This is a genomic window from Streptomyces sp. HB132, from assembly GCF_016909575.1.
Taxonomy (GTDB): Bacteria; Actinomycetota; Actinomycetes; order Streptomycetales; family Streptomycetaceae; genus Streptomyces.
On record NZ_JAFBGA010000011.1, the window covers coordinates 112159 to 169557 of the forward strand.

A 57399-nucleotide genomic window follows, 5' to 3' on the forward strand; every position below is an offset into this window, starting at 1 on the left:
CCCGGAGTGGGCGCTCACCGAGGCGAAGTGGCCGTAGTACTTGGCCGCGTACTTCAGCGCGCCGAAGCCGCCCATCGAGAAGCCGGAGACGGCCCGGCCGTCGTACTCGGCGTACGTACGGAAGTTGGCGTCGATCCACGGGATCAGCTGGGCGATGTGGAACGTCTCCCAGTTGCGGGCGCCCGTGTTGGAGCTGACGGGGTTGGAGTACCAGCCCGCGTGGCCCCCGTCGGGCATCACGACGATGACCGGCTTCCCGGCGGTCCAGGCGCGGATGCCCATCCGGTCGAAGGTCATGAAGTCCTGGTCCGTGCCGCCGCCGTGGAAGAGGTAGAGGACCGGATAGGAGCGACCGCTGCTGTGATAGCCGTCGGGGAGCAGGACGTTGACCGCCGGATCCCAGCCGATCGCGTCGGTCGCGAAGCGGTAGTACCACATCCGGGGATCGCGCTCGTCATGGCCGACGATGCGCAGCCCGAAGCCGTCGCCCGCCGCGGCGGCCGACGACGCCGAGGCCAGGACGCCTCCTGCGCCGAGGGCCGTCGCGGCGGTGACCGAGCCGAGGGCCCTGATGACGTTCCTGCGGGTGGGGCGGTGCGTGCTCAACATGATCTCCTGGAGTAGGGAACGACACGGAGGGCACTGACGGGGGCGGTCAGGCGGAGTACCCCTTCGGAGGGATCAGCGTGGCGAGCTGGTCGAAGGAGATCCAGTAGATCTGGTTGCCGCTGAAGGAAGCCGGGTCGGCGATGAGGACGGTCCGGTCCACCTCGTCGTAGCCGAAGACGGTGAAGTAGTGGTAGATCGTCTGGTCCGAGGGATACCCGGGCGGCTGGTTCCCCGGCGGGGCCACGATGTTGGCCACCAGCGGGTAGTTGCGGTCGATGTCGAACACGATGTCGTGCCACAGGAGGTCCCGCTGGCCCTGGGTCGGCGGATCGTTCGGCATCTCCTTGGTCTCGTACCAGCCGCCGCCCAGGTTCGAGTTGAGTACGCCGGTCACCTGGCCGATGTGATCCGTGCCCGCCTGGGTGGTGCCGAGCTGCCAGGCGAGATCACCCTGGCTGGGAGGGGCCATCCGGGCCGAGAGGGCGATGCGTGTGGCGGCCGGGCCGCACCAGTACCCGGTCTCCTGGACCTGGTAGTCGATCTGGAGCCAGTGCGCGCTCCTGGTGCGCCCGGAGGCGACCTCCAGCCGGCTGCCCGGCTCGTCGAACCCGCTGAGGACGGCCGTGCCCGCCTCGGAGCCGTGGGCGCCCACGGATACGGAGGGGACGGACGGCGCGGGCGACGCGTAGGCCGCACCCGGCTGGAACAGCGCTCCGAGGGCGACGGCTGCGATCGCGGCGGACACACATCTCTTACGCATGGGAGCTCCTGGGGGGACTGGCCCGTGAAGAAGGGCGCGGCGGTGGGGGTGCCCGGTCGTGTGCGAGAGCGGGACCAGCGTGATTCCCGGGGCCGTGGAGCCGCAAGCGGTGAAAGTCCAGGCTTACGTGGGAAGTCGGGCCGCCCGGGCCCGCTCCGTCAGAGTGACCCGTGCCGCCCCTCGACAGCCAGCAGGGCGCGTCCCTCCTCGGTGGCGAGGTGGAAGGACCGCCCGGCCGTGCGGACCGTGGTGATCAGGCCGGCCGCGCGCAGCACCCTCACGTGCTGGCTGACGGCCGGGTGGGTCACCCGCAGAAGACGGGCGGCCTCGACGGTGGAGCAGCCGGTGAGGGCGGCGCGGAGTATGCCGGCACGCGTGTGCCCGAGCAGCGGCCCCAGCGGGCCGGTTCCCCGACCGGCGCGTGAGTCGGCGACGGGCCCGGCCCAGTCGGCCGCGTGGTGGATGGGATAGACGAGCACCGGTGGCAGCGCGCCGTCGGCCAGTGTGGCCGGCGTGGGCCAGCAGAAGAACGACGGCTGCAGCACGAGGCCCCGGCCCCGCAGATGGAGTTGCTGGTCGACGGGGTAGGTGACCTCCAGGACGGGGGGCCGCCAGCGGATCTGCGGACCGAGGCCGGCCAGGAGCCCCTCGGTGCCCCGGTCGAGGAGGCTGTGCAGGCGGACGGCGCGGTCGGCGTCGATGTGCGCGTGGACACGCGGCCAGTAGGGCGCCAGCGCCTCCAGCTGATAGGTGTGGAGGGCATCGCCGAGCCTGCGCAGTGCCTCGGCGTCCCCTGCCGCCAGCGAACGCACCCAGCCCTTCGGCCTTATGGAGGAAGCCAGTTGGGACAGGTCGGTGCGCAGCCGTGGGCGCGGGGTGCTCATCAGGACGTCGAGAGCCGCCTGCAGGCTGGTGCGGTCACCGGATGTGGGGGTGAGGAAGTCGGGGGAGTAACCGGTGGGCGGCAGCAGTCCGGCCAGCAGCGCGCGACCGCCCGAGAGTCTGGGCCGGGCCCAGTGCCGCCATGCTCCGAACACCCGCTCGCCGTCGCAGCGTTGAAGGGTCTGCACGCTGTTGGTGATCTCCCAGAGGAAGTCGGGCCCCGGGGCCACCCGGACCCGCGCCAGGTCCTCGGACGTGAAGTACACCCGCAACATGGGCCCTCCAACGAGAGGCGAAGGTGCGCTGATGCCGACCGCGGGGCGACTGACGGGTCGACCGAGCACCGGACGAGCTCAGTCGAACCTCCGAGGCTGCACCCCGGCGGCTGCCTTCGGGCAGCGTATACCGCTCGATCTCCGAGTTTCCGGCGAGTGGGAGAGGCCCTGCGGCCGGCCCGGGCCCCCTGCTCCGCCGGCCCGGTGAGCCGCCCGCGCGACACCCGGCGAACGTGCGCCGGCCGCGTCCGCTGCCGCGGCCCGCCGGACGGTGTTCCCGGGAGTGGTGAAGGCGCCTGTGGCCGGCTCCGGTGCCGAGCCCCCGCTCGCGACCTCGCTCGGGTGCTCCCGGCCCCGTTCGGATCCCGACGGGAACAAAAAAAGACCCCCTGCACAGTGTCACCACTGATGAGAGGGTCTTTTCGGCACTTCCTGCGAAGTGCCCCCGGCAGGATTCGAACCTGCGCACCCGGCTCCGGAGGCCGATGCTCTATCCCCTGAGCTACGGGGGCGAATCACCGCACTTGGCGGCGACGAGTGAAACCCTACCAGCTCCGGCGGGGTGTCCGGGTACAGGTTTTCCCGCGTCGGCCCGCCGGTCCGTCGCCGGTCGGGCCTGTTCGGGGGACGGGCGCGGGAGGTCGTGTGCCGACTCCCGAGGACGGGGCGCCGAATGCCGTTTCGCGGTGGCGACCGGCCACCCCTCACGGGGCGGAAGTGGGCAAAACCCGGACGCGGCCCTTCCGCTCGACCTACCCTCGAAGGGTGTCAGGGGCGTACGGCCGCGTGCTTGTTGTCGACGACAACAAGGTCATCCGGCAGCTGATCAGGGTCAACCTCGAGCTGGAGGGCTTCGAGGTCGTGACCGCGGCCGACGGCGTCGAGTGTCTGGATCTGGTGCACGAGGTCTGTCCGGATGTGATCACCCTCGACGTGGTGATGCCCAGGCTCGACGGAATACAGACCGCGGCCCGGCTGCGGGCCGACCCGAGGACAGGGCACCTCCCGGTCGCCGTCATCAGTTCGTGCACACCCCACGAGGTGGCCGCCGGGGTCGACGCGTTCCTCGCGAAACCCTTCGAGCCGAGCGAGATGGTGCGCATGGTGCGCCGGCTCGCGTGCCGGCGGGATCACACGCGGTTCGACGGCAGGCGCGGCGCGGGGACGGCCGGGAGCGCCGCCGGCTGACCGCGCGACCGGGCCGCGGCTGCCCGTATGGCGAAACCGGTTGGCGAAGTGCCCCCCTTCCTCCCATACGCTGGTCCCGTGACCCCCGCAGATCTCTCCCGGACCGTGCTGCACGCTGTGCGCCGCGCGGTCGACGAGGACGCCCTGCGCGCGCCGGTGCCCGGCAGCGTGCGGGTCGAGCGGACACGCCCCGGTGGCAGCGGTGACTACGCCTGCGCCGTCGCCCTCCAGCTGGCCGGGCCCGCCGCGCTCCCGGCGAGGGATGTCGCGGCGCTGCTGCGGGACCGTGTCGCGGGCACGCCGGGGGTCGTGCGGGTCGAGGTCACCGGGCCGGGCTTCCTGAACTTCACGCTCGACACCTCCGCCGACGACGCCTCCCGCTCCGCACGGGTGTGCCAGGTGCTGGAGCAGGGGCTCCGGTACGGGTGGGGTGCCGAGTGCGCCGGGCAGGTCCATCAGCTCCACCACCGGCGCGAAGTCCGGGCAGCGGTCGTGGCGGGCACGGTGATGAAGCTGCTCCGTGCGCAGGGCGCCCTGGGGCGTACCACCTGTGAGGAGGCGTCCGACCCCGACTGGGCACGTCTCGGCGTCACCGTGGACGCGCACGGGCGGCCACCCGTTCCGCTCGTGCAGACCCGGCCCGTGCCCGCCGGGGCCACGGCGGGGGAGCTGCTGGAGCGGCTGGGCGCCGACGCCACCCGCTGGGGCCTGCTGAGGCCCGCCGGACACGACCGCGCGCACCTCGGTGACGCCCTCCTCGTGCAGGGCGAGGCCAATCCGCTGTTCCTGGTCCGCTACGCCCACGCCCGCGCCCGTGCGCTCGGCCGCGAGGCGCGGCGGCTCGGCTTCACGGCCGCATACGACCGGTCCGCAGACGTTCCCGCGCCCGCGCTGCACGCCGTCCTCGCCGATCACCCCGGCGTCCTCGCCTCCGCGGCCCGCCACCAGGCCCCCGACCGGCTCGCCCGGCACCTCGAGACGGTGGCGCACGCCTTCTTCGACTTCCACGACGCCTGCCCGCCGCTCCCCGCCGGTGACGAGAAACCCTCGGCCGCCCACCGCTCCCGGCTGGCCCTCGCCGAAGCCGCCGGGACGGTGCTCGCAGGCGGCCTGTCCCTGCTCGGCATCAGCGCGCCCGAACACCTCTGAGAACCGAGAGAGCAGAGCAGAACGATGAGCCGATCCGCCCACCCCGCAGGACCCCGTCACGCCGACGTCCTCCCCGAGGGCCACTACACCGCCCCGGCCACCGACCTCAACGAGCTGGACGCGAAGGTCTGGTCCCGTACGGTCACCCGTGACGCCGACGGTGCGCTCACCGTCGGCGGTATCGAAGTCGCCCGGCTGGCCGAGGAGTTCGGGACCCCGGCGTACTTCCTGGACGAGTCCGACTTCCGGGCGCGCTGCCGCGCCTGGGCGGACGCCTTCGGGGCGGACGCCGATGTGTTCTACGCCGGGAAGGCATTCCTGTCGCGCGCCGTGGTGCGGTGGCTCAAGGAGGAGGGGCTGAATCTGGACGTGTGCTCCGGCGGTGAGCTCGCCACCGCGCTGGACGCGGGAATGCCCGCCGAGCGCATCGCCTTCCACGGCAACAACAAGACCGTCGCCGAGATCGAGCGGGCAATCGAGGCGGGCGTCGGGCGGATCGTGCTCGACTCCTTCCAGGAGATCGCCCGGGTCTCGCACATCGCCCAGCGGCTCGGTACGCGCCAGCGGGTGCAGATCCGCGTGACGGTCGGGGTCGAGGCCCACACCCACGAGTTCATCGCCACCGCGCACGAGGACCAGAAGTTCGGGATCGCACTGGCGGACGGGCAGGCGGCCGAAGCGGTCCGCAGGGCGCTCACCATGGACGGCCTGGAGCTCATCGGCATCCACTCGCACATCGGCTCGCAGATCTTCGACATGGCCGGCTTCGAGGTCTCCGCGCGGCGCGTCGTCCAGCTCCTCGCCGAGGTCCGTGACGAGCACGGCGTCGAGCTCCCCGAGATCGACCTCGGCGGCGGCCTCGGGATCGCGTACACCTCCGAGGACGACCCGCGCGAGCCGCACGAGATCGCCAAGGCGCTCGGCGACATCGTGACCCGGGAGTGCGAGTCGGCGGGCCTGCGCACCCCGCGCATCTCCGTCGAGCCGGGCCGCGCGATCGTCGGCCCCACCGCGTTCACGCTGTACGAGGTCGGCACCATCAAGCCCCTCGACGGCCTGCGGACGTACGTGAGCGTCGACGGCGGCATGTCCGACAACATCCGCACCGCCCTGTACGACGCCGAGTACAGCGTGGCGCTCGTCTCGCGCAGCTCCGACGCCGCGCCCATGCTCGTACGCGTCGTCGGCAAGCACTGCGAGAGCGGTGACATCGTGGTCAAGGACGCGTTCCTGCCGTCCGACCTGGCCCCCGGCGACCTGATCGCCGTGCCCGCCACCGGCGCGTACTGCCGGTCCATGGCGAGCAACTACAACCACGCACTGCGCCCGCCCGTCGTCGCCGTGCGCGACGGTCGGGCACGCGTCATCGTCCGCCGCGAGACGGAGGAAGATCTCCTGCGTCTCGATGTCGGCTGATGAAATTCACATCTCAAAATCCGGACGGGTGACAGAAACCCCCGTCCGGTGAGTGAGACTGGTCCACACATCAGAAGTATGAGAAACGAGGTCGGATGATGCGTACGCGTCCGCTGAAGGTGGCGCTGCTGGGCTGTGGAGTGGTCGGCTCAGAGGTGGCGCGCATCATGACGACGCACGCCGACGACCTCGCCGCGCGCATCGGTGCGCCGGTCGAGCTCGCCGGTGTCGCCGTCCGCCGGCCCTCCAAGGTGCGCGAGGGCATCGACCCCGCGCTGATCACCACCGACGCGACCGCCTTGGTCGAACGGGGCGACATCGACGTCGTCGTAGAGGTCATCGGAGGCATCGAGCCCGCCCGCACGCTCATCACCACCGCCTTCGAGCACGGCGCGGGCGTCGTCTCGGCCAACAAGGCGCTGCTGGCCGAGGACGGCTCCGCACTCCACGCCGCAGCCGAGAAGCACGGGCGGGACCTCTACTACGAGGCGGCCGTGGCCGGCGCGATCCCGCTCGTACGTCCCCTGCGCGAGTCCCTCGCGGGGGACAAGGTCAACAGGGTGCTCGGCATCGTCAACGGCACGACCAACTTCATCCTCGACAGGATGGACACGAGCGGCGCCGGATACTCCGAGGCGCTCGACGAGGCCACCGCCCTCGGGTACGCCGAGGCCGACCCGACCGCCGACGTCGAGGGCTTCGACGCCGCCGCCAAGGCCGCCATCCTCGCCGGGATCGCCTTCCACACCCGCGTCAAGATCGGCGAGGTGCACCGCGAGGGCATCACGGAGGTCACCGCCGCGGACATCGCCTCCGCCCGGCGCATGGGCTGCACCGTCAAGCTCCTCGCCATCTGCGAGCGCGCCGCCGACGGCCGGTCCGTCACCGCCCGGGTGCATCCCGCGATGATCCCGCTCAGCCACCCGCTGGCCTCCGTCCGCGAGGCGTACAACGCGGTCTTCGTCGAGGCCGAGGCGGCCGGGCAGCTGATGTTCTACGGTCCCGGCGCCGGTGGCGCCCCGACCGCGTCCGCGGTCCTGGGCGACCTGGTCGCCGTGTGCCGCAACATCATCGGACAGGCCACCGGCCCCGGTGAGTCCGCGTACACGCGTCTGCCGGTCAGCCCCATGGGCGACGTCGTCACGCGCTACCACATCAGTCTCGACGTGGCCGACAAGCCTGGCGTACTCGCCCAGGTCGCGACGGTCTTCGCCGAACAGGGCGTATCCATCGATACGGTCCGACAGAAGAGCCGCCAATCGGGCAGCGGCGACGGAGTTGCCATCGAGCAGGGTGGCGGCGGGCGACGGGCGGGCGGGGACGGCGAGGCATCTCTCGTCGTCGTCACCCACCGCGCGCCCGACGCCGCCCTCTCCGGGACCGTCGAAGCGCTGCGCAAGCTGGACACCGTGCGCGGTGTCGCCAGCATCATGCGTGTTGAAGGGGAGTAAGGACCCATGACCAGCAAGGGCACACACCAGTGGCGCGGCATCATCGAGGAGTACCGGGACCGGCTCCCGGTCACGAGCTCGACGCCGGTCGTCACACTCCGTGAGGGCGGCACGCCGCTCGTCCCGGCTCAGGTCCTCTCCGAGCGCACGGGCTGCGAGGTGCACCTCAAGGTCGAGGGCGCCAACCCCACCGGGTCGTTCAAGGACCGCGGCATGACCATGGCGATCACCCGGGCCAAGGAGGAGGGCGCGCAGGCCGTCATCTGTGCCTCCACGGGCAACACCTCGGCCTCCGCGGCCGCGTACGCCGTTCGCGCGGGCATGGTCTGCGCCGTCCTCGTGCCGCAGGGCAAGATCGCGCTCGGCAAGATGGGGCAGGCGCTCGTCCACGGCGCGAAGATCCTCCAGGTCGACGGCAACTTCGACGACTGCCTGACCCTGGCCCGCAGCCTCTCGGACAACTACCCGGTGGCGCTGGTCAATTCGGTCAACCCGGTCCGCATCGAGGGCCAGAAGACCGCCGCGTTCGAGATCGTCGACGCGCTCGGTGACGCCCCCGACATCCATGTGCTGCCGGTGGGCAACGCGGGCAACATCACGGCCTACTGGAGGGGTTACAAGGAGTACGCGAAGGACGCGGTCTCCACGCACACCCCGCGCATGTGGGGCTTCCAGGCGTCCGGTTCCGCGCCGATCGTCCGCGGCGAGATTGTCAAGGACCCGGCGACCATCGCCACCGCGATCCGCATCGGCAACCCGGCGTCCTGGCAGTTCGCGCTGGACGCCCGGGACGAGTCGGAGGGCTTCATCGACGCCGTGACGGACCGTCAGATCCTGTCGGCCTACCGTCTGCTGGCCTCCCAGGAGGGTGTCTTCGTCGAGCCCGCCTCGGCCGCGTCCGTGGCCGGTCTGCTCAAGGCCGCCGAAGAGGGCAAGGTCGACCCCGGCCAGAAGATCGTCTGCACCGTCACGGGCAACGGGCTGAAGGACCCCGACTGGGCCGTCGCGGGTGCCCCGCAGCCGGTGACGGTCCCGGTCGACGCGGCTGCCGCGGCCGAGCGGCTGGGCCTCGCGTAACCGGTCCTCGCCGCAGCTCAACCGCCCTTCCGGGGCGGAGAGCGCATGGGAGGTGCGCGACACGCATCGTGCGCCTCCTGTGCGCCCTATGTCGCGACAGAACCTTCCTTCGATAAGCTGTGGTCAACCCGCCCCGCCGCATCCGCCGCGGTGCTGTGGCCGTCGTGTCCGCCGGGCCCCGTCCTCCGCACAACGACTCCCCACGCTCGTTCGAAACACCCTGCACCACATCCCCGCCGCCGTACAGGAAGAGTCGTCCAACCGATGGCCGGTCCCGCGTTCCGAGCCGCCGCCGTCCGGGTGCGCGTCCCCGCAACCAGCGCCAATCTGGGCCCGGGTTTCGACGCCCTCGGCCTCTCGCTGGGGCTCTACGACGACGTCGTCGTCCGGGTCGCCGATTCCGGGCTGCACATCGACATCGCGGGTGAGGGCGCCGAGACGCTGCCCCGCGACGAGAACCACCTGCTCGTACGTTCCCTTCGCACGGCCTTCGACCTGCTCGGGGGGCAGCCCCGCGGCCTCGAGATCGTCTGCGCCAACCGCATCCCGCACGGCCGTGGTCTCGGCTCCTCGTCCGCCGCCATCTGCGCCGGCATCGTCGCCGCCCGAGCCGTGACGACGGGCGGCGAGGCCCGTCTCGACGACGCCGCCCTGCTGGAGCTGGCCACCGAGATCGAGGGGCACCCGGACAACGTCGCCGCCTGCCTGCTCGGCGGATTCACCCTCGCCTGGATGGACGCCGGTGCCGCCAAGGCGATCCGGATGGACCCCGCGGACTCCGTCGTCCCCGTGGTCTTCGTCCCGGCGACCCCGGTGCTGACCGAGACCGCCCGCGGCCTCCTGCCGCGCACCGTCCCCCATGTGGACGCGGCGGCCAACGCCGGCCGTGCGGCCTTGCTCGTCGAGGCCCTCAGCCGGCGACCCGAACTGCTGCTCGCCGCCACGGAGGACCGGATCCACCAGGAGTACCGGGCCCCCGCGATGCCGCAGAGCGTGGATCTGGTGAACCGGCTGCGCGCCGACGGCGTCCCCGCCGTCATCTCCGGTGCCGGGCCCACCGTGCTCGCGCTGACCGACGAGGGCTCGGCCGACAAGGTCGCCCGGCTGGCGGGGGACGGCTGGACCGCGAACAGGCTCGCCCTCGACGCCACGGGTGCGAGCGTGCTGCCGCTCGCTGCGTAATCGCACGTGATTGCCGGTGCAAGAGAGGGGGAATGTTTGTTGGAGCCGGTAGTGTTAACCTCAAGTCAGCAATCGACGTCTTCGTGGCGCGTTGCTTCGTGTCCCGCTCCGGGACCACCACTCTTCCGTGAGCCTCCCCGACTGCCTGAGCAGCCTGCCTGAGCTTTCGAGCACGCTCCGGAACCGGCACGACACCCTCTTGCTCGTCCAGGAGTGGGCCGAGCAGGGGGATCTCGCGCCGGACCCCGCACATTCGTCTCTCCGCCGTACCCGGCGGACCACCGCCCCGGCAAGGTCCGCGATCGACACGATCAACAGACCGCAGTCGGACAGCACAACCGGTCGCCGAGCCAGAAGGCCGACGTCCGCTCCAGGGAAGGACCCTTCGTGAGCGACACCACCGATCTGATGGGCGTGACTGCCGACAAGAGCGTCGACAGCTCCGTGCCCGCCGAAGGTGCTGCCACTGGCACCACCGCACGGCGCCGCCGCTCCGGCACCGGCCTCGATGGCATGGTCCTGGCCGAGCTGCAGCAGGTCGCGTCCGGCCTCGGCATCAGGGGAACCGCGCGTATGCGCAAGAGCCAGCTGATCGAGGTCATCAAGGAGGCGCAGGCAGGAGGATCCTCCGCGCCCGCCCCCAAGGCCGCCGCATCCACCGGTACGGACGCCGGGAGCAAGCCGAAGCGCCGTGCCACGTCCAAGACGCGCACGGGCGACGAGACCGCTGCCGCGCCGGCCGCCGACAAGGCCGCCGCCCAGCAGCAGATCGACATCCCCGGGCAGCCGGCCAGCGACGAGCAGCCCGCGGGCGAGCGCCGCCGCCGCCGGGCGACCGCGCAGGCGGGCAGCCCCGACACCAAGGCCGAGTCCAAGGCTGAGGCCCACGCCGAGCCGAAGGCCGAGTCGAAGGGCGAAGGCCGTCAGGACCGTGCCGACGAGCGCGGCGAGGCGAAGGCCGACGCGAAGGCGGAGTCCGCCACGGACAACGCCGAGGGCCGTCGCGGCGACCGCCAGGACGGCCGTCGTGGCGACCGCCAGGACCGTGACCGCGGTGACCGCCGGGACCGCCAGCGTGACCGCCGCGGCAAGGGCGACGACCAGGGCCAGCAGGGCGGCGGACGCCGTCAGGGCCAGGGTCAGGGCCAGCAGGGCGGCGGCGGCCAGAACCAGGGCCAGGGCCAGCAGGGCGGCGGCGGTCAGCAGGACGACGGTTACGACGACGAGGGCGGCCGTCGCGGCCGTCGCGGCCGTTACCGCGACCGCCGTGGCCGTCGTGGCCGCGACGACTTCGCGACCGACGTCCAGGTTGCCGACGATGACGTCCTGATCCCCGTCGCGGGCATCCTCGACATCCTCGACAACTACGCGTTCATCCGGACCTCCGGCTACCTGCCGGGCCCGAATGACGTGTACGTCTCGCTCGCCCAGGTCCGTAAGAACGGCCTGCGCAAGGGTGACCACGTCACCGGTGCGGTGCGCCAGCCCAAGGACGGCGAGCGCCGCGAGAAGTTCAACGCGCTGGTCCGCCTCGACTCCGTCAACGGCATGGCGCCGGAGAGCGGCCGCGGCCGCCCGGAGTTCCAGAAGCTGACACCGCTGTACCCGCAGGACAGGCTCCGTCTGGAGACCGACTCCAACGTCCTGACCACCCGGATCATCGACCTGGTCGCACCGATCGGCAAGGGCCAGCGAGGCCTGATCGTGGCCCCGCCGAAGACCGGTAAGACCATGATCCTGCAGGCCATCGCCAACGCGATCACGGTCAACAGCCCCGAGTGCCACCTGATGGTCGTCCTGGTCGACGAGCGTCCGGAAGAGGTCACCGACATGCAGCGGTCGGTGAAGGGCGAGGTCATCTCCTCGACCTTCGACCGGCCCGCCGAGGACCACACCACGGTCGCCGAGCTCGCCATCGAGCGTGCGAAGCGTCTCGTGGAGCTGGGACACGACGTGGTGGTCCTGCTGGACTCGATCACCCGTCTGGGCCGCGCCTACAACCTGGCGGCGCCGGCCTCCGGCCGCATCCTGTCCGGTGGTGTCGACTCGACCGCGCTCTACCCGCCGAAGCGCTTCTTCGGTGCCGCGCGGAACATCGAGGACGGCGGCTCGCTGACCATCCTGGCCACCGCGCTCGTCGAGACCGGCTCGCGCATGGACGAGGTGATCTTCGAGGAGTTCAAGGGCACCGGCAACATGGAGCTCAAGCTCGACCGGAAGCTCTCGGACAAGCGCATCTTCCCGGCGGTGGACGTCGACGCGTCCAGCACGCGTAAGGAAGAGATCCTGCTGGGCACCGATGAGTTGGCCGTGGTCTGGAAGCTGCGCCGGGTGCTTCACGCCCTCGACCAGCAGCAGGCCATCGAGCTGCTGCTGGACCGCATGAAGAAGACGCAGTCCAACGCGGAGTTCCTGCTCCAGATCCAGAAGACGACGCCGGGCAGCGGTAACAACGACTGACGTCACCGCGTTCGCGCACACATGACCGATGCCCCGTCACGGAAGTGACGGGGCATCGGTCATGACAGGGCGTCAGCCGCGCGCGTCCCTCGCGGAGTTGCGGTCGCGGGCCCGCATGGCCGGGCGGGCTCCGGGCCCGCCGGACGCAGGCGCGGTCCGGTGCGTCCGTCCACCCGTCGTCGGCTGCCCCGGCGGCCGCGCGGCTCCGGTGACGCGGGGAGGCGGCCGTGGCGGACGTGCCCGCCACGACGAGGAGTGACGAACCTCCCCCGGTGCGATCTTTGCCACACGCGCCGTCGTCCCGAGCCTCGGAGCGGCCACCACGCGTTCGCCCGAAACACCAGGTGGGCGCCGGGTTACCAGCCGGCTCACCCGCTCTCTGCGGCGTTCCTCCCGCCCGGCGGCGGCCTCAGCCCGCTGTGCAACGCTTCTCGCTGCTCCGGTCGTCCCACCGAGTGACGCCGGACCGCGCCCGTGCACCACGGCAGGGGGTGAGAGCGAGAAGCGGAAGAGGCAGCGCATGAGCGAGCAGAGCAGAGGCACCGGCCGAATACGCGGCACCGGCGTCCGCCGGCGGACGCCGTCGCGGGCCCGCAGGGTGAAGAGGATCGCGCTTTGGGGCGCCGCCGCCCTCGTGGTCGTGGGAGGGTCCGGACTCGGGTACGCCTACTTCACGCTCAACGGCAATCTGAAGGGCGTCGACATCGACGCCGCTCTCGGAGCCGAGCGTCCCGACGACGTGGACAACGGATCGCAGGACATCCTCGTGCTGGGGTCGGACTCCCGCTCCGGCGCCAACGCGGAGTACGGCGCCGACCAGGGGTCCGCGCGGGCGGACACCGCGATGATCGTCCACGTCAACGAGGGCCACAGCTCCGCGAGCGTGGTCTCGGTCCCGCGCGACACCCTCGTCGACCGCCCCGCCTGCACGAGCGACACGACCGGTGAACAGGTCGGCGCGGAGCAGCAGGCGATGTTCAACTCCGCCTACGAGGTCGGCGGGCCGGCCTGCGCGGTGAAGACCGTGGAGTCGATGTCCGGCATCCGCATGGATCACTACGTCGAGGTCGACTTCACCGGGTTCAAGAAGCTCGTCGACGAGCTGGGCGGCGTGAAGCTCACCACCTCGCAGGCGATCGACGACCCCGACAGCCACCTCGCGCTGAAGCCCGGGACCCACACCCTGAGCGGGGAGCAGTCACTCGGCCTCGTCCGTACGCGCCACAGCGTCGGCGACGGCAGTGACCTGGGGCGCATCCAGCTCCAGCAGGCGTTCGTCAAGGCGCTGATGGACCAGGCGAAGAGCGTCGGTGTGTTCTCGGACCCGAAGACCCTCTTCGGGCTCGCGGACACCGCGACCAAGACCGTCACGACCGACTCCGAACTGGCCTCCGTCAACAAGCTCACCGGCTTCGCGAACGGGCTCAAGGGCCTCGGCTCGAAGAACGTCGACATGGTCACCCTGCCCGTGGAGTACGACCCCGAGGACCCGAACCGGGTGCTGCCCCAGGAGAAGGCCGACGGGCAGGTCTGGGCGGCGCTCAAGCAGGACAGGCCGATACCGAGGTCCGCCACGGCGAAGTCCGCGGGCGACAAGGGCGGGGCCGGAGACGTCGTCCGCTGAGGGCACCTTCCGCGAACCTTCCGTCACGGAACGGTCGCGGAACGTTCCCCGTACGCACGGGAATACACACGGCCGGGTCCTCGTTTTGGGAGATACGGCCGGTCCTGGCAGACTGGTACGTCGGCCCCGGTTCACGGACGCGCAATCCGCGCGAACGACCCGGTGCCCTCCCGAACCTAGGAGACACCTTGAAGCGCGAGATTCACCCCCAGTACGTCGAGACGCAGGTCAGCTGCACCTGTGGTGCGTCGTTCACCACCCGGAGCACCCTCGACAGCGGCGCCATCCGCGCCGACGTCTGCTCCGAGTGCCACCCGTTCTACACGGGCAAGCAGAAGATCCTCGACACCGGCGGCCGCGTGGCCCGCTTCGAGGCCCGCTTCGGCAAGGCCGCCGGCTCCGCCAGCAAGTAGCGAGCCACTGCGCCGGTTCCCGACGCCCTCCACGGGGCGCCGGGACCGGCGTTTTTCCGGCTGTGCGGCCGGGTGCGCCCCCGTGGCGCGGTACAGGCAGCACACCGTCCAGCAGGCCCGCAGACGTATGACGCAGAAACCAGGAGCCCGAAGATGTTCGAGGCGGTCGAGGAACTGATCGGTGAACACGCCGATCTCGAGAAGAAGCTCGCCGACCCGTCGGTCCACGCCGACCAGGCCAACGCGCGCAAGCTCAACAAGCGCTACGCGGAGCTGACCCCGATCGTCTCCACCTACCGGTCCTGGAAGCGGACCGGTGACGACATCGGGACCGCCCGCGAGTTCGCCGCCGACGACCCGGACTTCGCGGCCGAGGTGAAGGTCCTGGAGAAGCAGCGCGAGGAGATCACCGAGAAGCTCCGGCTCCTCCTGGTCCCGCGCGACCCCAGTGACGACAAGGACGTGCTCCTCGAGATCAAGGCGGGCGCGGGCGGCGACGAGTCCGCCCTCTTCGCCGGCGATCTGCTGCGCATGTACCTGCGCTACGCCGAGCGCGTGGGCTGGAAGACCGAGATCATCGACTCCACCGAGTCCGAGCTCGGCGGCTACAAGGACGTCCAGGTCGCCGTGAAGACCAAGGGCGGCAACGGCGCCACCGAGCCCGGCCAGGGCGTCTGGGCCCGCATGAAGTACGAGGGCGGTGTGCACCGCGTGCAGCGCGTGCCCTCCACCGAGTCGCAGGGCCGCATCCACACCTCCGCCGCCGGTGTGCTCGTCACACCCGAGGCGGAGGAGGTCGACGTCGAGATCCACGCCAACGACCTGCGCATCGACGTCTACCGCTCCTCGGGCCCCGGCGGCCAGTCCGTCAACACCACGGACTCCGCCGTCCGCATCACGCACCTTCCGACGGGTGTCGTCGCCTCCTGCCAGAACGAGAAGAGCCAGCTCCAGAACAAGGAGCAGGCCATGCGTATCCTGCGGTCCCGGCTGCTCGCAGCCGCCCAGGAAGCGGCCGAGCAGGAGGCCTCCGACGTACGCCGCAGCCAGGTGCGCACCGTGGACCGCTCCGAGAAGATCCGGACGTACAACTTCCCGGAGAACCGCATCTCGGACCACCGCGTCGGCTTCAAGGCGTACAACTTGGACCAGGTGCTCGACGGTGACCTCGACGCCGTCATCCAGGCCTGCGTGGACGCCGACTCCGCCGCCAAGCTCGCCGCCGCATAAGACGCGTAGGACCCGACCCGCCCCGCCCGTGAACCCGTACGGAGAACCGCGATGAACCTGCTGCTCGCCGAGGTGGCCCAGGCCACCCAGCGGCTGGCCGACGCCGGTGTCCCCTCACCGCGATTCGACGCCGAGGAACTCGCCGCGTTCGTGCACGGGGTCAAGCGGGGCGAGCTGCACCACGTGCCGGACGCCGACTTCGACGCCCGCTACTGGGAGACGATCGCCCGCCGCGAGGCCCGCGAACCGCTCCAGCACATCACCGGCCGGGCCTTCTTCCGCTACCTGGAACTCCAGGTGGGCCCCGGTGTCTTCGTGCCGCGCCCGGAGACCGAGTCGGTCGTCGGCTGGGCGATAGACGCCGTACGTGCGATGGACGTGGTCGAACCGCTGATCGTCGACCTCTGCACCGGGTCGGGCGCGATCGCGCTCGCCATGGCGCAGGAGGTGCCGCGCTCACGCGTGCACGCCGTGGAGCTGTCCGAGGACGCCCTGAGGTGGACCCGGAAGAACGCAGAGGGGTCCAGGGTCACCGTCCACCGCGGCGACGCCCTGAGCGCACTTCCCGAGCTCGACGGCCAGGTCGACCTGGTCATCTCCAACCCGCCCTACATCCCGCTCACGGAGTGGGAGTACGTGGCGCCCGAGGCCCGCGACCACGACCCGCAGATGGCCCTCTTCTCCGGCGAGGACGGCCTCGACACCATCCGCGGCATAGAACGCACCGCGCACCGTCTGCTCCGTCCCGGCGGGCTCGTCGTCATCGAGCACGCCGACACCCAGGGCGGCCAGGTTCCGTGGATCTTCACCGAGGAGCGGGGATGGGCGGACGCGGCCGACCACCCCGACCTGAACAGGCGGCCCCGGTTCGCGACGGCCCGCAAGGCCATGCCGTGACCACCGGGACACCGGCACCGCACGATCCCTACCCGTACATGTCCGAGGAGGCCGGCTGATGGCACGGCGATACGACTGCAACGACGCGACCGACCGTACGACCGGCCTGCGTGAGGCCGCGTCCGCCGTCCGCCGCGGCGAACTGGTCGTGCTGCCCACCGACACCGTGTACGGGATCGGTGCGGACGCCTTCAGTTCGGAGGGCGTCGCCGACCTCCTCGACGCCAAGGGCCGCGGCCGCAACATGCCGACCCCTGTCCTGATCGGCTCCCCGAACACCCTGCACGGCCTGGTCACCGACTTCTCCGAGCAGGCCTGGGAGCTCGTCGACGCGTTCTGGCCCGGGGCCCTCACGCTCGTCGCCAAGCACCAGCCGTCGCTGCAGTGGGACCTCGGCGACACCCGTGGCACCGTCGCCGTCCGGATGCCCCTGCACCCCGTCGCCATCGAACTCCTCACGGAGGTCGGCCCGATGGCCGTCTCCAGCGCCAACCTCACCGGACACCCCTCTCCCGAGGACTGCGACGCCGCCCAGGAGATGCTCGGCGACAGCGTCTCCGTCTACCTCGACGGGGGCCCGACCCCCGGCATCGTGCCGTCCTCGATCGTCGACGTCACCGGCAGGATCCCGGTACTCCTGCGGGCCGGCGCCCTCACGGTCGAGGAGCTCCGCAAGGTGGTACCCGACCTCGAGGTGGCCAATTGACCGCCCCTGAGGGGCGTGGCATAGCGGGGCGGCACGACACTTTCCGCATCCTCCACGTCAGCACCGGCAACGTCTGCCGCTCGCCCATCACCGAGCGGCTGACCCGCCACGCCCTCGTGGACCGCCTCGGCGATCCGCTGAGCGGCGGCCTCATCGTGGAGAGCGCGGGGACCTGGGGGCACGAGGGCGCGCCCATGGAGGCCAACGCGGAGGTCGTCCTCGCCGACTTCGGGGCCGATGCCACGGGTTTCGTCGGCCGCGAACTCCTCGACGAGCACGTGATCCGCGCCGACCTCGTGCTCACCGCCACCCGGGACCACCGCGCCCAGGTGATCTCCATGGGCCACTCGGCGGGCCTGCGGACCTTCACGCTGAAGGAGTTCACCCGGCTGGTGCGGGCCATAGACCCCGCGACCCTCCCGGACGCGCGCGAGGAGGGTGTCGTCGAGCGCGCCCGCGCGCTGGTGCGCGCCGCGGCGGCCCTGCGCGGCTGGCTGCTGGCCCCCACCGCCGAGGCGGACGAGGTCTACGACCCGTACGGCGCCCCGATCACCTTCTTCCGCTCGGTCGGTGACGAGATCAGTCAGGCGCTCGACCCGGTCATGACCGCGCTCACCGGGGTGCGCGCCCCCCGCTGAGCCACCGCCGGCCCAGGGCGCCGCACCGTGGTGCGCCGACCGGCGTAGGGGCGCGTCCGGCAGCGGGCAGGCACCCGGGGACGGGCCTACATTGGATCTGACGCCACGCACCCCCCTCCTCCAGGCCCGGAGCCCTCGATGCCGGTCACCACTCCAGCCGCACGCGCGGCCGCGCCACCGTCCTCCCCGTCCGACACCGCCGTGCCGCAGGACTTCGGCGCCCTGCTCCGCCAGGACCCGGAGATCGGCGGCATCCTGCTCGCCGAGGCCGGCCGTCAGTCGAGCACCCTCCAGCTCATCGCCGCCGAGAACTTCACCTCGCCCGCGGTCCTCGCCGCCCTGGGCTCCCCGCTCGCCAACAAGTACGCGGAGGGCTACCCCGGTGCACGGCACCACGGCGGCTGCGAGCAGGCCGACGCCGTGGAGCGCGCCGCCGTCCGGCGTGCCACGTCCCTGTTCGGCGCCGAGCACGCCAACGTCCAGCCGCACTCCGGGTCCTCCGCCGTCCTCGCCGCGTACGCCGCGCTGCTGCGGCCCGGCGACACGGTGCTGGCCATGGGACTCCCGTACGGCGGGCACCTCACCCACGGAGCCCCCGGGAACTTCTCCGGACGCTGGTTCGAGTTCGTCGGCTACGGAGTCGATCCCGACAGCGGGCTCATCGACTACGCCCAGGTGCGCGCCCTGGCCCGGGCCAGGCGCCCCAAGGCGATCGTCTGCGGCTCGATCTCGTACCCGCGGCACCCCGACTACGAGCAGTTCAGGGACATCGCCGACGAGGCCGGCGCCTATCTGATCGCGGACGCCGCCCACCCGATGGGGCTGATCGCCGGGGGAGCGGCGCCCAGCCCGGTCCCGTACGCGGACGTGGTGTGCGCCACCACGCACAAGGTGCTGCGCGGACCGCGCGGCGGCATGATCCTGTGCGGCGTCGAGTTCTCGGAGCGCATCGACCGCGCGGTGTTCCCGTTCACCCAGGGCGGCGCCCAGATGCACACCGTCGCGGCGAAGGCCGTCGCGTTCGGCGAGGCGGCGACCCCCGGGTACGCGGTCTACGCCCACCGGGTCGTCGCACATGCCCGGGTCCTGGCGGCCGCCCTCGAGTCCGAGGGCTTCGAGGTCACCACGGGCGGTACGGACACCCACATCGTCGTCGCGGACCCCGCCCCGCTGGGCGTCGACGGCCGCGTCGCCCGCAACCGGCTCATGGCCGCCGGGATGGTCCTGGACACCTGCGCCCTGCCGTACGGCGACGCGCGCGGGATCCGGCTCGGCACCGCGGCCGTCACCACCCAGGGCATGGACGAGGACGACATGGCGCGGATCGCCGCGCTGTTCGGCGCGGCCGTACGGGAGGAGGGCGACGCCGGCCGGCTGCGGGCCGAGGTGCGTGGACTGGCCGAGCGCAATCCGCCGTATCCCGGGTAGGCGGAGTGGATGAGCTATGTGCAACCAACACCCGTGGCTCGGTGTCCTTGCTATGGAGACTAGGGTGTGGGGCTGAGATGGCCGGCGAATTCTGTGGGGCAGCCCGTGCGTGATTACCTGCTGACGCTCTGTGTCACGACAGCGGTTACCTATCTGCTGACCGGGCCGGTGCGGAAGTTCGCCATCGCGATCGGGGCGATGCCCGCGATCCGTGCGCGCGACGTACACCGGGAACCGACACCTCGGCTCGGTGGCATCGCCATGTTCGGCGGACTGTGTGCGGGACTGATCACCGCGGACCACCTCTTCAACCTGAACAGCGTGTTCGAGCTCTCCGACGAACCCAGAGCCCTGCTCTCCGGCGCCGCCCTGATCTGGCTGATCGGCGTCCTGGACGACAAGTTCGAGCTCGACGCCCTGATCAAGCTCGGCGGGCAGATGATCGCCGCCGCCGTCATGGTCATCCAGGGTCTGACGATCCTGTGGCTGCCCATCCCGGGCCTGGGTACCGTCGCCCTCACCCAGTGGCAGGGCACGCTGCTCACGGTCGCGCTGGTCGTGATCACGATCAACGCGGTGAACTTCGTCGACGGCCTGGACGGCCTGGCGGCCGGCATGGTCTGCATCGCGTCCGCGGCGTTCTTCCTCTACACCTACCGGCTCTGGTACGGGTACGGGATCGAGGCGGCCGCCCCCGCGACGCTCTTCGCCGCGATCCTGATGGGGATGTGCCTCGGCTTCCTGCCGCACAACATGCACCCGGCCCGGATCTTCATGGGTGACTCAGGGTCCATGCTGATCGGCCTCGTGCTGGCCGCCGGTGCGATCTCTGTCACCGGCCAGGTCGACCCGGACGCCATGAAGCTGTTCGAGGGCAGCGAGCGGCAGGCGACCCACGCGATGCTGCCGGTCTTCATCCCGCTGCTGCTCCCGCTGACGATCATCGCCATTCCGGCCGCCGACCTGATCCTCGCGATCGTGCGGCGCACCTGGAACGGCCAGTCGCCGTTCGCGGCCGACCGCGGGCACCTGCACCACCGGCTGCTGGAGATCGGGCACTCGCACAGCAGGTCCGTGCTGATCATGTACTTCTGGTCCGCGCTGATCGCGTTCGGCGCGGTCGGTTACTCCGTGCACTCCGCCTCGCTCTGGATCGTGCTGGTGATCGTGGGGCTCAGCGCGGTGGGTCTCGTCCTGCTGCTGATGCCGCGCTTCACCCCGCGCGCCCCGCACTGGGCGGAGTCCTTCGTGCCGCCGCGCTACCGGCGCCGTCGGCGCGAGGACGCCGTCGGCGGCGCGGCGGAGGGCGAGGACGCCCCGCACGGCCAACACGGCCACACGGGCTCGCAGATGGCCTCTCCGGAGTCCGAACGGGCCTCGGTGTCCGTGGGTGTCTCCGGCGTCAACGGGGCGACAGCGGTCGGCCCCCGTTCGCGCTTCACGGATCGGGACCGCGCCGACTCACCGCGTTAGCGGCCCCGACGCAGATGCTCCTATAGCAGACAATCCGTCGTGATGTTCTGCACACACGCGCGGACTAACCCTCATGTGTGACAGCTGGCACACTTTCTGAGTAAAGACCTCATCAAATAGTTTGTGATACCGTTCACGAAGCCCGGTGAGGAGGCCGAAGGACCTGAGTAGCACGGTCCTCCGGCCCGAAGTATCGACTCGGACCGGGCCTACGCTCGTCCCTGACGACCACTGACCACCCCCTGCAAAGCGGAGTAACCGCCATGCCGTCCAACGACGTCCGGACTCTCCTCCACACCGCCGTGCCCACTGCCGCCGCCGGTGTCGTCACCGTCGCCGTCAGTGCTGCGCTCGCCGGCGGCAAGGGGGCGATCGGAGCGGCGGCCGGAACGCTGGTGGTGATCCTCTTCATGGGGATCGGACTCGGCGTCCTGCAGCGCACGGCCAGGTCGATGCCGCACCTGTTCCAGTCCATGGGGTTGTTGCTGTACACGACCGAACTGCTGCTGCTCTTCGTCTTCGTGGCCGCGTTCAAGAACACCACGCTGTTCAATCCCAGGGCCTTCGCGGCCGCGGTGATGGTTGCCACCCTCGTCTGGGTCGCGGCGCAGATCCGCGTCCACATGAAGACCAAGATCCTTTACGTCGAGCCGGACTCGTCCGCGGGCAAGACGCCCGAGAACATGGGGTCTTCGACGTGAGGGGTAGGGCCGGGATAAGCGCGCGTTCGAGACCCTGCTATCGTCCGGTGCCAACTGCGGCACTGCGGGCGCGGGCATCAAATTCGGCGCCTGCTCCATCGCGAGGCGTAATGCCTGAGCCGCCCCCCATCCGTAACACCAGTCCAGTGCCGACCAGCGGCTGCTTGCCGCGCCGACACAACGAGGTTGCCGTACCTATGCGCCACGCTGAAGGAGCCCGCGGTGAGTGCTGACCCGACGACGGTGCTCGCCTTCGAGACCGACTGCCACATCTTCGACGGATGCGGCTTCCCGGCTCCTGGCCTGCACTCCTTTGTTTTCGAGCCGATGGCCACCGTCGGCGGCTTCGAGATCAACAAACCGATGCTGCTGGCGGTCCTTAGCACCGTTGTCGTCGTCGGCTTCTTCTGGGCGGCTTTCAACAAGCCGAAGCTGGTGCCCGGAAAGCTCCAGATGGTCGCGGAGGCGGGTTACGACTTCATCCGCACCGGTGTGGTGTACGAGTCGCTCGGCAAGCGCGAGGGCAAGAAGTACGTGCCCCTCATGGTCTCGCTGTTCTTCTTCATCTGGATCATGAACCTCTGGGCGATCATTCCCCTCGCCCAGTTCCCGGTGGTCTCGGTCATCGGGTTCCCGGTGGCGCTGGCCGCGATCGTGTATGTCCTCTGGGTCAGCCTGACCTTCAAGCGGCACGGCTTCGTCGGTGGCTGGAAGAACATCTCCGGCTACGACCCGTCGATCGGTCCGGCTCTGCCCTTCGTCATGGTCATCGAGGTCATGTCGAACCTGCTGATCCGGCCGTTCACCCACGCCGTGCGACTCTTCGCCAACATGTTCGCCGGTCACGTGCTGCTGCTGATCTTCACGATCGCCAGTTGGTACCTGCTGAACGGCATCGGCATCGCCTACGCCGGTGTCTCCTTCGTGATGGTCATCCTGATGACCGCCTTCGAACTGTTCATCCAGGCGCTGCAGGCCTACGTGTTCGTCCTTCTGGCCTGCAACTACATTCAGGGCGCTCTCGCCGAGCACCACTGACGCAGCCCAGCTCCACCCCCGATAGTCGTCCGGTGGCCAACCCCCACCGGTTCTGAAAGAGAAGGAAGAAACGGCATGTCCGCTCTTGAGACCCTCGCCGCCGTCAACATCTCGGGCAACCTCGGTTCCATCGGCTACGGCCTCGCCGCGATCGGCCCCGGCGTCGGCGTCGGCATCATCTTCGGTAACGGCACCCAGGCTCTGGCCCGTCAGCCCGAGGCTGCCGGCCTGATCCGCTCGAACCAGATCCTCGGCTTCGTGCTCTGTGAGGCGCTGGCCCTGATCGGTCTCGTCATGCCCTTCGTCTACCCGTTCTAGTCGCGGCATTTCCAGCCCGAAGCGACGAAAGGCATTGATGTGAACGCCCTACAGCTGGCGTCCGAGGGAGAGATCCAGAACCCGCTGCTCCCGGCGGTACCTGAGATCGTCATCGGCCTCATCGCCTTCGCCATCGTCTTCGGTTTCCTCGCCAAGAAGCTCCTCCCGAACATCAACAAGGTTCTGGAAGAGCGCCGCGAGGCCATCGAAGGCGGTATCGAGAAGGCCGACGCGGCCCAGACCGAGGCCCAGAGCGTTCTTGAGCAGTACAAGGCTCAGCTCGCCGAGGCCCGCCACGAGGCCGCTCGTCTGCGCCAGGAGGCGCAGGAGCAGGGTGCCGTCATCATCCAGGAGATGAGGGCGGAAGGTCAGCGGCAGCGCGAGGAGATCATCGCCGCCGGCCACACCCAGATCGAGGCCGACCGCAAGGCCGCGGCGTCCGCGCTGCGTCAGGACGTGGGCAGTCTCGCCACCGCCCTGGCCGGCAAGCTCGTCGGTGAGTCCCTCGAGGACCACGCACGACAGAGCGGCACCGTCGACCGGTTCCTCGACGAGCTCGAGGCGAAGGCCGAGGCCGTCCGATGAACGGAGCGAGCCGCGAGGCGCTGGCCTCCGCACGCGAGCGTCTCGACGCACTGACCGACTCCACGTCGGTCGACGCGGCGAAGCTCGCCGAGGAGCTGGCAGCCGTCACCGCGCTGCTCCACCGCGAGGTGTCGCTGCGCCGGGTCCTCACCGACCCGTCGCAGGGCGGCGAGGCCAAGGCCGAGCTGGCCGGACGACTGCTGAGGGGGCAGGTGGGCGGCGAAGCCGTGGACCTGGTCTCCGGCATGGTGCGGTCCCGCTGGTCGCAGTCGCGTGACCTGGTCGACTCGGTCGAGGAACTGGCGAACACCGCAGACCTCACCGCGGCCCAGCGCGCGGGTGCGCTCGACGACGTCGAGGACGAGCTGTTCCGGTTCGGCCGGATCGTCGGCTCCGACGTGGCACTGCGCTCGGCCCTCACCGACAAGGCGGCTCCTGCCCCGGCCAAGAGCGGGCTGCTCCGCGGCCTGCTCGGCGGCAAGACCCAGCCGGTCACCGAGCGCGTGATCACGCGCCTCGTGACGCAGCCCCGAGGACGTAGCCTGGAGGCGGGACTCGACTCCCTGTCCAGGCTCGCCGCGGAGCGCCGGGACCGCATGGTCGCCGTCGTCACCTCGGCGGTGCCGCTGTCCGACCACCAGAAGCAGCGCCTCGGCGCCGCGCTGGCGAAGATCTACGGCCGTCAGATGCACCTGAACCTGGACGTGGACCCCGAGGTCCTCGGCGGGATCTCGGTGCGCGTCGGTGACGAGGTCATCAACGGCACGATCGCGGAGCGCCTCGAAGAGGTCACCCGCAGGATGGCCGGCTGACAGCGCGCAGCGCCCACACCGCACCAACTGAACGAGCAAGAACAGCGGCCCGGTTGGGCCGTGCAGAAATTGCAGAAGATTCCTGGGGGTCGCCCCCAGACCCCCTTAAGAAACTTCGGGCCCAACAAGGAGAGCAGGGAACCCAGATGGCGGAGCTCACGATCCGGCCGGAGGAGATCCGGGACGCACTGGATAACTTTGTCCAGTCGTACCAGCCGGACGCGGCCTCGCGCGAGGAGGTCGGAACGGTCAGCGTTGCCGGCGACGGCATCGCGAAGGTGGAGGGTCTGCCCTCCGCCATGGCGAACGAGCTGCTGAAGTTCGAGGACGGAACCCTCGGTCTCGCCCTCAACCTCGAGGAGCGCGAGATCGGTGCGATCGTCCTCGGCGAGTTCAGCGGAATCGAGGAGGGCCAGCCGGTGCAGCGCACCGGTGAGGTGCTCTCCGTCGGCGTCGGCGAGGGCTACCTCGGCCGCGTCGTCGACCCGCTCGGCAACCCGATCGACGGTCTCGGCGAGATCGCGACCGAAGGCCGTCGCGCCCTCGAGCTGCAGGCCCCTGGCGTCATGGTCCGCAAGTCGGTGCACGAGCCGATGCAGACCGGCTACAAGGCCGTCGACGCCATGGTGCCGATCGGCCGCGGCCAGCGTCAGCTGATCATCGGCGACCGTCAGACGGGTAAGACCGCTCTGGCCGTCGACACGATCATCAACCAGCGCGACAACTGGCGCTCGGGCGACGTGAACAAGCAGGTGCGCTGCATCTACGTCGCCATCGGTCAGAAGGGCTCCACCATCGCCTCCGTGCGCGGTGCCCTCGAAGAGGCCGGTGCGCTCGAGTACACGACCATCGTCGCCGCCCCGGCGTCCGACCCGGCCGGCTTCAAGTACCTGGCGCCGTACACCGGTTCGGCCATCGGCCAGCACTGGATGTACGACGGCAAGCACGTCCTCATCATCTTCGACGACCTCTCGAAGCAGGCCGACGCCTACCGCGCCGTGTCGCTTCTGCTGCGCCGTCCGCCGGGCCGCGAGGCCTACCCGGGCGACGTCTTCTACCTGCACTCGCGTCTGCTGGAGCGCTGCGCCAAGCTCTCCGACGACATGGGCGCGGGTTCGATGACGGGTCTCCCGATCGTCGAGACCAAGGCGAACGACGTGTCGGCGTTCATCCCGACCAACGTCATCTCCATCACCGACGGCCAGTGCTTCCTGGAGTCCGACCTGTTCAACGCGGGTCAGCGTCCGGCGCTCAACGTCGGTATCTCGGTCTCCCGAGTCGGTGGTTCCGCCCAGCACAAGGCCATGCGCCAGGTGTCCGGCCGCCTCCGTGTGGACCTCGCCCAGTACCGCGAGCTGGAGGCGTTCGCCGCCTTCGGTTCCGACCTGGACGCGGCCTCCAAGGCGTCGCTGGAGCGCGGTAAGCGCATGGTCGAGCTGCTGAAGCAGCCGCAGTACGCCCCGTTCCCCGTCGAGGAGCAGGTCGTCTCCGTCTGGGCCGGCACCACCGGCAAGATGGACGACGTCCCGGTCGAGGACATCCGCCGCTTCGAGACCGAGCTGCTGGAGTACCTGCGCCGTGAGCGCAAGGACCTCCTGACCAGCATCGCCGAAGGTGCGAAGATGTCCGACGACACGCTGCAGTCGATCGCCGACGCGATCGCCACCTTCAAGCAGCAGTTCGAGACCTCGGACGGCAAGCTCCTGGGCGAGGGCTGATCGATGGGCGCTCAGCTTCGCGTTTACAAGCGCCGCATCCAAGCCGTCACCGCGACCAAGAAGATCACCAAGGCGATGGAGATGATCGCCGCCTCGCGCATCGTCAAGGCGCAGCGCAAGGTGTCGGCGTCGATGCCGTACGCGACCGAGCTCACCCGTGCGGTGACCGCGGTGGCGACCGGCTCGAACACCAACCATCCGCTCACCACCGAGGCCGAGTCCCCGGCCCGGGCCGCGGTCCTGCTCCTCACGAGCGACCGCGGTCTGGCCGGCGGCTACTCCTCCAACGCCATCAAGGCGGCGGAGCGGCTGAGGGAGCGGCTGGCAGCCGAGGGCAAGGAGGTCGACACGTACATCGTCGGCCGCAAGGGTGTCGCGTACTACGGCTTCCGCGAGCGCAAGGTCGCGGAGTCGTGGACCGGCTTCACCGACAGCCCCGAGTACTCGGACGCCAAGAAGATCGCCGAGCCCCTCATCGCGTCCATCCAGAAGGACACGGCCGAGGGCGGCGTCGACGAACTGCACATCGTCTTCACGGAGTTCGTGTCGATGATGACGCAGAACGCGGTCGACGGCCGGATGCTGCCGCTGTCGCTCGACGAGGTCACGGAGGAGAGCACCGAGAAGGGCGAGATCCTTCCGCTGTTCGACTTCGAGCCGTCGGCGGAGGACGTCCTCGACGCCCTTCTGCCGCGCTACGTCGAGAGCCGTATCTACAACGCACTGCTGCAGGCCGCCGCTTCCGAGCACGCCGCCCGCCGTCGTGCGATGAAGTCGGCGACCGACAACGCCGGGGATCTGATCAAGAGCCTCTCCCGGCTTGCCAACGCGGCCCGCCAGGCCGAAATCACCCAGGAAATCAGCGAGATCGTCGGCGGTGCAGGTGCGCTGGCCGACGCGTCCGCGGGGAGTGACAAGTAATGACGACGACAGTTGAGACGGCCGCTGCCACGGGCCGCGTCGCCCGGGTCATCGGCCCGGTCGTCGACGTGGAGTTCCCCGTCGACGCGATGCCGGAGATCTACAACGCCCTGCACATCGAGGTCGACGACCCGGCCGAGGCCGGCGCTCGTAAGACGCTGACCCTCGAAGTCGCCCAGCACCTGGGCGACGGCATGGTCCGCGCGATCTCGATGCAGCCCACCGACGGCGTGGTCCGCCAGGCCCCGGTGACCGACACGGGTACGGGCATCACCGTCCCGGTCGGTGACATCACCAAGGGCAAGGTGTTCAACACCCTCGGTCAGATCCTGAACGAGCCGGAGGCCGAGGCGCAGATCACCGAGCGCTGGCCGATCCACCGCAAGGCCCCGGCCTTCGACCAGCTCGAGTCCAAGACCGAGATGTTCGAGACCGGCCTGAAGGTCGTCGACCTGCTGACCCCGTACGTCAAGGGCGGCAAGATCGGTCTGTTCGGTGGTGCGGGCGTCGGCAAGACGGTCCTCATCCAGGAAATGATCATGCGTGTGGCGAAGCTGCACGACGGTGTGTCGGTGTTCGCCGGTGTCGGCGAGCGCACCCGTGAGGGCAACGACCTCATCGACGAGATGACCGACTCGGGCGTCCTGGAGAAGACCGCGCTGGTCTTCGGCCAGATGGACGAGCCGCCGGGCACCCGTCTGCGGGTCGCGCTGTCCGCCCTGACCATGGCGGAGTACTTCCGCGATGTGCAGAAGCAGGACGTGCTGCTCTTCATCGACAACATCTTCCGCTTCACGCAGGCCGGTTCCGAGGTCTCCACGCTGCTCGGCCGCATGCCGTCCGCAGTGGGTTACCAGCCGACCCTGGCCGACGAGATGGGTGTGCTCCAGGAGCGCATCACCTCGACGCGTGGTCACTCGATCACCTCGATGCAGGCGATCTACGTCCCCGCGGACGACCTGACCGACCCGGCCCCGGCCACCACGTTCGCCCACCTCGACGCGACGACGGTTCTCTCCCGTCCGATCTCGGAGAAGGGCATCTACCCGGCCGTGGACCCGCTGGACTCCACGTCCCGCATCCTGGACCCGCGCTACATCGCGCAGGACCACTACGACACGGCCAGCCGTGTCAAGGGGATCCTGCAGAAGTACAAGGACCTCCAGGACATCATCGCGATCCTCGGTATCGACGAGCTGGGCGAGGAGGACAAGCTCGTTGTCCACCGTGCCCGTCGCGTCGAGCGCTTCCTGTCGCAGAACACCCACGCCGCCAAGCAGTTCACCGGCCTGGACGGTTCGGACGTTCCGCTCGACGAGTCGATCGCCGCGTTCAACGCGATCTGTGACGGGGAGTACGACCACTTCCCCGAGCAGGCGTTCTTCATGTGCGGTGGCATCGAGGACCTCAAGGCCAACGCCAAGGAGCTCGGCGTCTCCTGAGCCTCCGGCTCACCGAGGGGGGTGGGTGTGTCCCGCCCCCCTCACCACGCCCCGTAGAATTGAACCGACACCCGGCACGACCGCCGGGTGGTGACCCGAGGAGCCACCCTTGGCTGCTGAGCTGCATGTCGAGCTGGTCGCCGCGGACCGCAGTGTCTGGTCCGGCGAGGCCACCCTCGTTGTCGCACGTACCACGTCCGGCGACATCGGCGTCATGCCCGGTCACCAGCCGCTTCTGGGTGTGCTGGAATCGGGCCCCGTGACGATCCGTACGAGCGACGGCGGGACGGTTGTCGCCGCTGTGCACGGCGGTTTCATCTCGTTCGCGGACAACAAGCTCTCGCTGCTCGCTGAGATCGCCGAGCTTGCCGACGAGATCGACGTCCAGCGTGCCGAGCGCGCGCTGGAGCGTGCGAAGTCCGACACGGACGCCGGTGCGGAGCGCCGCGCGGACGTGCGACTGCGTGCGGTGGCGGCGCACTGAGCGTCCCCACGAGGAGTTTTTGACTCAGCCGCGGCCCGAGCTGGAGAGATCCAGACCGTGTCGCGGCTGAGGCGATGCAGGTGCAGTCCGGTTCGGCTCGGTTCGGTATCCGTTACTCGACGATGCGAGGAGGTCGGTGGAGATGGTCCTCGCTTTGTGGGTGGGCGGTCTGGTCGTCGTACTGGTCGCGGTGGGTCTGTTCGTCTTCGGCCTCCGCAGGCGGCTGATCCAGCGTTCCGGCGGAACCTTCGACTGCAGCTTGCGCTGGGACGTGTCCGAGGAGCCCGATCCTTCCGGCAAGGGCTGGGTGTACGGGGTCGCCCGCTACAGCGGTGACCGCGTCGACTGGTTCCGGGTCTTCTCGTACTCGCCCCGTCCCCGTCGCGGCCTGGAGCGCTCCGCCATCGAGGTCGTCGCCCGCCGGCTGCCCGAGGGCGAGGAGGAACTGGCGCTCCTGTCCGACTCCGTCGTGCTCGGCTGTCTCCACCGGGGGACGCGCCTGGAGCTGGCGATGAGTGAGGACGCCCTGACCGGTTTCCTCGCGTGGCTGGAGGCGGCACCGCCCGGCCAGCGAGTCAATGTCGCCTGATCAAAGGTGTCTCGCTGGTTGGGGGTCCCCCCGGACGGAGTCTGGGGGAGGGTCAATGTCGCTTGATCAAAGGTGTCTCGCTGGTTGGGGGCCCCCGGACGGAGCCCGGGGGAGGGTGAACGTGGCCTGAGAGAGGCCCGCTGAGCAGGCGAAAACCGGGGAGACAGGGGGCGGACCTGTCTCCCCGGCGCTTTTCGCGGGGGGTGTGACTGCCTCGTGGCGTTAGTTGAGGCCGCTGTCCATCGCGCTCACGAGCTCACCGTTCGCGGTGTCGCCGCTGAACTCCCAGAAGAACGCCCCGCCCAGCCCCTGGCCGTTCGCCCAGGCCATCTTGGACTTGATCGTCGCCGGGGTGTCGTAGCTCCACCAGTTGGTGCCGCAGTGGGCGTACGCGGTGCCGGCGACCGTGCCGGTGGCCGGGCAGCTGTTCTTGAGGACCTTGTAGTCCTCGATGCCCGCCTCGTACGTCCCCGGGGCCGCCCCGGTCGCCGTGCCGCCCGGTGCCGCCTGGGTGACGCCTGTCCAGCCGCGCCCGTAGAAGCCGATGCCGAGCAGCAGCTTCTTCGCCGGGACGCCCTTGGCCTTCAGCTTGGCGATGGCCGCGGCGGAGTTGAAGCCCTCCTTCGGTACGCCGCTGTAGGAGGTCAGCGGGGAGTGCGGGGCCGTCGGACCCTTGGCGTCCCAGGCGCCGAAGAAGTCGTACGTCATCACGTTGTACCAGTCGAAGTACGCCGAGGCGCCCGCGTAGTCGGCCGCGTCGATCTTGCCGCCGTCGGTGCCGTCCGCGGTGATCGCGGCCGTGACCAGGTTGTTCGTCCCGAACTTGGTGCGCAGCGCAGAGGAGAGGTTCTTCAGCGCGGCGGGGCCGCTGGTGTCACAGGTGAGACCGCAGGCGTTCGGGTACTCCCAGTCGATGTCGATGCCGTCGAAGACATCGGCCCAGCGGGGGTCCTCGACCAGGTCGTAGCAGGACTGGGCGAACGCGGCGGGGTTCTGCGCCGCGGCACCGAAGCCGCCGGACCAGGTCCAGCCGCCGAACGACCAGATGACCTTGATGTTCGGGTACTTCGCCTTGAGCTTGCGGAGCTGGTTGAAGTTGCCGCGAAGCGGCTGGTCCCACGTGTCGGCGACACCGTCGACCGACTGGTCCGCGGTGTAGGCCTTGTCGTAGTCGGCGTAGGCGTCACCGATGGTGCACTTGCCGTTCTGGACGTTGCCGAACGCGTAGTTGATGTGCGTGATCTTCGCGGCGGAACCCGACGTCACCAGGTTCTTGACGTGGTAGTTGCGCCCGTAGACGCCCCACTCGGTGAAGTAGCCGAGGTTGATCTTGTCGCCGGTACCGGGGCCGGGGTCGGTGGTCCCGGTGGTGCGGACGGCGACCGAGGTGCTGACCGGGCCGGTCTGGTCGGCCGTGTCCCGGGCCCGCACGGTGTACGAGTAGTCGGTGCCCTTGGTCAGGCCGCTGTCGGTGTACGTCGTCGTGGTGACCGTCGCGACCTTGGCGCCGTCGCGCAGGACGTCGTAGTTCTTGATGCCCTTGTCGTCCGTGGCGGCGCTCCAGCTGAGCTTCGCGGAGGTGTCCGTCACGTTGCTCGCGGTGGGTGTGCCGGGCTTGGACGGGGGGTTGTCGCCGGGGACGCTGCCGCCGTCACAGGAGGCGCCGTTCAGCTTGCAGCCGGAGGGGGAGCCGGAGCCGGTGCCGTTGAAGCCGAAGCTGATGCTGGCGCCGGGGGCGACCGTACCGTTCCAGCCGAGGTTCTTGGCGGTCCAGTGGGTTCCGGAGCTGGTGACGGAGGCGTCCCAGGCGGAGCCGACCGCGGTGCCGGAGGGGAAGTCCCACTCGATCGTCCAGGAGGAGAGTGCCGTGGTGCCGGTGTTCTTGACCGTCCACTGGCCCTCGAAGCCGGTGCCCCAGTCGGACTTCTTGACGTAGGTGGCCGTGGCCGAGGCGGCGGCCTCGGCGGGGGAGGCCAGGCCGACCATCGCGGCGAGGGGAAGCAGCAGTGCGGTGAGGCCCGCGACCGCCTTGGACCTGGTGGCTGTGCCTGCGCCGCGTCTCCATCTGAGGCGGGTGAGGCGTACGGGGTTGTCAGTGCTCAACGGTGCTCCTCGGGTGAGGTCCGGCAAACGGGGATGGTCCGTAACCTGCGAACCCTGCGTCGCCCTGAGCTCGCCTTGTCATGGCGTACTCACCGCAGCGTGTCCGGTGAGATTAGGAAGGTCTGGACCAATCGTCAAGAGGTCCAGACCAAAGTTCCTCGCCGGGAATCAGATGCCCAACTCCTGCGCGAGCACCGCCGCTTGCACCCGGTTGCGTAGTTCCAGCTTCCCGAGCAGCCTGCTGACGTGTGTCTTCGCCGTCGCCTCCGCCATCGAGAGGCGCCCGGCGATCTCCGCGTTCGACAGTCCCTCCCCGAGACAGCCCAGCACCTCCCGCTCCCGGCGCGTCAGCGCGTCGAGCGCGTCCGGAGCCGGCCCGGCCGCCCTGCGGACGGAGGTGGCCACGGCGAACTCCTGGATCAGCCGTCGCGTGACGGCCGGGGCGATCGAACCCTCGCCGCGCGCCACCGTGCGGACGGCGTCGAGCAGGTCCTTCGCGTCGGTGTTCTTCAGCAGGAAGCCCGACGCTCCCGCGCGCAGGGCACCGAAGACGTACTCGTCCAGGTCGAACGTGGTCAGCACCAGAACGTCCGCCAGCCGTTCCACCACGACCTGCCGCGTCGCGGCCACTCCGTCGAGCCGGGGCATCTGTACGTCCATCAGCACAAGATCCGGACGCAGTTCACGGGCCAGACGCACGGCGGCCTCACCGTCCGCGGCCTCGCCCACCACCTCGATGTCCGGGGCGCTCCTCAGGATCAGCACCAGCCCCGCGCGTACGGCCGACTGGTCCTCCGCGACCAGTACCCGGATCGTCATCCCCGCCACGTCCCCTCCTCGACGGGCAGTTCGGCCCGCACCAGCCAGATCTTCCTGCCGTCGGCCCCGGGTTCCGGGCCCGCGTCGATCACCCCGCCCAGCAGCGCCACCCGTTCCCGCATCCCCACGAGTCCCGCCCCCGAACCGGGCGCGCGAGGGCCCGGCCGGTCACCGAACACACTGCTCACCTCCACCGTGAGCACCGCGCGCGACCGCCCCAGCCGAACCGTCACCGGGCCGGGCGCCGCATGCTTCAGCGCGTTGGTCAGCGACTCCTGGACGATGCGGTACGCCGCCAGCTCCACCGGCGCCGGCAGCGGCACGGACTCCTCGCGGCCGTCCTCCAGGGTGACGGTGAGCCCGCTGGACGCGGAGTTCGCGCCGGCCTGTCCGACGAGGGCGTCCAGGGAGGCCAGGGTCGGTGCCGCGCCGGGAGGCCCGTCCGCTCCGCTCTCCCGCAGCAGGCCGATCAGCCGTCTCATCTCGGCCAGCCCGTCGACGCTGTTGCGCCGGATCACCCCGAGGGCCTCGCGCGAGGTGGCCGGTTCGTCGATGGAGAGCGCGGCGGTGGAGTGGATGGCGATCGCCGAGAGGTGGTTGGCGACCATGTCGTGCAGCTCGCGGGCCATCCGGGACCGCTCGGCGGTCACCGCCTGGGCCCGGTCCATCTCGGCCAGCAGCGCGGTCTGATCGGCGCGCAGCCGGGCGGCCTCGGCGGCGTCCCGGTGGTTGCGCACGGCCGCCCCCGTGAGGGCCGGCCCGAAGGAGACCATGCCGACGGCGATCCCGATGAGCACGGCGTCCGCGGACGGGACCCAGGCGATGAAGCCGAACGTCGTGGCGACCGTGCCCAGCAGCGTGATGACCGGGATGCGGCGCGACGCGGCGGGCGGACCGTACAGCACGGCCGCGTACACGAGGTCGGTGAACATCAGCAGGGTGGCCAGGCTGCCCACGGTGAACTGATCCGCCACCAGGGCGAGCGTGCCGGCGGACAGCGCCGTCCGAGGGCAGCTGCGCCGCAGCAGTTCGAGGGCCGACATCAGCACGAGCGGCAGCAGGGACACCCAGGGGGAGTCGAAGAGCCGGCCGTTCTGGAGGTGGATGCCGATCAGCCACAGGGCCACACCGCCGGACAGTCCGCTGACCGAGAGCAGGACGTCGGAGCGATGCGGGCGCGCAGGGGAGAACACCCTCCCATCCAACACGTCGGCGGGTACCGGCACGTCAGCACCCGGGGTGAGCCCCGGCTACATCGAAGGATGCAGTCGCGTTTCGTCACTGCCGACGACGACCCGGCCCCGGACGGAGGGGAGCCTGGAGGGGACCGGAAGGAGAAGGACCGTGATCGTCACGCTGATCGTGCTCTGCGAGGTCGGCTTCTGGGTCCTGCTGGCCGCCGGACTGGCGCTGCGGTACGTCGCGAGGAAACCCCGGCTGGGCGCGGCGGTGCTGCTGTGCGAGCCCTTGCTGGAGGTCGTCCTGCTGGTGGTGACGGCCATGGACCTGAAGAACGGCGCCGAGCCGGGCCTGAGGCACGGCATCGCCGCCGTCTACATCGGCTTCACCGTGGGGCTGGGCCACTCCACCATCAAATGGGTCGACGCGAGGGTCGCCCACCGCTTCGCGGGCGGTCCGCCGCCGGTTGGGCCCCCGAAGTACGGGATGGCCCGGGCCGCCCACGAATGGCGCGTCGCCGGCCGCTGGATCGTTGCCGCGGTGACCGCCATGGCCCTGCTCCAGGCAGCGGTCTGGTACGTCGGCGGGGACGGTGACACGGGCTCGCTGCAGATGTGGCAGCAGAAGATGCTCTGGGTGATCGGGATCAACCTGGCCATCGCCGGCGGCTACACCGTGTTCCCCAAACAGGAGCCCGAGGACCGGGTCGGGGCGGGCCGCTGATCAGCGCTCGCCGCCCGGCACCCACAGCACGTCGCCGACCTCCTTGTTCGCCGTCCTGGCGAGGATGAACAGGAGGTCGGAGAGGCGGTTCAGGTACGTCGCCGTCAGCGCGTTCATCACGTCCCCGTGCACCTCCAGCGCCGCCCAGGTGGACCGCTCGGCCCGCCGGACGACCGTGCAGGCCTGGTGCAGCAGCGCCGCCCCCGGAGTGCCGCCCGGAAGGATGAAGCTGCGGAGCTTCTCCAGCTCCTCCAGGAAGGTGTCGCAGTCCGCCTCCAGCTTGTCGACGTACGACTGCTCCACCCGCAGCGGCGGGTACTCCGGGTTCTCCACCACCGGCGTGCACAGGTCCGCACCCACGTCGAAGAGGTCGTTCTGGACACGGACGAGGACCTTCACGACGTCCTCGGGGAGGTTCCCGAGCGCGACGGCCGTACCGATCACGGCGTTGGCCTCGTTGGCGTCGGCGTAGGCGGAGATCCGCAGATCGGTCTTGGCGGTCCGGCTCATGTCGCCGAGGGCGGTGGTGCCCTTGTCGCCGGTACGGGTGTAGATGCGCGTCAGATTGACCATGGGGCCAGCCTAGTTACGCTCCGGCCCTGCGGAACGCGCGCGTGCCGACCGTCACAGCCATAAGGGCGAACGCGAGGGCCACCAGGACCCCGTACAGCATGTGTGCCGTCGCGTACGAGCCGACGTACGCGTCCCGAACCGCGTCCACGAGGTAGCGGAACGGCGTGAAGTGCGACAGGACGTCCAGCCACGCAGGGCCGAGCGTCATCGGCAGCATCAGGCCGGAGAGCAGCATGGCCGGCATGGTGAGCGAGTTGATCACCGGCCCGAACTCCTGCGGCGTACGCACCCTCATGGCCAGGGCGTACGACAGCGAGGCCAGCGAGACGGTCAGCAGGCCCACGAACGCGAAGCCGATGAGTACCCCGGGCAGCGGCGCGCGCAGCCCCATGGCCAGCGCGGCGATCACCAGCAGCACGGCCTGGAACATGAACAGCAGGGCGTCCCGCAGGACCCGCCCCAGCAGGAGGGCGAGGCGGCTGACGGGAGTCGCACGCATGCGCTCCACGACCCCCGTCGACTTCTCGATGATGATCGCGAATCCGGTGAACGAGGCACCGAACAGCGCAAGTTGCAGCAGCAGTCCGGGTACCAGGACCTGCCAGGAGTCACCGGTGGAACCGAGCGGGAGGGCCGTCAGGAGCGGGCCGAAGAAGAGCAGGTAGAGCAGCGGCATCAGGATCCCGAAGAAGATCTGGAACCGGGAGCGCAGGGTCTGCCGGACGTACCGGCCGAAGATCAGTGAGGTGTCGTGGAGAAGCATGCGGGGTCCTATACGGCGAGGGGGGCGGTATCGGCGGCGGCCGGGGTGCGGCCGGTGATGGCGAGGAAGGTGTCGTGGAGCGAGGCGTCGGGGGAGCCGGCGTGCTCCGCCTTGAGCGCGGCGGGAGCGCCCTCGGCGACGACCAGGCCCTGGTCGACGACGACCAGCCGGTCCGCGAGGGCGTCCGCCTCGTCGAGGTAGTGGGTGGTGAGCACGACCGTCGTGCCGAAGTCGTCCCGCAGCCCCCGGACCAGGTCCCACAGGTCCTCCCGGCTGCCCGGGTCGAGCCCGGTGGTCGGCTCGTCGAGGAAGAGCAGGGGCGGGCGGTGGGTGAGACCCATCGCGATGTCGAGGCGGCGCCGCTGGCCGCCGGAGAGCGCGGACGTCCTGCGGTCCAGCAGATCGCCGAGGCCGAGGCGCGCGGCCAGTTCGGCGGTGCGTGTGATCGCGGCGGCCCTGCTCAGCCGGTGTAGCCGCCCTTGGGTGACCAGTTCCTCCCGCACGGTGACGTGCGGGTCCACCCCGCCGGACTGGGCGACGTAACCGCACTTCTCGCGCACCCCCGCCGGATCGGAGATCAGGTCGTGCCCGGCGACGGTCGCCGCGCCGCCTGTGGGGGAGAGCAGCGTGGTGAGCATCCGCAGTGTGGTGGTCTTGCCCGCGCCGTTGGGGCCGAGCAGGCCGACGATCTCACCGGGGGCGACGGTCAGATCGACCGAGCGCACGGCGTTCACCGGTCCGGTCTTCGTCGTGAAGGTCCGGGCGAGCCCAGACGTGCTGATGATTGGCATAGCGACTACAAAAACAGAGTGACTTAAAAATTGCAATGCCTCCAAAAATTCAGGGACCCCACGACGTCCGTAGGATGGGCGCATGACCGAGGGACTGCGGGAGCGGAAGAAGCGCCGGACGAGGCAGCACCTCTCCGACGTGGCCACCGGACTCTTCGTGGAGCGGGGCTTCGACGCGGTGACCATCGCCGAGATCGCCCGGGCCGCCGACGTCTCGGTGAACACCGTGTACAACTACTTCCCGGCCAAGGAAGACCTCTTCCTGGACCGCGCCGGCGGTGTGATCGACCGGCTCTCGCGCTACGTCCGCGGCCGCGACGTGGGGGAGTCCGCCGCCGACGCCGTCCTGCGTGAACTCCGGATCCAGGTGGAGGGTGTCTCACCCACCGTCGGCCTCATGGACGGGTACGCGAGCTTCATGCGGGTCATCGAGGGGGCCGACGGACTCAAGGCCCGTCTCTGGCACATCGGGCAGGAGGTGCAGCTCGACCTGGAGGCGACCGTGCGCGAGGAGTCCGGGGCCGGCCCCGGCGACCCCGTGCCGGACCTGGTGGCCGGTCAGCTCTCCTGGGTGCACAGCACCCTCATGGCGTACATCGGCCGGGAGATGGTCGCGGGCCGCGCCCCGGTCGAGGTCTCGCGCGACGCGCTCGTCCTGCTCGACGACATGGAGGACCTCCTCGGCGAGAAGGTCCTCAACTACGCGCGGCGCGCCACCGCGTGACGGCGGCCGGTGTGATGTCCGTCATGTGAGACGTGACGCGCATCTCTTCACGGCCTCACGGCCCCTCACGGGTACTAACCTCCGCCGGAGAGCATGTGAACAACCGAGATGCATAGGGGTGCGAATCGTGGCCAGGAAGCTCGCCGTCATCGGCGCCGGACTCATGGGGTCCGGTATCGCGCAGGTCTCCGCCCAGGCGGGCTGGGACGTCGTGCTGCGGGATGTCACCGACGTGGCCCTGGCGCGTGGGCGCGGCGGGATCGAGGCGAGCTACGGCAAGTTCGTCGCGAAGGGCAAGCTGGAGGCCGCCGACGCGGAGGCCGCGCTCGCCCGGATCACGACGACCACCGACCTCGACGCCGTGGCCGACGCGGACGTCGTCGTCGAGGCCGTCTTCGAGAAGCTCGAGGTCAAGCACGAGATCTTCCGCACGCTCGACAAGGTGGTACGGGAGGACGCCGTCCTCGCCTCCAACACCTCCGCCATCCCGATCACCAAGATCGCGGCCGTGACGGAGCGCCCGGAGCGGGTCGTCGGGGTGCACTTCTTCTCGCCGGTCCCGATGATGCAGCTGTGCGAACTGGTGCGCGGCTACAAGACGAGTGACGAGACCCTGGCCACCGCCAGGGAGTTCGCCGAGTCCGTGGGCAAGACCTGCATCGTCGTCAACCGCGATGTCGCGGGCTTCGTCACCACCCGGCTGATCTCCGCGCTGGTCGTCGAGGCGGCCAAGCTGTACGAGTCGGGCGTCGCCTCGGCCGAGGACATCGACACCGCCTGCAAGCTGGGCTTCGGCCACGCGATGGGGCCCCTCGCCACGGCCGACATGACCGGGGTGGACATCCTCCTGCACGCCACCGGCAACATCTACACGGAGTCCCAGGACGAGAAGTTCGCCGCTCCGGAGCTGATGCGCCGGATGGTCGATGCAGGTGACATCGGGCGCAAGAGCGGGCAGGGCTTCTACACCTACTGATCACGACCGGGTCCCCGGCTGTCTGATGTGCCGTCAATCAGACCCGGGGGACCCGGATCCGGCGCCGTCCGGCACACGGATCCAGCGGGTGACGCCGGACCCGCTTCACCCCTCGGGGTGAATTCGGTATCGGTTCGCTTACAGACGGCAACTTCTCTGTCGCCACCGCAGTCAGTGGTGGCAGAGGCAGAAAGAGAAAATCCAGACAGAGACCTTGCTGCGGAGTACTTCCGGGGAGCGCATATGCATATCAGGGGCGACCACGCCGAGCTGGCCGTCGGGGGCCGCCTCGATGTCCGAAGCGCGGCGGACGCCCGTACGGTCCTGCATTCGGCCGTCGACGACGGAGCCGGCGATCTCGTGCTGAACCTGACCGAGCTCGACTCGTGGGACGCCACCGGACTCGGCGTCATCATGGGTGCGCACCGCAGAGCCGGCCGGGCCGGCCGGCGGCTGGTGCTGCGCGGCGTGCCGCCGCAGATGCAGCGCCTGCTGGTGGCGACGAGGCTTCACAGGATCCTCGCGATCGAGGGCGGTCTCGCCGCGGAATCACTGCCGCGCGTCTGAAGGTGTCCACGAAGCCCCCGGCGCCTCCCGCCCGTAAGGTCCGGGATGTTCGGCGGTGGGAGGTGCGGGTACGGGCGATACACGCACAATCCTCACGAGAACGTGATGTCAGGGACGGCGCGGCCCCCCGCCGGTTCGTAGATACTGTGCGAAGGTTTAGGGTTCGGCCGTCTGCCGATCGACGAGAACCCCCCTGGCGGACACCGGACCGGGAGCGACAGCGGGGCGTGCGAGGCCGGAGGGGGCAACCGCGCGCTGCGCGTCTGGGGGACTGAGACGATGAACCCGACACACCGGGGACCGGAAGAGTACGGCGACGACCGTTCCGGTGACGACGGCGCGCCGCGACGTCCGTCCCGTGACCCGCTGACCCCCGACTTCGGGCACCAGACGCCCCAGCAGTCGCGCACGGTGCAGCTGATATCGGGCGACTTCCTGCTCACGGTCAATCCGGTCGACGGCAGCGAGATCGAGCCCTGCCGCCCGGGGGAGCGGCCCGACGCGCCCGTCCGGCGCACCGCCGCCCAGCGCGTGGACCGCGAGCGTGCCGCCGCGCCGCCCGTCCCGCCGGGCCCGCCCTCGCCTCAGACGCCCCTCCTCGAACGCCGGGACGAGCGCGAGCGGTTGGTGCGGCTGCTCGCCCGTGGCCGCTCCGTGTGCCTCACGGGTGCGCCGGGTTCCGGCCGCACGGCCCTCCTGGACGCTGTCGCCGCCGACTGCGCGGACCTGGCGCCCGACGGGGTCGTACGGCTCTCCGGGCACAAGCGGACCGCCGGTGAGCTGCTCCACGGGCTGTTCGAGGCCGTGTACAGCGCCCCGCTGTACCGCCCCGACCGCGAAGGGCTCGTCGAGCTCGTCCACGGCATCGGCGCCGTAGTCGTCGTCGACGACCTGGAGTTCGGCGGCGCCGCGCTCCAGGAGCTGCTCGACGCGACTCCGGAGTGCGCGTTCCTCTTCGCCACGGCCCCCGACGCGGCGGCGCCGCCGGCCGAGGCGAACCTCGAAGAGGTCCTCCTCGCCGGTCTCGGCCGCAGCGCCTCGATCGAGCTCATGGAACACGTCGTGGAACGCGCGCTCACCGACGAGGAGGCGAACTGGGCGGGCGACCTCTGGTTCGAGTCCGAAGGACTGCCGCTGCGCTTCGTCCAGGCCGGCGCCCTCCTGCGCCGGCGCGACGGCATGCGCACCGACCAGGACGTGTCCGACGACTACGACGACCCGGCCGACGCGCCCTTCGGCCGGGCCGAGCCGGCCCACCTCCCGCTGCCCAGCCTCGGTGAGGGCGCGGCACCGGCCGCCCTGCTCGCCTCCCGGCTGAGCGAGGCCGCACGGGAGACCCTGCGCTTCGCCGTCGCGCTCGGCGGTGAGGTGCCGCACCAGGCCCATCTGCCGGCTCTGGTGGGGGACACCCATGCCGACGCCGCACTGGGCGAGCTGGCGGTCAGCGGTCTGCTCTCCGCGGCCGGACCTCGCTACCGGCTGGCCGCCGGGGTCCTGGCGCAGCTGGAGGCGAGCGGCTACGGCGAGAGTGCGGAGGACCACGCCCGCAGCGCCGCCCAGCACTTCGCCTGGTGGGCGGCGCACCCGTCCGTCACCCCGGAACGCGCGGTCGCCGAGGCGGACGCCATCCTCGCCTCGATCGCCCGACTCGTCCCCGCCGAGGCTCCGGGACAGGCCAGCGTTGCCGTCCTGCTGGCCCGTAGCGCCGCCCCGGCCTTCGCGGCCGGGATGCAGTGGGGCGCCTGGGAGAAGGCCCTCAGAGCGGGCCAGGAGGCCGCGCGGATCGCCGGTGAGGTCGCGGAAGAGGCTTACTTTCACCATGAGTTGGGCGTCCTCGCGCTCTGCACCGGCCTGCTGGACCGTGCCAGGGCCGAACTCGAGGCCTCCGTCGGCATGCGCGGTGCGCTCGCCGACAAGCCCGGCGCGGTGGCCGGGCGACGCGCGCTCGCCCTCGTCGCGGACCGCTCGGGCGAACCGGTGCTCAGTATCCACGCGGGCGACGAGGCGCCCGACTCGCGTCACGACGAGTCGGCCTCCCCCTCCGGCGGCCCGGCGGCCAAGCCGCTCTTCCCCCGGGTGACCGATACATCCGGGACCCTGATCACCCGTCAGGCCCCGCCCCGCCCCGGTGCACCCTCCGGGCGTGCTGGAGTGCTCCTCGGCGCACGGCGCAATCTCGTCGCGGTGGGCGCGGGCGCGCTGCTGGCGGCGGTGCTCGGCACCGTGGTGACGCTCGGTGCCACCTCGGGGAGCGAGGATCCGGAGGGGCAGAGCATCACGACCGAGCAGTCGGCGAACGAGGACGGCGGCGAGAGCGGCGTCTCCGCGGACGAACCGGCCGACGACCCCGTCACCGGCGAAGGCACGGCCGGCGGCGGTTCCTCGTCCCCCGGCCCGTCCGGCACCGCCACCCCGTCCACGAGCGGAACCCCGTCCCCGGGCGCCACGGACCCCGGTACGAGTCCGGGAACGGGCGACTCGTCGAGCGACAGCCCCAGTGACTCCCCGACGCAGGGCAGTCCGTCGCCCACGAAGAAGCCGACGAAGACGCCGACCACGTCGCCCAGCGAGTCCGAGACCCCCAGCGAGTCCCCGACCGACCCCGAGTCCCCGTCGCCCACTCCGTCGGAGTCGGAGACGACCACGGACCCGTCCACGTCGGACTCCGCGAGCGGCCCGGCCGAGACCGTCACCGCGTCGACGACGCAGGACGGATCCGGTTCTCCGACGACGACCGCCTGAGAACGGAGAACGCCGTACGGGCCCGGAAGCCGGGCCCGTACGGCGTCACCGGGGTGATACCGCCCCGTGGGTCAGAACAGTCGCAGCTTGTCGTCCTCGATGCCGCGCATCGCGTCGTAGTCGAGGACCAGGCACCCGATGCCGCGGTCCGTCGCCAGCACCCGGGCCTGCGGCTTGATCTCCTGCGCGGCGAACACGCCCCGTACCGGGGCCAGGTGCGGATCGCGGTTGAGCAGCTCCAGGTAGCGGGTCAGCTGCTCGACGCCGTCGATGTCGCCCCGCCGCTTCAGCTCCACGGCCACCGTGGCACCGTCCGCGTCCCGGCACAGGATGTCGACCGGACCGATCGCGGTCGGATACTCGCGGCGGATCAGGGTGTAGCCCTCGCCGATCGTCTCGATCCGGTCGGCGAGCAGCTCCTGGAGGTGCGCCTCCACGCCGTCCTTGATGAGCCCCGGGTCGACACCCAGCTCATGGGACGAGTCGTGGAGGATCTGCTCCATCGTGATGATCAGTTTCTCGCCCGCTTTGTTGACCACGGTCCAGACACCCTCGGTTTCGTCGGCGCCCTCCTTGAGGGTGCACGGCGGGGACATCCAGTTGAGAGGTTTGTACGCCCGGTCGTCGGCGTGGATCGACACGCTGCCGTCCGCCTTCACGAGGATCAGACGGGGGGCGGAGGGCAGGTGGGCAGTGAGCCGGCCCGCGTAGTCCACGGAGCAACGGGCGATGACGAGACGCATGGTCGGCAACGCTACTCGACGACCACGGGTGCACGCGATTCGCGCACCCGTCACTCACGCGACCCGAGGGACGCAGATCTGGCTTGCCCCTCTTTGCGACCGTTCGTTGTTGGCCGGTTGTGTTCCCAATCTCCTGGTGCGGCCCGGACTGCACCCTTACCGTGTAAGCAGGAGGTCGCCGTCTGTGTACGCAGCGTCGCCACCCAGCCCTGCCCGTAAGGCCCCGGCCACCTGTCCGGGGCCGCGAGAGGAGAACTCATGTCGCTCGACGTCTCACCGGCGCTGTTGGAACAGGCCGAGCGAGGCGAGGTCGACGAAGCCGACTTCGTCGACTGCGTCCGGACCTCCCTGCCCTATGCATGGGAGATGATCAGCTCTCTGGTGGCCCAGCTGAAGGTCGACGGCGGGCAGTTCGCCGACAACCAGACGCCCCCGCCGGACGAGCAGGCACGTGGTCAGCTGCTGCGTGCGCTCGCGAGTGATGCGATACGCGGCGCGCTGCAGCGGCACTTCGGAGTGCGCCTGGCATTCCAGAACTGCCACCGCCTCGCGGTGTTCCCGCTGGACGCGTCGGTCGACGAGCGACTGGCCCGATTCACCTCGGTGCGAGGACAGTTGCTCAACCAGTCGCCCGAACTCCGGGACTGCTGAACGCTTCTGCTGCCGCTTCGGGCCGCGGGAGGTGCAACTGGCTCCGGGGCGGCAGCTCCCGTACCACCGCACCACCAGGACCACCTGCGTGAACGGATCACTTCAGCAACGGCAGCACTTCCGTGCCCAGCCGCTGCACGTTCGTCTCCGTCGCCGCGAGATCGCCCGAGCCCTCCACCATGAGGGCGTACCGGGTGATGCCCGTGCGCTCAGCCGTGGCCGCCAGCCGGTCCGCGGCGAAACGGGGCGGTCCCACCGGATGCAGGCCGCAGAGGAACTCCGTGTACGCGACGGGGTCCCGCATGACCCGGTGCCGGCCGTCGACCGTCACATGGGCGTCGAGCCCCTGCCTCAGCCAGCCCGGCATCGCCTTCACGAGCGTCTCCAGGGCGTCCGCGGGACTGTCGGCGATCTGGGCCACCCCCGCGGACACATGTGCTACTCGCTCCACGACCTCCGCCGGCTGGCCGGCCTCCCGGGCGGCCGATCGCCACAGAGCGACCATGTCTGCCTTCTCCTCGTCGCCGCAATGCATCCCGAGGAGCATGGGCAAACCCTTTGCGGCGGCGAGTTCCACGCTTTTCGGCGACGTGCAGGCGACGATCACCTCGGGGCCCGGCGGGCCGTCCCCGAGCAGCTCGTCGGCGCGCGGCACGACGGCCACCTCGCGGAAGTCGTAACGCCGGCCGCTCCCCGCCACCCGGGGCTTTTCCAGCCATGCGAGCAGCAGCTCCAGAGCCTCAGGGAAGCCCCTTTCGTACGCCCCGAGCCCGCCTCCGAAGACCTCCAGGTCGATCCACGGACCGCCGCGCCCCACCCCGAGGGAGAAGCGGCCTCCGCTGGTCAGGTGCAGCAGCGCGGCCTGCTCGCCGAGCGCGACGGGGTGCAGGTTCGGCAGCACGCTCACCGCCGTCCCCACGCGGATCCGGCGGGTGCGGCCGAGCAGCAGGGCGGCCAGTGTCGTGGCGGACGGGCACACCCCGTACGGCACGAAGTGGTGCTCCGCGAGCCAGACGGAGTCGAGCCCCGACTCCTCCGCGACCTCGGCGGACCTGACGGCCCGGTGCAGGGCCTCACCCTGCCCCTGTCCCGGGAACTGGGCTGCCAGTACGAACGTTCCTACGCGCATCGCCTTCTGCCTCCTTGCGGCCGACGCGGCTGTCCCCCTCACTGGCAACAACGTCTGACACGTGCCAAGGGCACGGTCCACGGCGAAGTTGTTGCGATTTTCCGGTAACCCACCCGCCCGTCGCCGCTCACGCGTCACTCCTGACACGGGCCTGCGGCCGATGCCTCTAGGCTGGACGGAACAATCCGCCCCAACACCCCGTGAGGTGTCCCGTGTCCCCGCGCCGCAACCGCCCCCGAGGTGGCGAGAGTCCCACCGGCAGCCCAGGAGGTGCGGGGGAGCGGTACGGCGGGGGCGGTGCCACGGAGAGCTGGCAGGGAGAGGAGTGGTCGGTGCGCCCGGTGAGCGGCGCGAGCGCGGCGGGCAAGCGCTACCGCTGCCCCGGCTGCGACCAGGAGATCCCCTCCGGGGTCCCGCACCTCGTCGCCTGGCCCGAGTTCGGCGGGATCGACGACCGCAGGCACTGGCACAAGGCCTGCTGGAACGCGAAGGACCGCCGCACCACACGGGTGCAGCGGTCCAGGAACGCTCCGCGTTACTGAGTCACACGTCCCGCCGGTCCAGCGACGCGAAGGCGCCTGCCATGGCCACCGCGGTCACGCCGACGATGATCCACAGTGGCTCCCAGCCGGTCGGCCCCGACGTGGTCACCGACGCTTCGTACAACGAGCCGATCTGGTTGGGGATCGAGTACTCGAGGAGGGCCTGCTGCACCCCGGCCAGCGTCGGCGAGAACATGAAGATCGCCAGCACCAGGGGGAGCAGCACCACCGCGATCATGATCGTGATGGCGCCCGCCGAGTGCCGGACGATCGCGCCGACCGCGAGCGAGAGCAGCCCGAGCGTCGCGACGTAGAGGCCCACCCCCACCGTGGAGCGCACCCAGAAGCCGGTGCCGGGTGTCGCCCCGTCCAGCATGGCCGTCTGCAGGACGCCCACGACGCCGGTGGTCACCGTGGTGATCGTGAAGGCGAGCAGGAAGAAGACGACCGCCTTCGCGATCAGAATCCGCGACCGGCTCGGGCACGCGGTCAGCGTCGTCCTGATCATCCCGGTGCTGTACTCGGCCGCGATGGTCAGCACGCCCAGGGTGATCACGCAGATCGATCCGAGCAGTACGCCGAAGAAGCCCAGGCTGAGCACCGGGGTGTCGTCCAGGGGGGCCTCCGAGAGGCTCACGACGAACGCGGTGAGCAGCCCGACGCCGAGCAGCAGCACGATCATCACGCCGAGCGTCCACATCGTGGAGCGCACGGAGCGGATCTTCGTCCACTCGGAGGCGATCGCGTCGCCGAGGCCGGGAGTGCGCACGGGGATCGGCGAGGTGTACAGGGCGTGCGGGTCCTGTTGCGGTTGCTGGGGAGCCTGGTCCGCCTGCGGCGGAGTGGCCGGCGTCGTCATCGGGAGTCCTCGCTGGTCCTGCGCTCGGTCCGGTCCGCGGTGGCCGCGGAGGTGGGGGCGGGTGCCGGTGCGTCGGCGTGCCGGCTCTGTCCCGGGGGCGGCGGGGCGTACCAGCCCTCCTGGGGGACCTCCTGCGGGGCGTGGCCGGGCTGCGCGTGGGCCTCGTGGCCCGGGTACCCGTAGCCGGGCGGGGGCAGCTGGAGGCCCTCCTTCGCGTCCGCAGTGGAGCGGTAGTCCACGACGCCCTGCGTCATCCGCATGTACGCCTCCTCGAGCGACGCCCGGTGCGGCGAGAGTTCCCACAGCCGGACGTCCGACTCGTGCGCCAGGTCGCTGATGCGGGACAGGCCCAGCCCGGTGATCCGCAGGGCACCGTCCGGCTCCGGCATCACTCTGCCGCCCGCCTCCGTGAGCGAGGCGGTCAGCTTCTCCCGCTGCTCCGGCCGGTCCGCCGGGACGCGGACCCGGGCGAAGTCCGCGGAGTTCGCCGAGATGAAGTCGGTGACACTCATGTCGGAGAGCAGTTGTCCTCGGCCGATCACGATCAAGTGGTCGGCCGTGAGGGCCATCTCGCTCATCAGGTGGCTGGAGACGAAGACCGTGCGGCCCTCGGAAGCCAGCTGCTTCATCAGGTTGCGGACCCACAGGATGCCCTCGGGGTCGAGTCCGTTGACCGGCTCGTCGAAGAGCAGCACCTGCGGGTCGCCGAGCAGCGCGGCCGCGATCCCCAGCCGCTGTCCCATACCGAGGGAGAAGCCGTTGGACCGCTTCTTCGCGACGTCCTGCAGCCCGACGACGCCGAGGACCTCGTCCACCCGGGCCGCCGGGATGCCCGCCAGCTGGGCCAGGGACAGCAGGTGGTTGCGGGCGCTGCGTCCGCCGTGCACGGCCTTGGCGTCGAGCAGGGCCCCCACCTGGCGCGGGGCGTTGGGGAGGCTGCGGAAGGCGTGCCCGCCGATCGTCACGTGCCCGGAGGTGGGCCGGTCCAGCCCGAGCATCATGCGCATGGTGGTGGACTTGCCCGACCCGTTCGGACCGAGGAACCCCGTGACGGCACCGGGACGCACCTGGAAGGAAAGGTTGTGCACGGCCGTCTTCGCGCCGTAGCGCTTCGTCAGGCCGACTGCCTCGATCATTCTCCAGCCCCATCGACTTATCTGTCGTCGGGGCCCAGGCCTCCGGCCGCATGCCCCCCGTCAAGAGTTAGGAGGATAACCAGCAGCGGGCGGTTCCGGCCAAGCGGAGGCGCGGAGCGTCGGCGTCCCGGGGTCCGTTCAGGCGTCCCGCTTCTTCAGCACCACGTAGCCGCCGATCAGCGCGGCCACCACCCACAGCGCCATGATCCCGAGCCCGGTCCACGGCCCGTACGGTGCCGGATCGCTGTTCAGCGCGTCCGGTACCACCTGCATGATCTTGGAGCCCGCCTGGTCGGGGAAGTACCGGGCCACGCTCTTGGCACCCGGGACCGCGGAGAGGATCTGCGAGACGAGGAAGAAGAACGGCATCAGGATGCCCAGCGACAGCATGGAACTGCGCAGCATCGTGGCCACGCCCATCGAGAAGACCGCGATCAGACCCATGTAGATGCCGCCACCCACGACGGCGCGCAGTACGTTCTCCGCGCCGATGCCGGTGCCGCGGTCCCCGAGCAGGGCCTGGCTGAGGAAGAAGGTCATGAAGCTGGTGGCGAGTCCGACCACCAGGGCCAGGACGCCCGCCACCGCGATCTTGCTGAAGAGGAACGACCCGCGCTGCGGCACCGCCGCGAGGGAGGTGCGGATCATGCCGGAGCTGTACTCCGTACCCACCACCAGGACGCCGAAGACGACCATCGCCAGCTGTCCGAGGACCATCCCGGAGAAGCTCACGAACGTCGGGTCGAAAGTGGCCTGCTCTGCGGCCGAGAGGTCGTCGAACTGGCTCTTCAGCAGGGCGCTCAGGGCCGCGCCCATGGCGACCGTGACGAGGAACGCGCAGATCAGCGTCCAGGTGGTCGACGAGACCGTACGGATCTTGGTCCACTCGGAATTCAGGACCGCGGGTACCGATGCCATCGCCGTCACACCCCCTTCGTCGCGTCGCCGGCCGTGTCGCCGACGGGCTGCTGCTCGTTCCACCGGTCGCCCCAGTGCGGACCCACCGGCGGTGGCTGGGCGCTGTCGCGTTCGGAGTGTGCGTGGTACTCGACGGAGCCCGCCGTCATCTGCATGAACGCCTCCTCCAGCGACGCGCGCTGTGCGCTCAGCTCGTGGAGCACGACCCCGTGCCGGCCCGCGAGCTCACCCAGCCGTTCCGGGGCCTCGCCGTCGATCTCCAGCGTGCCGTTGCCCGACTCGACCGCGACGACACCCTCCGCGTGCAGCAGGTCACGCAGGCGCTCCTGCTCCGGGGAGCGCATCCGCACGAAACTGCGGGAGTTCTCGCGGATGAAGTCGGCCATCGAGGTGTCGGCGAGCAGCTTCCCCTGCCCGATGACGATCAGGTGATCCGCGGTCAGGGCCATCTCACTCATCAGATGCGAGGAGACGAAGATCGTCCGGCCTTCCGAGGCGAGGGCTTTCATCAGATTCCTGATCCAGTGGATACCCTCCGGGTCCAGACCGTTGACGGGTTCGTCGAACATCAGGATCTCGGGGTCGCCGAGCAGTGCGGCCGCGATTCCCAGCCGCTGCCCCATACCGAGCGAGAAGCCCTTGGACTTCTTCTTCGCGACCGCGCTCAGGCCGACCGTGTCCAGCACATGGGAGACCCGGCTCGCCGGGATGCGGTTGCTCTGGGCGAGACACAGCAGGTTGTTGTACGCGCTGCGCCCGCCGTGCATCGACTTGGCGTCCAGGAGCGCCCCGATGTGCTTGAGCGGCTCCTGGAGGTCGCGGTAGTGCCGGCCGTCGATCCGCACCGTGCCGCTGGTGGGGTTGTCGAGGTCGAGCATCATCCGCATGGTCGTGGACTTGCCCGCGCCGTTCGGGCCCAGGAAGCCGGTCACCATGCCTGGTCTGACCTGGCATGACAAATGGTCCACTGCAACCTTGTTGCCGAAGCGTTTGGTGAGGCCGTCGAGCTCGATCATGGGCTCACGCTAGAACGGCCGCGCGCCCGGCGCCACCACAAAGGCGGAACCGGGCGCGCAAAGTGACGCAGCCGACGTGAGGGCCGTCGCTCAGCGGGTCTGCTGGGCGGGGACCCCACGGGTGGCGGACTCGTCCTCCGCCGGGGAACCCGCGGCGGCGACCGCGGCACCCGTCAGCGTCGCCAGCATCTCGCGGACGTTGGTCAGCTGGGCGTTGATCGAGTCGCGGCGGTTGGTGAGCGCAGCCAGCTCGCGCTCCGACTCGCTGCGGATCCGGTCGGCCTTGGCGTTCGCGTCGGCGACGATGTCCTCGGCCTGACGCTGAGCGGTCTCCACCGTCTGGCGGGCGCGGCGCTCGGCGTCCGTGCGGAGCTTCTCGGCCTCCAGGCGGAGCTGCTCCGCGCGGTGCTCGATCTCCGCGAGGCGCTTCTCGGCCTTCGCCTGACGGGACGCGAGGTCGCGCTCCGACTGCTCGCGGCGCTTGGCCAGGTTCGTCTCGAAGTCCGCGGCGGCCTGGGCGGCCTTGGCGCGGGTCTCCTCGAAGAGGGCGTCGGCCTCCTCACGCTTCTGCTGGGCGTCCTTCTGGGCGTCGGAGCGCAGCGTGGTCGCTTCGCCCTTGGCCTTCTCGACGATGCGGACGCCCTCGTCCTCGGCCTTCGCCTTGCGCTCCGACGCGAAGCTCTCCGCGTCGTTGCGGACCTGCTGGGCGGCCGACTCGGCCAGCTCACGGTGCTGCTCGGCCGCGCGGCGGGCCTCCTCACGCAGGTCCTTCGCCTCCTCCTCGGCGAGGCGGAGGATCTTCTCCACGCGGGCGCCGAGCCCGGCGTACGACGGCTCGGCGTCGTTGACCTGGGCCTGGGCGTTCTGCGTCTCGAGGTGGAGCTCCTCGATGCGCTTCTCCAGAGAGGTGATGCGGGCGAGCGCGCTGTCACGGTCGGCGACGAGTTTGTTGATGCGGTCGTCCACCTGACCGCGGTCGTATCCACGTCGCACGAGCTCGAAGCCGAAGGGGGAGGAAGGGTCGCTCATGGGGTTCCTGTCGAATGAGACCGGTGAGGTGTTAGAGGGAATCCTAGGGGCCCGAGCGGCGTGTCAACGTGAAGATGCCGCTTTGGTATGGAGAATGACACCCCTTTTGAGTGGCTGACCCCCGGAGTGCTTGCGGCCCGAAGGGTTGAATGTTCATGACGAAATGCACGGGCGGCTACGCGTCCGACGCCTTGCCACCCGACCGCGTACCCGCTGCCGCGCCGGCCTTGACGCCTCCGGCACCTCCGCCCGAGGCCTTGCCCGTCCCACCCGGAGCCTCGAAAGACTCCAACGCCTCCAGGACGTCCTGGACACGGGAGATCTCCGTATTGATGTCCTCGCGCCTGCGGACCAGCAGGTCCAGTTCCCGGCGGCCCTCGTCGACCATCTGCTTCGCCTCGGCCTCCGCGTCGGCACGGAGCTTCTCGGCCACCCGGGTCAGCTCGGCCTTCTTGGTCTCGGCCTCCTTGAGGAGCGACTCGGCGCGCTTCACGGCGGCGATACGGACCTTGCTCGCCTCCGAATTCGCATCCGCCAGCAGCTCCTTGGCCTTGGCCTCGGCCTCGGCCCGCTGATCCGTGGCCGCCTTCATCAGCTTGTCGACACGTTCGCCGGCCGTCTTCATCTGCTCGGAGGTCTCGCGCCGGGCCCGCTCGTGCAGTTCCTCGATCTCGCTCTCGATCCGGGTCCTGAGTTCCTCCGCGCGCTCCCGGGTGGCGGTGGCGTCCCCGCGCGCACCGACGAGCAGCTCGTCCGCGTCCGTACGGGCCCGCTCCACCAGGGAGTTGCCCTCGACCGTGGCCTCCGAGGTGATTCGCACGGCCTCGTTGCGGGCGGCGCCGACCATCCTGTCTGCCTGCTCCTCGGCCTCGGTGGCGGCGCGCAGCGCCTCCTCCTGGGCCTTCTCGACGAGCTGGTCCGCCTGTTCGGCGGCGTCGGTACGGCGCTTCGCCGCGGCCTCACGCGCCTCGTCCAGCAGCCTGTCCGCCTCCTGGCGGGCCTCCGCGCGCAGTTGCTCCGCCGCGGCCTCGGCGTCGGCGCGCAGCCGCTCCGACTCCTCGCGGGTGCGGCCGGCGTGCTCCTGGGCCGCGCCGACGGTCCGAGCCGCCTCCGCGCGCAGTCGCTCCGCCTCGTCGGTCGCCTCCTTGACGAAGCGTTCGGACTGCTCGGTGGCCTCGGTGCGGACCCGCTCGCTCTCCTTCGTCGCCTCGGCCATGAGCCGGTCGGCCTGCGCAGCCGCCTCGGAGCGGATCCGGTTGGCGTCCTCACGGGCCTCACCCCGGGCCCGCGAGGCGTCCTGCTCCGCCGACGCGAGGGCGTCGGATGCCTCCGTGCGGACCCGCTGGCTGTACTCCGAGGTGTCCGAGCGCAGTTTCTCCGACTCGGCGATGGCCTCGGACACGGTCCGCTCGGCCAGGGCCTTCGCGGCCTCCGACTCCTCGTGCGCGACCTGACGGATGCGGCCGGCGTCCTCGGCGGCCCGTTCACGCTCGGCGTAGGCGTCGGACCTGACCCGGTCCGCCTCCTCCTGCGCCTCGGTCCGCGTCCGCTCCGCCGAGTGCTCGGCGGCCGAGCGCAGCCCGGTGATCTCCTCCTCGGCCTGTTCCTGGAGCCCTGAGACGGAGTCCCGCACCTGCTGCGCGGTCTGCTCGGCCGCGGACACCAGCTCCGCGGCCCGGCTCTCCGCCTCCTCGACCAGCCGCTGGGACTCGGCCTGCGCCTCCTCGACCCGCTTGCGGGCGGAGGCGAGGAGTTCCTCGCTCTGCTCGCGGGCGCGCTCGCGGTCCTGCTCCGCCTCGGCGCGCGCGGAGCCGAGCGCCTCCTCGGCGGCACGGCGGCGGCGGTTCGCCTCCTCCTGGGCGGCGGCCAGGGCCTCGGCGGCCTCCGCGCCGACCCGCTCGGCGGCGGCCGCGGCCTCGGAGCGCACACGGTCGGCGCTCTCCTGCGCCTCGTTCTTCAGCCGCTCCGCCTCGGCCGCGGCCTCGCTGCGCAGCCGTACGGCAACGGACTCGCCCTCGGCGCGGGAGCGCGCGGCGTCGGCGGCGGCCTCGGTGCGCAGCCGCTCGCCCTCCGTCGTGGCCTGCTCCTGGAGCGTACGGATCCGCTCGGCCGCCTCCGCACGCAGCCGTTCGGACTCCTCGCCCGTCTCGCGGCGGATCCGCTCCGCCTCCGCACGCGCCTCGCCGAGTGCCTGCTCCGCGGCGGTGACCCGGGACTCGGCCTCGGTGTGCAGCCGGGTCAGCTCCTCGGCCGCCTCGGACCTACGGGCCTCGACGCCGCGCTCGGTCTCCTCGCGCAGCTCCGCGGCCGCCTTCTCCGCCGCCGCGGTCAGCGCGGTGGCCTGCTCCTCGGCCTCGGCGCGCAGCTTCTCCGCCTCGGCACGGCTGCGTTCGAGCGCTTCCTCGGCCTGCTTGCGCAGGGTGGCGGCGCGCTCGGCGGCCTCGCTCCGGACGCGCTCGCTCTCGGTACCCGCGGAGGTGCGCAGCTCCTCGGCACCGGCCTTGGCCTTGGTGAGCAGCTCCTCGGCGGTGCGGGCCCCCTCCTCGAGCTGCTGGACGGCCTCGCGGCGGGCCTCGCCGCGGATCCGCTCGCCCTCGGCCACGGCCTCGGAGCGCAGCTGCTCGGCCTCGCCGCGGAGCCGGCGTGCCTCCTCCTGCAGCTCGACGGTCTTGGCCCGGTACTCCTTGGTGTCGTCCTTGGCCGCGCCCTTGAGCTGGTCGGCCTGTTCGGCGGCCTCGCCGCGCAGGCGGTCCGCCTCGGCCTCGGCCTCACGGCGGATCCGGTCGGCCTCCTCGCGGGCCGCCCTGGTGGTGGACTTCGCGTCGTCGGAGGCCTTGGTCAGGACCTCCTCGGCGCTCCGGGCCGCCTTCGCGAGCTGGGCGGCGGCGTCCTCGGCGGCCAGGGTGCGGGCCTTCTCCGCGGCCTCGGCGACCACCCGCTCGGCCTCCGCGCGGGCGTCGACGAGCGCCTGCTCGGCCTCTTCCTTCAGCGTCTCGGCCTGCTTCGTGGCCTCGCCGACCAGCCGGGCGATCTCGGACCTGGCCGTACGGGTGCGCTGCTCGTTCTGCGACTCGGCACCGGCCAGCCGCTTGGCCGCGGCGTCCTTCGCCTCGGTGAGGACCTTCTCGGCCTCCAGCCGGGCCTCGCGCAGCCGGGTCTCGGCCTCCTGCATGCGCTGCTCGGCCGCACGGTTCAGCTCGGCGGTCTGCTGCCGGGTCTGCTCGGTCTCGGCTGTGGCCGTCGAGCGCAGCCGCTCGGCGTGACCGGTGGCCTCCTGGGCCTGGGTGGAGGCGGCCTCCAGGAGCCGCTCGGCGTCCCGGCGGGCCCGCAGCAGGGTCGACTCGGCGTCCGCACGGGCCGCCTCCGCCTCGGAGTTGATGCGCCGACGGGTCTCGTCGGCCAGCCGCGCGGCCTCGGCACGGGCGGCGGCCAGCGACTGCTCGGACTCCGTGCGTGACTCGTCCAGGAGACGGCGTGCCTGGGACTCGGTCCTGGCCCGCAACTGCTCGGCCCAGGCGACGTTCTCGTTGACGTGGGACTCGACGGTCTGGCGGCGCTCCGCCAGCTCCTGGTCGAGCCGCTGGCGCCGCTGCACCGCTTCGGCGTGCAACTCCGCCTGGAGCCGGGCCTGGTGCTCAGCGTGCTCCTGCAGGATGCGCTGCGTCTGCGCCCTGGCCTCGCGCAGCTCGCGCTCGGCGTCGGTGCGCAGCTGATCGGCCTGGGTCTGGGCATTACGGAGCATCTGTTCGGCCTGGTAGCCGATGTCCGCGCCATCGTGCGCGGGGCGGGTCGCCAGACTGCGCCGCGCCTCGTGCAGCTTGGCGCGCAAGACCTCGACCTGGTAGCCGAGGTCCTCGGCGTGCTGGACGGCCTTCTCCCGGTCGGTCTTCAGCCGGTCCATCTCGGCTTCGAACCGCGAGAGATGGTCGTCAGCCCGGTGGCTCTGCTGGCTCTCGTAGCCCCGCACTGCGCGGTCCCATCCTTCCCCGAGCTCTCAACTTCTTCCCCGAGCTCTCAACTTCGTTCGAGCAGGGGATGCCCCACTGAGAAGGGGAGGCCCCAACCCTGGTCGCAAAATCCAAACGAGTACCGCTCGCCGGCGAGCGGTCCCCCGGGGAATGGTGACAGATCAACGGCACGGCTCCGACCCGGCCCCGGCCCGGAGCAGCCCACTCTACCGGGCCGGGTATCGGTCGGGTCAGTGCTCTGTCGCCGAGGTGACCAGTTCGGTCAGCACCCCGTGGCAGTCCTTGGGGTGGAGGAAGGTGATCCGGGAGCCCATCGAACCGGTCCTGGGCTCGTCGTACAGCACCCGGACGCCCTTCCCGCGGATGTCGGCGGCGTCCGCGTCGACGTCCGCGGTCCCGAAGGCGATGTGGTGCACGCCCTCACCGTTCTTGGCCAGCCACTTCCCCACGGCCGAGTCCTCACGGGTCGGCTCGAGCAGCTGGAGGTAGGAAGCTCCGCCGTCCGAGGTCTCGTTGATCTTCAGCATGGCCTCCCGGACGCCCTGCTCCTCGTTGATCTCGGTGTGGTGCACCTCGAAGCCGTAGGTCGCGCGATAGAACTCCACGGTCTTGTCGAGGTCGAAACAGGCGATTCCGATGTGGTCGATTCGCGTCAGCATGGAACCAGTGCAGCGCTCCGGGGATGGTTACGCAACGTGCGCGCGATCACACCCGCTGCCGGATGACGGGCGCGGTACCGCTCAGTACATTCATGTAAACCCTCGTTCACAACCGATCCCAAGGGGCTGTGCCTCATGTCAGGAACGACCGGATCCACCTCAGTGATCGTCGCGGGCGCGCGGACGCCCATGGGCCGTCTCCTCGGCTCGCTGAAGAGCCTCTCCGGAGCCGACCTCGGAGGCGCCGCCATCAAGGCGGCGCTGGACCGGGCCGGGATCGGCGGCGACCAGGTCGAGTACGTGATCATGGGCCAGGTGCTCCAGGCCGGGGCAGGGCAGATCCCGGCACGCCAGGCGGCCGTCAAGGCCGGAATCCCGATGAACGTCCCCGCGCTCTCCGTCAACAAGGTGTGCCTGTCGGGGCTCGACGCCATCGCCCTCGCGGACCAGCTGATCCGCGCCGGTGAGTTCGACATCGTGGTGGCGGGCGGCCAGGAGTCCATGACCAACGCCCCGCACCTGCTCCCGAAGTCCCGTGAGGGATACAAGTACGGGGCGATCCAGATGCTCGACTCGATGGCCCACGACGGCCTGACCGACGCCTACGAGAACATCCCGATGGGCGAAGCCACCGAGAGGCACAACATCCGCCTGGGGCTGGCCCGCGCCGACCAGGACGAGATCGGTGCCCTGTCCCACCAGCGCGCCGCCGCCGCCCAGAAGAACGGCATCTTCGAGGCCGAGATCACCCCGGTCGAGATCCCGCAGCGCAAGGGGGACCCGATCCTCGTCTCCAAGGACGAGGGCATCCGCCCCGAGACGACCGCCGAGTCGCTCGGCAAGCTCCGCCCGGCCTTCTCCAAGGACGGCACGATCACCGCCGGCACCGCCTCGCAGATCTCCGACGGTGCCGCCGCGGTCGTCGTCATGAGCAAGGCGAAGGCCGAGGAGCTGGGCCTGGAGTGGATCGCCGAGATCGGCGCCCACGGCAATGTGGCGGGCCCGGACAGCTCCCTCCACTCGCAGCCGTCCAACGCCATCCTTCACGCCCTGAAGAAGGAGGGCATCGGCGTCGACGACCTCGACCTCATCGAGATCAACGAGGCCTTCGCGGCCGTCGCGGTCCAGTCGATGAAGGACCTCGGCGTGACCTCCGACAAGGTGAACGTGAACGGCGGCGCGATCGCGCTCGGCCACCCCATCGGCATGTCCGGCGCCCGTCTGGTGCTGCACCTGGCGCTGGAGCTGAAGCGGCGTGGCGGTGGCACCGGGGCGGCGGCGCTGTGCGGCGGCGGCGGCCAGGGTGACGCGTTGATCATCCGCGTACCGGGCAAGTAGTCACCGTACGAGCGAGCGAGGAGGCCGAGTGAAGGTGGACGTCCCCACCCTGGTCGAGCAGGCACGTGAGGGCAGGCCGCGTGCGGTGGCCCGGCTCATCTCCCTGGTGGAGGGTGCCTCGCCGCAGCTGCGGGAGGTGATGGCGGCGCTGGCACCGCTCGCGGGCCACGCCTACGTCGTCGGCCTGACCGGGTCGCCGGGTGTCGGCAAGTCCACCTCGACCTCCGCGCTGGTCTCCGCCTACCGGAAGGCCGGCAGACGGGTCGGGGTCCTGGCCGTCGACCCGTCGTCGCCGTTCTCCGGGGGTGCGCTCCTCGGTGACCGGGTCCGTATGTCGGAGCACGCCTCCGATCCGGGCGTCTACATCCGCTCCATGGCCACCCGCGGCCATCTGGGCGGACTGGCGTGGTCGGCCCCGCAGGCGATCCGGGTACTGGACGCGGCGGGCTGCGACGTGATCCTCGTGGAGACCGTGGGGGTGGGCCAGTCGGAGGTGGAGATCGCCTCCCAGGCCGACACCTCCGTCGTCCTCCTCGCCCCGGGCATGGGTGACGGCATCCAGGCGGCCAAGGCCGGAATCCTGGAGATCGGCGATGTCTACGTCGTCAACAAGGCCGACAGGGACGGCGCGGACGCCACCGCCCGAGAGCTCAACCACATGCTTGGCCTGGGGGAGTCCCGTGGGCCCGGCGACTGGCGGCCGCCGATCGTGAAGACGGTCGCGGCCCGGGGCGAGGGCATCGACGAGGTCGTGGAGGCACTGGAGAAGCACCGGGCGTGGATGGAGGAGCACGGAGTCCTCGCCGAGCGGCGCACGGCACGTGCGGCCCGCGAGGTCGAGACGATCGCCGTGACCGCTCTCCGTGAGCGCATCGCCGATCTGCACGGCGATCGCCGGCTGGACGCGCTGGCGGAACGGATCGTGGCCGGAGGCCTCGACCCGTACGCGGCGGCGGACGAACTGGTCGCGGGTCTCACCGGCGGGAACTGACGGCTCCCCGGGCGGCGTGCGGGCCGCCCGGGGAACCGCCGCAGGGCGTGTCCGCGTCGTGAGGCGCCGCGCTCCGCTCCTGACGGGCCGTGAGAACATGCGGCGGAACGGGGCGCGTGCGGTGCGTGCCCTGGTCGAGCACGTCGGGGGGACGCATGCTGGGCCCGTTGCGCGAGGACTCACCACGGCACGTGGGGCGCTACACCGTCCTGGCCAGACTCGGCGCGGGCGGCATGGGCGAGGTCTTCCTCGGACAGCGCGACGGCTCCGGCGACGACGTCGTCCCCGTCGCCGTCAAGACGGTCCGCCGTGACGTCGCCCAGGACCCCGGGTTCAGGCAGCGCTTCCGGCGCGAGATCGAGGTCGCCCGGTCGGTCACGGGCCCCGCCCTGGCCCCGGTCCTGGACGGTGACGCCGACGCGGAGGTGCCCTGGCTGGCCATCGGCTACGTCGCGGGCCCGACCCTGTCGGCCGCGGTACGCCGGTCGGGTGCGCTGGCGGAGGAAGAGGTCCGGATGCTCGGGGCGGAACTCGCCCGGGCCCTGGAGACCGTCCACGCGGCCGGCGTCGTGCACCGGGACGTGAAACCCGGCAACGTCCTGCTCGCCGCCGACGGGCCGCGCCTGATCGACTTCGGGATTGCCCGCGGTGCGGGCGCCACCCCGCTCACGACGACCAGCCGCATGATCGGCAGCCCCGCCTTCATGTCCCCGGAGCACGTCGCGGGCAGCGGACGCGTGGTGCCCGCCTCCGACGTCTTCTGTCTCGCGTCCGTCCTGTGCTTCGCCGCCACCGGCCGTGACCCGTTCGGTGACGGTCCGGTGGCCGCCGTGCTGTACCGGGTCAAGTACGTGGAGGCCGACCTGGACGGGGTGCCCGACGCCCTGCGCGCGGTGCTCCAGGACTGCCTGGTGGCCGATCCCTCCGCCCGCCCCACGCCCGCCGTCCTGGCCGCCCGCCTCGCCCCGGAGGGCTCCGTGGGGTGGCCGGGACC

At 70.7% G+C, this 57399-nt stretch carries 53 protein-coding genes and 1 tRNA gene (2 of these 54 cut by a window edge); 35 read left to right on the forward strand and 19 right to left on the reverse strand.

Features of this window, described 5'->3' with window-relative positions:
- The 4 genes from JOC24_RS23410 to JOC24_RS23425 all read right to left on the reverse strand — a co-directional run.
- Nucleotides 1-609 carry the 5' portion of an alpha/beta hydrolase gene (locus JOC24_RS23410; protein ID WP_205022346.1) on the reverse strand. It extends 384 nt beyond the left edge of the window, so only the first 609 of its 993 coding nucleotides appear in the window; it begins with the start codon at nt 607-609; its stop codon lies off the left edge, out of view.
- A 46-nt stretch (nt 610-655) separates the two neighbouring features.
- The gene (locus JOC24_RS23415) at nt 656-1369 is read right to left on the reverse strand and encodes a C39 family peptidase (RefSeq protein ID WP_205022347.1); all 714 of its coding nucleotides are present in this window, start codon (nt 1367-1369) and stop codon (nt 656-658) included.
- Between the two features lie 158 nt (nt 1370-1527).
- Entirely contained in the window at nt 1528-2526 is a 999-nt protein-coding gene (locus JOC24_RS23420; RefSeq protein ID WP_205022348.1) for an ArsR/SmtB family transcription factor, read from the reverse strand.
- A gap of 440 nt (nt 2527-2966) precedes the next feature.
- Nucleotides 2967-3038 (reverse strand) — tRNA-Arg (locus tag JOC24_RS23425).
- Nucleotides 3039-3243: 205 nt separating this feature from the next.
- Between JOC24_RS23425 and JOC24_RS23430 the strand changes: the two genes are divergently transcribed.
- The 25 genes from JOC24_RS23430 to JOC24_RS23550 all read left to right on the forward strand — a co-directional run bounded on the left by JOC24_RS23430 (nt 3244) and on the right by JOC24_RS23550 (nt 29466).
- Nucleotides 3244-3714, forward strand: a complete 471-nt coding sequence (locus JOC24_RS23430; RefSeq protein WP_205022349.1) for a response regulator — start codon at nt 3244-3246, stop codon at nt 3712-3714.
- Nucleotides 3715-3792: 78 nt separating this feature from the next.
- Nucleotides 3793-4863, forward strand: a complete 1071-nt coding sequence (gene nrtL / locus JOC24_RS23435) for an ArgS-related anticodon-binding protein NrtL (protein ID WP_205022350.1) — start codon at nt 3793-3795, stop codon at nt 4861-4863.
- A gap of 24 nt (nt 4864-4887) precedes the next feature.
- On the forward strand, nt 4888-6279 hold the full coding sequence (gene lysA / locus JOC24_RS23440; protein WP_205022351.1) for a diaminopimelate decarboxylase: 1392 nt from the start codon (nt 4888-4890) through the stop codon (nt 6277-6279).
- 95 nt (nt 6280-6374) lie between these two features.
- Entirely contained in the window at nt 6375-7730 is a 1356-nt protein-coding gene (locus JOC24_RS23445) for a homoserine dehydrogenase (RefSeq protein WP_205022352.1), read from the forward strand.
- 6 nt (nt 7731-7736) lie between these two features.
- Entirely contained in the window at nt 7737-8807 is a 1071-nt protein-coding gene (gene thrC / locus JOC24_RS23450; protein ID WP_205022353.1) for a threonine synthase, read from the forward strand.
- Nucleotides 8808-9071: 264 nt separating this feature from the next.
- Nucleotides 9072-9989: a homoserine kinase gene (thrB, locus tag JOC24_RS23455; RefSeq protein WP_205022354.1), complete on the forward strand. Its 918-nt coding sequence runs from the start codon at nt 9072-9074 to the stop codon at nt 9987-9989.
- 387 nt (nt 9990-10376) lie between these two features.
- Nucleotides 10377-12449: a transcription termination factor Rho gene (gene rho, locus JOC24_RS23460; RefSeq protein ID WP_205022355.1), complete on the forward strand. Its 2073-nt coding sequence runs from the start codon at nt 10377-10379 to the stop codon at nt 12447-12449.
- A gap of 520 nt (nt 12450-12969) precedes the next feature.
- Complete coding sequence (locus JOC24_RS23465) at nt 12970-14073, forward strand: LCP family protein (protein WP_205022356.1); 1104 nt, start codon at nt 12970-12972, stop codon at nt 14071-14073.
- A gap of 188 nt (nt 14074-14261) precedes the next feature.
- Nucleotides 14262-14486, forward strand: coding sequence for a 50S ribosomal protein L31 (rpmE, locus tag JOC24_RS23470; protein ID WP_123461667.1), 225 nt, complete (start codon nt 14262-14264; stop codon nt 14484-14486).
- Nucleotides 14487-14639: 153 nt separating this feature from the next.
- Nucleotides 14640-15716 (forward strand): peptide chain release factor 1, encoded by a 1077-nt coding sequence (gene prfA / locus JOC24_RS23475; protein ID WP_205022357.1) that lies wholly within the window; start codon nt 14640-14642, stop codon nt 15714-15716.
- Between the two features lie 51 nt (nt 15717-15767).
- A complete protein-coding gene (gene prmC / locus JOC24_RS23480) occupies nt 15768-16613 on the forward strand; it encodes a peptide chain release factor N(5)-glutamine methyltransferase (protein ID WP_031091484.1) in 846 nt (281 codons plus the stop codon).
- A 58-nt stretch (nt 16614-16671) separates the two neighbouring features.
- Entirely contained in the window at nt 16672-17319 is a 648-nt protein-coding gene (locus tag JOC24_RS23485) for an L-threonylcarbamoyladenylate synthase (protein ID WP_031091485.1), read from the forward strand.
- The gene (locus JOC24_RS23490) at nt 17316-17957 is read left to right on the forward strand and encodes an arsenate reductase/protein-tyrosine-phosphatase family protein (RefSeq protein WP_205022358.1); all 642 of its coding nucleotides are present in this window, start codon (nt 17316-17318) and stop codon (nt 17955-17957) included. The genes JOC24_RS23485 and JOC24_RS23490 overlap by 4 nt, the downstream gene beginning before the upstream one ends.
- Before the next feature lie 138 nt (nt 17958-18095).
- Nucleotides 18096-19385 (forward strand): serine hydroxymethyltransferase, encoded by a 1290-nt coding sequence (gene glyA, locus JOC24_RS23495; protein WP_205022359.1) that lies wholly within the window; start codon nt 18096-18098, stop codon nt 19383-19385.
- Between the two features lie 93 nt (nt 19386-19478).
- A complete protein-coding gene (locus tag JOC24_RS23500; RefSeq protein ID WP_205022429.1) occupies nt 19479-20858 on the forward strand; it encodes an MraY family glycosyltransferase in 1380 nt (459 codons plus the stop codon).
- A gap of 263 nt (nt 20859-21121) precedes the next feature.
- A complete protein-coding gene (locus JOC24_RS23505) occupies nt 21122-21559 on the forward strand; it encodes a hypothetical protein (protein ID WP_205022360.1) in 438 nt (145 codons plus the stop codon).
- A 222-nt stretch (nt 21560-21781) separates the two neighbouring features.
- Complete coding sequence (gene atpB, locus JOC24_RS23510) at nt 21782-22597, forward strand: F0F1 ATP synthase subunit A (RefSeq protein WP_205022361.1); 816 nt, start codon at nt 21782-21784, stop codon at nt 22595-22597.
- A gap of 75 nt (nt 22598-22672) precedes the next feature.
- Entirely contained in the window at nt 22673-22915 is a 243-nt protein-coding gene (gene atpE / locus JOC24_RS23515) for an ATP synthase F0 subunit C (protein WP_073727291.1), read from the forward strand.
- Nucleotides 22916-22954: 39 nt separating this feature from the next.
- Nucleotides 22955-23500: a F0F1 ATP synthase subunit B gene (locus tag JOC24_RS23520; protein ID WP_205022362.1), complete on the forward strand. Its 546-nt coding sequence runs from the start codon at nt 22955-22957 to the stop codon at nt 23498-23500.
- Nucleotides 23497-24312, forward strand: a complete 816-nt coding sequence (locus JOC24_RS23525; RefSeq protein ID WP_205022363.1) for a F0F1 ATP synthase subunit delta — start codon at nt 23497-23499, stop codon at nt 24310-24312. The genes JOC24_RS23520 and JOC24_RS23525 overlap by 4 nt, the downstream gene beginning before the upstream one ends.
- A gap of 146 nt (nt 24313-24458) precedes the next feature.
- Entirely contained in the window at nt 24459-26030 is a 1572-nt protein-coding gene (gene atpA, locus JOC24_RS23530) for a F0F1 ATP synthase subunit alpha (RefSeq protein WP_205022364.1), read from the forward strand.
- Between the two features lie 3 nt (nt 26031-26033).
- A complete protein-coding gene (locus JOC24_RS23535) occupies nt 26034-26951 on the forward strand; it encodes a F0F1 ATP synthase subunit gamma (RefSeq protein WP_205022365.1) in 918 nt (305 codons plus the stop codon).
- On the forward strand, nt 26951-28393 hold the full coding sequence (gene atpD, locus JOC24_RS23540; RefSeq protein ID WP_203182484.1) for a F0F1 ATP synthase subunit beta: 1443 nt from the start codon (nt 26951-26953) through the stop codon (nt 28391-28393). The genes JOC24_RS23535 and atpD overlap by 1 nt, the downstream gene beginning before the upstream one ends.
- Nucleotides 28394-28502: 109 nt before the next feature.
- Nucleotides 28503-28877, forward strand: coding sequence for a F0F1 ATP synthase subunit epsilon (locus JOC24_RS23545; RefSeq protein ID WP_014154046.1), 375 nt, complete (start codon nt 28503-28505; stop codon nt 28875-28877).
- A gap of 142 nt (nt 28878-29019) precedes the next feature.
- The gene (locus JOC24_RS23550; protein ID WP_014154045.1) at nt 29020-29466 is read left to right on the forward strand and encodes a DUF2550 domain-containing protein; all 447 of its coding nucleotides are present in this window, start codon (nt 29020-29022) and stop codon (nt 29464-29466) included.
- 222 nt (nt 29467-29688) lie between these two features.
- On the opposite strand, the gene JOC24_RS23555 is transcribed toward JOC24_RS23550, so the two are convergent.
- From JOC24_RS23555 to JOC24_RS23565, 3 genes are all read right to left on the reverse strand, one after another.
- Nucleotides 29689-31569, reverse strand: a complete 1881-nt coding sequence (locus JOC24_RS23555; protein WP_205022366.1) for a glycoside hydrolase family 18 chitinase — start codon at nt 31567-31569, stop codon at nt 29689-29691.
- 168 nt (nt 31570-31737) lie between these two features.
- On the reverse strand, nt 31738-32388 hold the full coding sequence (locus JOC24_RS23560) for a response regulator (RefSeq protein ID WP_205022430.1): 651 nt from the start codon (nt 32386-32388) through the stop codon (nt 31738-31740).
- The gene (locus JOC24_RS23565; protein ID WP_205022367.1) at nt 32385-33581 is read right to left on the reverse strand and encodes a sensor histidine kinase; all 1197 of its coding nucleotides are present in this window, start codon (nt 33579-33581) and stop codon (nt 32385-32387) included. The genes JOC24_RS23560 and JOC24_RS23565 overlap by 4 nt, the downstream gene beginning before the upstream one ends.
- A 151-nt stretch (nt 33582-33732) precedes the next feature.
- Between JOC24_RS23565 and JOC24_RS23570 the strand changes: the two genes are divergently transcribed.
- Nucleotides 33733-34290, forward strand: coding sequence for a hypothetical protein (locus JOC24_RS23570; protein ID WP_205022368.1), 558 nt, complete (start codon nt 33733-33735; stop codon nt 34288-34290).
- Here the strand turns inward: JOC24_RS23570 and JOC24_RS23575 are convergent, their stop codons facing one another.
- Genes JOC24_RS23575 through JOC24_RS23585 form a run of 3 tightly spaced genes read right to left on the reverse strand, consistent with a single transcriptional unit; the run spans nt 34291 to nt 36417 of the window.
- Nucleotides 34291-34863, reverse strand: a complete 573-nt coding sequence (locus tag JOC24_RS23575) for a cob(I)yrinic acid a,c-diamide adenosyltransferase (RefSeq protein WP_014154040.1) — start codon at nt 34861-34863, stop codon at nt 34291-34293.
- A gap of 13 nt (nt 34864-34876) precedes the next feature.
- Nucleotides 34877-35626, reverse strand: coding sequence for an ABC transporter permease (locus JOC24_RS23580; RefSeq protein WP_205022369.1), 750 nt, complete (start codon nt 35624-35626; stop codon nt 34877-34879).
- Between the two features lie 8 nt (nt 35627-35634).
- Nucleotides 35635-36417 carry an ABC transporter ATP-binding protein gene (locus JOC24_RS23585; protein ID WP_205022370.1) on the reverse strand — a complete coding sequence of 261 codons (783 nt, stop codon included), beginning with the start codon at nt 36415-36417 and terminating at the stop codon, nt 35635-35637.
- An 82-nt stretch (nt 36418-36499) separates the two neighbouring features.
- On the opposite strand from JOC24_RS23585, the gene JOC24_RS23590 reads away from it, so the two are divergent.
- The 4 genes from JOC24_RS23590 to JOC24_RS23605 all read left to right on the forward strand — a co-directional run bounded on the left by JOC24_RS23590 (nt 36500) and on the right by JOC24_RS23605 (nt 41426).
- Nucleotides 36500-37141: a TetR/AcrR family transcriptional regulator gene (locus JOC24_RS23590; RefSeq protein ID WP_205022371.1), complete on the forward strand. Its 642-nt coding sequence runs from the start codon at nt 36500-36502 to the stop codon at nt 37139-37141.
- A 127-nt stretch (nt 37142-37268) separates the two neighbouring features.
- Nucleotides 37269-38117 carry a 3-hydroxyacyl-CoA dehydrogenase family protein gene (locus JOC24_RS23595; RefSeq protein WP_205022372.1) on the forward strand — a complete coding sequence of 283 codons (849 nt, stop codon included), beginning with the start codon at nt 37269-37271 and terminating at the stop codon, nt 38115-38117.
- A 243-nt stretch (nt 38118-38360) separates the two neighbouring features.
- Nucleotides 38361-38684: an STAS domain-containing protein gene (locus tag JOC24_RS23600; protein ID WP_205022373.1), complete on the forward strand. Its 324-nt coding sequence runs from the start codon at nt 38361-38363 to the stop codon at nt 38682-38684.
- A 279-nt stretch (nt 38685-38963) separates the two neighbouring features.
- Entirely contained in the window at nt 38964-41426 is a 2463-nt protein-coding gene (locus tag JOC24_RS23605; RefSeq protein WP_205022374.1) for an ATP-binding protein, read from the forward strand.
- 71 nt (nt 41427-41497) lie between these two features.
- On the opposite strand, the gene nucS is transcribed toward JOC24_RS23605, so the two are convergent.
- Complete coding sequence (gene nucS / locus JOC24_RS23610) at nt 41498-42169, reverse strand: endonuclease NucS (protein ID WP_205022375.1); 672 nt, start codon at nt 42167-42169, stop codon at nt 41498-41500.
- 258 nt (nt 42170-42427) lie between these two features.
- Between nucS and JOC24_RS23615 the strand changes: the two genes are divergently transcribed.
- Complete coding sequence (locus JOC24_RS23615) at nt 42428-42820, forward strand: SCO5389 family protein (RefSeq protein ID WP_205022376.1); 393 nt, start codon at nt 42428-42430, stop codon at nt 42818-42820.
- A 97-nt stretch (nt 42821-42917) separates the two neighbouring features.
- Here the strand turns inward: JOC24_RS23615 and JOC24_RS23620 are convergent, their stop codons facing one another.
- The gene (locus JOC24_RS23620) at nt 42918-43949 is read right to left on the reverse strand and encodes an LLM class flavin-dependent oxidoreductase (protein ID WP_205022377.1); all 1032 of its coding nucleotides are present in this window, start codon (nt 43947-43949) and stop codon (nt 42918-42920) included.
- A 212-nt stretch (nt 43950-44161) separates the two neighbouring features.
- Between JOC24_RS23620 and JOC24_RS23625 the strand changes: the two genes are divergently transcribed.
- Nucleotides 44162-44491, forward strand: coding sequence for an ATP/GTP-binding protein (locus JOC24_RS23625; protein ID WP_205022378.1), 330 nt, complete (start codon nt 44162-44164; stop codon nt 44489-44491).
- A gap of 1 nt (nt 44492) precedes the next feature.
- Here the strand turns inward: JOC24_RS23625 and JOC24_RS23630 are convergent, their stop codons facing one another.
- The 7 genes from JOC24_RS23630 to mce all read right to left on the reverse strand — a co-directional run bounded on the left by JOC24_RS23630 (nt 44493) and on the right by mce (nt 54076).
- Nucleotides 44493-45350, reverse strand: coding sequence for an ABC transporter permease subunit (locus tag JOC24_RS23630; protein WP_205022379.1), 858 nt, complete (start codon nt 45348-45350; stop codon nt 44493-44495).
- Nucleotides 45347-46486 carry an ABC transporter ATP-binding protein gene (locus JOC24_RS23635; protein WP_205022380.1) on the reverse strand — a complete coding sequence of 380 codons (1140 nt, stop codon included), beginning with the start codon at nt 46484-46486 and terminating at the stop codon, nt 45347-45349. The genes JOC24_RS23630 and JOC24_RS23635 overlap by 4 nt, the downstream gene beginning before the upstream one ends.
- A 138-nt stretch (nt 46487-46624) precedes the next feature.
- On the reverse strand, nt 46625-47404 hold the full coding sequence (locus JOC24_RS23640; protein WP_205022381.1) for an ABC transporter permease subunit: 780 nt from the start codon (nt 47402-47404) through the stop codon (nt 46625-46627).
- Between the two features lie 5 nt (nt 47405-47409).
- Nucleotides 47410-48420, reverse strand: a complete 1011-nt coding sequence (locus JOC24_RS23645; protein ID WP_205022382.1) for an ATP-binding cassette domain-containing protein — start codon at nt 48418-48420, stop codon at nt 47410-47412.
- Between the two features lie 90 nt (nt 48421-48510).
- Nucleotides 48511-49449 carry a coiled-coil domain-containing protein gene (locus JOC24_RS23650; protein ID WP_205022383.1) on the reverse strand — a complete coding sequence of 313 codons (939 nt, stop codon included), beginning with the start codon at nt 49447-49449 and terminating at the stop codon, nt 48511-48513.
- Between the two features lie 175 nt (nt 49450-49624).
- A complete protein-coding gene (gene scy, locus JOC24_RS23655) occupies nt 49625-53416 on the reverse strand; it encodes a polarized growth protein Scy (RefSeq protein WP_205022384.1) in 3792 nt (1263 codons plus the stop codon).
- Nucleotides 53417-53647: 231 nt separating this feature from the next.
- A complete protein-coding gene (gene mce, locus JOC24_RS23660) occupies nt 53648-54076 on the reverse strand; it encodes a methylmalonyl-CoA epimerase (protein ID WP_205022385.1) in 429 nt (142 codons plus the stop codon).
- Between the two features lie 135 nt (nt 54077-54211).
- Between mce and JOC24_RS23665 the strand changes: the two genes are divergently transcribed.
- The 3 genes from JOC24_RS23665 to JOC24_RS23675 form a co-directional block, all read left to right on the forward strand.
- On the forward strand, nt 54212-55414 hold the full coding sequence (locus JOC24_RS23665) for an acetyl-CoA C-acetyltransferase (RefSeq protein ID WP_205022386.1): 1203 nt from the start codon (nt 54212-54214) through the stop codon (nt 55412-55414).
- Between the two features lie 28 nt (nt 55415-55442).
- Nucleotides 55443-56405: a methylmalonyl Co-A mutase-associated GTPase MeaB gene (meaB, locus tag JOC24_RS23670; RefSeq protein WP_205022387.1), complete on the forward strand. Its 963-nt coding sequence runs from the start codon at nt 55443-55445 to the stop codon at nt 56403-56405.
- Nucleotides 56406-56560: 155 nt separating this feature from the next.
- Nucleotides 56561-57399 carry the start of a protein kinase domain-containing protein gene (locus JOC24_RS23675; protein ID WP_205022388.1) on the forward strand. The gene runs 1534 nt beyond the window's last position, so only the first 839 of its 2373 coding nucleotides appear in the window; the start codon lies at nt 56561-56563; the stop codon falls past the right edge of the window.

Coding starts and splice junctions, on each gene's coding strand:
- JOC24_RS23550 (WP_014154045.1), top strand. CDS start 29,020: ATGGTCCTCGCTTTGTGGGTGGGCGGTCTGGTCGTCGTACTGGTCGCG.
- atpA (WP_205022364.1), top strand. CDS start 24,459: ATGGCGGAGCTCACGATCCGGCCGGAGGAGATCCGGGACGCACTGGAT.
- lysA (WP_205022351.1), top strand. CDS start 4,888: ATGAGCCGATCCGCCCACCCCGCAGGACCCCGTCACGCCGACGTCCTC.
- JOC24_RS23580 (WP_205022369.1), bottom strand. CDS start 35,626: ATGCTTCTCCACGACACCTCACTGATCTTCGGCCGGTACGTCCGGCAG.
- JOC24_RS23525 (WP_205022363.1), top strand. CDS start 23,497: ATGAACGGAGCGAGCCGCGAGGCGCTGGCCTCCGCACGCGAGCGTCTC.
- prmC (WP_031091484.1), top strand. CDS start 15,768: ATGAACCTGCTGCTCGCCGAGGTGGCCCAGGCCACCCAGCGGCTGGCC.
- thrC (WP_205022353.1), top strand. CDS start 7,737: ATGACCAGCAAGGGCACACACCAGTGGCGCGGCATCATCGAGGAGTAC.
- JOC24_RS23590 (WP_205022371.1), top strand. CDS start 36,500: ATGACCGAGGGACTGCGGGAGCGGAAGAAGCGCCGGACGAGGCAGCAC.
- glyA (WP_205022359.1), top strand. CDS start 18,096: ATGCCGGTCACCACTCCAGCCGCACGCGCGGCCGCGCCACCGTCCTCC.
- mce (WP_205022385.1), bottom strand. CDS start 54,076: ATGCTGACGCGAATCGACCACATCGGAATCGCCTGTTTCGACCTCGAC.
- JOC24_RS23445 (WP_205022352.1), top strand. CDS start 6,375: ATGATGCGTACGCGTCCGCTGAAGGTGGCGCTGCTGGGCTGTGGAGTG.
- JOC24_RS23485 (WP_031091485.1), top strand. CDS start 16,672: ATGGCACGGCGATACGACTGCAACGACGCGACCGACCGTACGACCGGC.
- prfA (WP_205022357.1), top strand. CDS start 14,640: ATGTTCGAGGCGGTCGAGGAACTGATCGGTGAACACGCCGATCTCGAG.
- JOC24_RS23600 (WP_205022373.1), top strand. CDS start 38,361: ATGCATATCAGGGGCGACCACGCCGAGCTGGCCGTCGGGGGCCGCCTC.
- JOC24_RS23535 (WP_205022365.1), top strand. CDS start 26,034: ATGGGCGCTCAGCTTCGCGTTTACAAGCGCCGCATCCAAGCCGTCACC.
- JOC24_RS23420 (WP_205022348.1), bottom strand. CDS start 2,526: ATGTTGCGGGTGTACTTCACGTCCGAGGACCTGGCGCGGGTCCGGGTG.
- JOC24_RS23605 (WP_205022374.1), top strand. CDS start 38,964: ATGAACCCGACACACCGGGGACCGGAAGAGTACGGCGACGACCGTTCC.
- JOC24_RS23560 (WP_205022430.1), bottom strand. CDS start 32,388: ATGACGATCCGGGTACTGGTCGCGGAGGACCAGTCGGCCGTACGCGCG.
- JOC24_RS23575 (WP_014154040.1), bottom strand. CDS start 34,863: ATGGTCAATCTGACGCGCATCTACACCCGTACCGGCGACAAGGGCACC.
- thrB (WP_205022354.1), top strand. CDS start 9,072: ATGGCCGGTCCCGCGTTCCGAGCCGCCGCCGTCCGGGTGCGCGTCCCC.
- JOC24_RS23650 (WP_205022383.1), bottom strand. CDS start 49,449: ATGAGCGACCCTTCCTCCCCCTTCGGCTTCGAGCTCGTGCGACGTGGA.
- JOC24_RS23615 (WP_205022376.1), top strand. CDS start 42,428: ATGTCGCTCGACGTCTCACCGGCGCTGTTGGAACAGGCCGAGCGAGGC.
- atpD (WP_203182484.1), top strand. CDS start 26,951: ATGACGACGACAGTTGAGACGGCCGCTGCCACGGGCCGCGTCGCCCGG.
- JOC24_RS23640 (WP_205022381.1), bottom strand. CDS start 47,404: ATGGCATCGGTACCCGCGGTCCTGAATTCCGAGTGGACCAAGATCCGT.
- JOC24_RS23415 (WP_205022347.1), bottom strand. CDS start 1,369: ATGCGTAAGAGATGTGTGTCCGCCGCGATCGCAGCCGTCGCCCTCGGA.
- JOC24_RS23630 (WP_205022379.1), bottom strand. CDS start 45,350: ATGACGACGCCGGCCACTCCGCCGCAGGCGGACCAGGCTCCCCAGCAA.
- JOC24_RS23505 (WP_205022360.1), top strand. CDS start 21,122: ATGCCGTCCAACGACGTCCGGACTCTCCTCCACACCGCCGTGCCCACT.
- nucS (WP_205022375.1), bottom strand. CDS start 42,169: ATGCGTCTCGTCATCGCCCGTTGCTCCGTGGACTACGCGGGCCGGCTC.
- JOC24_RS23665 (WP_205022386.1), top strand. CDS start 54,212: ATGTCAGGAACGACCGGATCCACCTCAGTGATCGTCGCGGGCGCGCGG.
- JOC24_RS23585 (WP_205022370.1), bottom strand. CDS start 36,417: ATGCCAATCATCAGCACGTCTGGGCTCGCCCGGACCTTCACGACGAAG.
- JOC24_RS23635 (WP_205022380.1), bottom strand. CDS start 46,486: ATGATCGAGGCAGTCGGCCTGACGAAGCGCTACGGCGCGAAGACGGCC.
- JOC24_RS23620 (WP_205022377.1), bottom strand. CDS start 43,949: ATGCGCGTAGGAACGTTCGTACTGGCAGCCCAGTTCCCGGGACAGGGG.
- JOC24_RS23465 (WP_205022356.1), top strand. CDS start 12,970: ATGAGCGAGCAGAGCAGAGGCACCGGCCGAATACGCGGCACCGGCGTC.
- atpE (WP_073727291.1), top strand. CDS start 22,673: ATGTCCGCTCTTGAGACCCTCGCCGCCGTCAACATCTCGGGCAACCTC.
- JOC24_RS23645 (WP_205022382.1), bottom strand. CDS start 48,420: ATGATCGAGCTCGACGGCCTCACCAAACGCTTCGGCAACAAGGTTGCA.